Consider the following 57,671-nt stretch of genomic DNA (forward strand, 5'->3'; position numbering starts at 1 on the left):
CAATAAATGAACGGGAAGTAGCTCAGCTTGGTAGAGCACTTGGTTTGGGACCAAGGGGTCGCAGGTTCGAATCCTGTCTTCCCGACCATTTCCTAGTAACATGAATTTATGGGGCCTTAGCTCAGCTGGGAGAGCGCCTGCCTTGCACGCAGGAGGTCAGCGGTTCGATCCCGCTAGGCTCCACCATAATTTATAACCAGTATAAAGATCCTGGCGGTGTAGCTCAGCTGGCTAGAGCATTCGGTTCATACCCGAAAGGTCGTGGGTTCGACTCCCTCCGCCGCCATCTTAAAGGACCTTTAGCTCAGTTGGTTAGAGCAGACGGCTCATAACCGTCCGGTCGCAGGTTCGAGTCCTGCAAGGTCCACCATTTATATAATGTTACGGAGGTATACCCAAGTTCGGCTGAAGGGATCGGTCTTGAAAACCGACAGGCGGGTAACACCGCGCGGGGGTTCGAATCCCTCTACCTCCTCCAGTTTTTATTTTGTAAATGGTGTGCTAACAACTCGATATAAATGAATATTATTTTCGCGGGGTGGAGCAGTGGTAGCTCGTCGGGCTCATAACCCGAAGGTCGTTGGTTCAAATCCGGCCCCCGCAACCAAATGGTCCCGTGGTGTAGCGGTTAACATGCCTGCCTGTCACGCAGGAGATCGCCGGTTCGATCCCGGTCGGGACCGCCATTTTTAAATAAGTTGATAGCTTAGTAAGAAGTATATGGGTCAGTAGCTCAGTTGGTAGAGCATTAGATTGAAGCTCTAAGTGTCGGCGGTTCGATTCCGTCCTGACCCACCATATACGCGGGTGTAGTTTAATGGTAAAACCTCAGCCTTCCAAGCTGATGTCGTGAGTTCGATTCTCATCACCCGCTCCAAATGGGCCTATAGCTCAGCTGGTTAGAGCGCACGCCTGATAAGCGTGAGGTCGATGGTTCGAGTCCATTTAGGCCCACCATTATTCCGAAGTAGCTCAGTTGGTAGTAGCACCTGACTGTTAATCAGGTTGTCGCAGGTTCGAGTCCTGCCTTCGGAGCCATTTTTTATTTGTGGGGAAGTACTCAAGAGGCTGAAGAGGCGCCCCTGCTAAGGGTGTAGGTCGGGTAACCGGCGCGAGGGTTCAAATCCCTCCTTCTCCGCCATTGGCCCCTTGGTCAAGCGGTTAAGACACCGCCCTTTCACGGCGGTAACACGGGTTCGAATCCCGTAGGGGTCATACTAAAACGCAGTAAATGTGAACATCACATTTGCTGCGTTTTTTTTTTTGCTAGAGTGAAAGTTTGAGAGCTAAATATAAGTGAGATTTCAGTACTTACGATTTATACATGATATTATCTACTGTTGCGCATACTATTGTTCTTTTTAATTGAATTTTCAGGTAATATAGTAATGAACGATAAATAGAGGGGGATTAGGATGAGCCATAAATTGAGATGGGTGTACAATCGGCAATATCAGTTACAGGAAAACATAGAACGAGTAGCACCTGTACTACAAAATTTCACAGTGAGACAGGTTAATCGTGTGGAACAATTTCATCGTACATATGATGGTTTCGAAAAGACACCTTTACGTAGTTTAGATTTTTTAGCATCCCATATAGGGGTCAATAAAATATTTATGAAAGATGAGTCATTTCGATTTGGCTTAAATGCATTTAAAGTTTTAGGTGGTATTTATGCAATAGGACAGTATGTTGCTCAGTTACTTGGAAAAAATATTGATGAGCTGTCATTTGAACAACTCAAGTCGCCTGAAGTAAAAGAACAACTAGGCAATTTAACCTTTATTTCAACGACAGATGGCAACCATGGGCGAGGGGTTGCTTGGGCTGCAAGAGAACTAGGCTGCAAGGCGCGGATATATATGCCGGCTGGCAGCGCCGAAGAAAGATTGCAAAATATTAAGAATGAAGGGGCCTATGCGGAAATCACGACGATGAATTATGATGATACCGTACGCTATACGTCACAGCTGGCAGAGGAAAATGGCTGGGTAATCATACAGGATACGATGTGGGAAGGCTATGAAGAAATCCCTTTATGGATTATGCAAGGCTATACAACTTTAGCGAAGGAAGCCGTCGATCAATTAGAAGAAGCACCAACCCATGTATTTTTACAGGCAGGGGTTGGTTCCTTTGCGGGAGCAGTCGTTGCTTTTCTACAACATTTTTATGGTCAGCAAGTAACAGTTGTTTTAGTAGAGCCTGAAGCAGCAAATTGCTTCTACGAAAGTTTTAAACAGGGAACGGAGCATTTTGTTACTGTCGGTGGAGAAATGCAAACGATTATGGCTGGCTTAGCATGTGGGGAGCCAAATCCCATGGCTTGGGATATTTTAAAAGCGTATACGAAAGTTAGTATTTGCTGTGATGAAAATGTAGCGGCAACGGGCATGCGTGTGTTAGCAAATCCAATTGGTTCGGATCATCGCATAGTTGCTGGCGAATCAGGTGCAGCCCCGTTCGGATGTTTTTATGAATTAATGACAAATAAGGATTACAAAGATTTAAAGGCAGCTTTGCAGTTAAATAAACAATCAAACATACTATTTGTGAATACAGAGGGAGACACGGACGTAGAAAACTACCGAAATATTGTGTGGCATGGTAAGTATGCAAAATAGTAATGAGTGAACATCTCTAGGATATTTCTGTACCAAATAGTATAAGCGACTTTTAAGAGCTATGTCTGGTAGTAAAGTAGACACTGCTCTTTTTATTTTTCCTTTAGGAGAGAATAATGTAAATAGCCCTTGACCTTAACGCTGCGTAAAGGTTTACAGTATGAATATGGAGGTGAGAGCAATGGAATATACAATTCAACAACTTGCCAAATTGTCTGGGGTCAGTACGAGAACGTTACGCTACTATGATGAAATCGATTTGCTAAAACCAGCAAGAACAAACGAGGCGGGTTATCGCTTTTATGGTCAACATGAAGTCGATATACTTCAGCAAATTTTATTTTATAGAGCACTAGATATGAAACTAGTGACGATTCACAACATTATTCATGCACCTGATTTTCAACATACTGCTGCATTAAAAACACATCGTGATGCTTTACTACAACGAAAAAAACAGCTAGATCAATTATTAAAAACAGTGGAACAAACAATTCAATCGATTGAGGGGGAACGTCCAATGACGAACGAAGAGAAATTTGATGGCTTTAAAGAGCAGCTAATTGAGGAAAATGAAAAGCAATATGGTAAAGAAATTCGTGCAAACTATGGTCAAGAAACAGTTGATGCATCGAATGCAAAATTTAGAAATTTAACAGAGGAGCAGTATAAAGCAATGCAACAATTAGAACAGCAATTATTTGAACGATTAAAAGAGGCGATGGCAATAGGAGATGTGCAAAATGATGTTTCAATGGAAGTTGCAGAGCTTCATAAACGCTGGTTGAGCTTTTCGTGGCCGCAATATACAAAGGAAGCACATGCTGGTTTAGCACAAATGTATGTAGCAGATGACCGCTTTACAGCTTATTACGATAATCATGTATCTGTTGGTGCCACTCAATTTCTGCATGATGTAATTAGAGAATATACACAAAACTAAAGGAATCCTTCTCATACTGATGTTTTAGAAATAAGTATTTAGGAAAAAATGAATGTATGAGGAGGAGATTTCATGGAACAACAAATGATAGAAAAGTTTAAAAAACAATTAGAGCAGGAATTACAGGAAATAGAGCAGCAGCTAGAGGAATCAGAGCGACCACAGGCAACAGAGCTCTCCAATTATGATAATCATCCAGCTGATAATGCGAGTGATTTAACTGATCAGCTTACAGAAATGGCTATTGATGAGCATCGTAGTGACCATGCGGAGGAAATCAAAAACGCCCTGCAAGCTATTGAAGATGGAACGTACGGCAAGTGTGCAGAATGTGGTGAAGAAATTCCGCTAGGTCGCTTAGAAGCGATGCCACATGCATTGACATGTGTAGAACATGCGGAGCAACGAGAAGATCAAATACGACCAGTAGAAGAAGAGGTACTATCAGCATTACCAAAATCCGATGATTTCGAAGAGCTTGAGGAATTTGGCTCGTCAGATACGCCATCAGATAAAATGTAAAAAATACAAGGATTTCTTCCTAATTATTCCCTTGACCAGTATAATAACTGTATGGGGTGATATCATGGAAATAATTGATTTACATTGTGATGTATTATTAAAGTTAACGACGCTAGAAGCGCCAAAATTTGTGGATGATGTGCGATTACATGCAAGTAAAGAAAGATTACAATTAGGGCAAGTAAAGGCGCAGGTATTCGCTATTTTTATCGACCCTAAGACACCACAAAATATGCAATTTTTAGAGGTAATGCGTCAAATTGAAGCATTCCATACACAAGTGTTACAAACTGAAGGCATGGTGCATATTACGGAATGGTCACAACTAAATACTTTAGCGCCTCATGAAATTGGTGCTATTTTAAGTTTAGAAGGCTGTAGTGCAATTGGTGAGGATATTACAAAGCTGTCGGCAATTTTGGATGCTGGTGTAATGTTGGTAGGACTCACATGGAATGAAGAAAATGGTGTAGCCTATGGCGCTGAGCAGGATGCTAGTCTTGGGTTAAAACCTTTCGGCAGAGAGGTTATCAATATGCTAAATGAACGGGATATAATTATCGATGTATCCCATTTAAACGAGCAAGGATTCTGGGATTTGCTTCCATTGGCAAAGCATCTTGTTGCAAGCCATAGCAATGCACGTGCGATTTGCGACCACCCACGTAATTTAACAGATAAACAGGCAAAGGCACTTGTAGAGCATGGAGGTCATATTCATTTAGTCTACTTCCCGCATTTTATTGGGGACAATGCAACAATGGATGATTTAATTGCGCATGTGAAGCATCTGGCAAGTATCGTTGGGGTTGAGCATCTCGGAGTAGGTTCTGATTTTGACGGAATAGATGTTACTGTTAAAGGGCTCGCTCACGCAGGTGAAGCGCAAAATTTATTAGAGCGTTTACGAGAGCATTTTACAGATGAAGAAGTTCGTGGGATCGCGCACAATAACTTTAGACAATATATAAAAAAAGCAGCAACCAAATAAGGTTGTTGCTTTTCATTTTTTAAAAATATATCTAGATGACTACTGCCGTTGATTTCCGCTACGGGCGGACGCTTTCCGCGGGCACAACGTAAGTCACAACCGTCGCAGTCGCGCCGTTTGTTGCGTCTTACGTTTTGTGCTGTTCCCGCAGGAGTCGCCACCCTTCGCTCCAATCAACTAAAAATTGTGTGAGTGACTGGCACTAAGCATCTTATAAATAAGAAGTACTGCCACAGTTGATTTCCCCTATGAGAGACGCCTTCCCTGGGCCGCCACCCTCCGCTCCAATTAACTGAACAAGTGGGTAAAGATACGCTCTTTAATAACTATCAAAAGAATAAAAAATGACAACAGCCATTAAGATGAACATCTTAATGGCTGTTGTCTAATATTAATAAAAGAAATAATTCACTAACAATCCGATTCCTAATAGGAAACCGAAGAATGTATTTGTTTGCGCTGTATATTTCATCGCTGGCATTACTTCCTTGGCTTCTTTTTTATCGCGGAAAATTTGGATAGCACGTAACGGCTTCGGTATACTTAGGAAAATAATAAGCGCCCAAAAAGTAATACCATCAATTGCTACTAATGCAATGACCCATAGGTACGAAACGATGAAAAAGCCAGATAATACAGAAATAGCACGGTCACGGCCTACTAAGATGGCAAGCGTTTTACGTCCACCTTCTGTATCCCCAACGATATCACGAATATTATTAGATAGCATAATGCCACCAACTAAAATCATACTCGGAATAGAAAGTAAAACCGCATCTAATGTTACAGTAAGTGTTTGAATATAAAAGGCGATTAAGACAATACCCATACCCATGACTGCCCCTGAAACAAGCTCTCCAAATGGTGAATATGCGATAGGATATGGTCCTCCTGTATATAGAAAACCAATCAGCATACAAACTAGTCCAACTGCAACAAGCCACCAAGAAGTTGAGGCACAAATATAAATGCCAAGAAGCATGGCTAGTGCATAAAAGCTTAAAGCAATCATCATAATTGTTTTCGGCTGCACACCGTGACGGACAATCGTGCCGCCAATGCCGACAGAATGTTCATTATCTAATCCTAGCTTGTAATCATAATATTCGTTGAACATATTAGTTGCTGCTTGAATTAGCATACTAGCAATCAGCATAGCAAAAAATAGTCCAAAATTAATTGTTTCTTTTTCAATTGCAAGAGCAATCGCTGTTCCTAAAAATACTGGAACGAATGAAGCGGTTAAAGTATGTGGGCGCGTTAAATGCCACCAAACTTTAAAACCCCTATCAGCTTCAATGACTTTGGTCATAAGGTCTTTCTCTCCTTCAACTATTGTAGACTCTTCTTATTTTATACGAAGAAAGAGAAAATGGATAGGTTCACAGCTTATTACATACAGTTATGTTTAAAAAAATGATACAATAGTACATGCATTTGAGAGATGGGAATATAAATTAAGCTAATCGTAGCAGTAGAAAGACTAAAGCCGTCAAACAAATAGGACGGCTATTTTAGCGCAATAAGTAATGCTAAAGACGGATGTCACAGATGTTTTTGTGTGTGAAATCGAAGCGACAGACGTATGATGTTATATACGTGGGATTTATAGCAACACGTACTATGACGCGAAAACATAATTGATTATGTACATTGCAATAACGGAGGTAATTTTCATGCAACAGAAGTGGTACCAAGCCACAGAAGTAGAAGTGGACTCTTTGGGCCAAAACCTTCATTTTTATATGGAAACAATCGAAGTAAGTCGCTTATCGGCTCTTGCATTTTATGCAGCGGGCGAGGAGCGTTATAAAGGTGAACGATTTTATTGGCAAAATAGAGAAAAAACAATGACATTAGTTGGGCTAGGACATGCCCATACAATTCAAAATAACGCAAAAAGTGACCGCTTTGATGCTGTAGAGGCAGAATGGAAAAGCTTAACGAAAAATTGCGTAAAAGGTCAGGCTGAACTACAACCAATTTTGTTTGGTGGTTTTACATTTGATCCTCAAAATAGTGTGAATGGTGAGTGGACAGACTTTCCAGAGGCTTATTTTGCCTTGGCAACGTATCAGCTCGTATTACGTGATGACAAAGCCTATGTAAGCATAAACCTTATCGCAAAAGCGACGCAGGCAGATGGACAATTTGAAGCGTTGCGTAAAGAGCGAGATCATTTAATCCATGCTGCACAAGTAAAAGAAGTGAAAATGTATGCGAAGCCTGAAATAAATGATTATTTCGAGCCCTATAAGGAACCATATTTAGCGTCAATTGACCAGGTAACAGCACTGATTAAAGCAAAGCAAGCAGATAAAGTCGTAATAGCACGATCACTTGCACTGCAATTTAAGGAACAAGTAACTTCACCTCAAGTATTAGCTCAAATTATTCACGAACAGCCTGAAAGTTATTTGTTTGGGCTAGAGTGGAAAGATTTATTATTTTTTGGAGCATCTCCAGAGCGACTTGTAAAAGTGGAAAATGGTCTTGCCTACTCATCATGCGTTGCAGGGTCAATTCAACGAGGTAAAACAGCTGAGGAAGATAACGCATATGGACAAAGCTTATTAAATGATCCGAAAAATGGTGGCGAACATCAATATGTAGTCGATATGATTGCGGATACGTTCCGTAAAAACTGTGTTGCGATGAAAATACCAGATGGACCACGCTTATTAAAAATTAGAGATATTCAACATTTATATACACCAGTTGAAGGTCAGCTTAATAACGAGGCAACCATTTTACAGTTAACGAAGCATTTGCATCCAACGCCAGCTTTAGGCGGTGTGCCAAGAAAAGAGGCAATGACTGCTATACGTAAATACGAGCCGATGAATCGCGGGCTTTATGCTGCACCAATTGGTTGGTTAGATGCAGAGGGGAATGGGGAATTCGCTGTTGCGATTCGTTCAGCAGCTTTAATAAAAGATAAAGCTTATTTATATGCAGGTGGCGGTATTGTAGCTGATTCAGAGCCACAATCTGAATATGAGGAAACATTAGTGAAATTCCGTCCGATGCTTCGAGCGTTAGGAGGACAAGTACATGAGTGAACGGAAAATATTGACTGATTATGTTTATAAAATGGTTGCATCCCTAGTGCAGGCAGGTGTCCAACATGTTGTTGTAAGCCCAGGATCACGTTCGACACCATTAGCCTATGCTTTTGCCTCAACAAAGCAACTGACAATGTACCGACAAGTAGATGAACGAGCGGCTGCATTTTTTGCGCTAGGGATTGCTAAGTCTACTGCTAAGCCAGTCGTGTTGTTATGTACATCAGGCACTGCTGCTGCAAACTATTATCCTGCTATTGTAGAAGCAAGTTATGCGCGAGTACCTTTAATTGTCATAACAGCAGATCGACCACATGAATTACGTGAGGTAGGAGCACCACAGGCTATTAATCAGACAAATTTATATGGGGCACATGTAAAGTGGAGTGTTGATTTTCCGCTTGCGGATGGTGCTGCACCGACATTGCCGTTTATCGAGCGTCATATCGCACGTGCATTAGCTATTGCAACTAGTGCACCTTTTGGTCCAGTGCATATTAATGTACCGTTCCGTGAACCGTTGCTCATTGATTTTCGTGATGAACTTCCAGATGTTACGTTTAAGCAAAGTAATATTGGACAGTTAACACCATCAAAGGATACTCAGCTAGAACTTGCATCTATATTACGACAAACGAAAAAAGGATTTGTCATTGTTGGTGAGCTACCGCTAGGAACAGATTTAACTGTTATGTGGGAGTTTGTGCGCCAATTAAAATGGCCAATTATTGTTGAGAGTCTATCAAATATGCGTACTTCCGTACCAAATGATTGTCTACCATATGTGATTACTACATATGATGCAATTATGAAAAATGATGACTTTAAAGCGCTTGTCGAACCTGAAACAGTTCTTCGCCTAGGAGCTCAGCCTGTATCGAAGTTTATTATGCAATTTATTACAAAAACACAGCCACAAGCTTATATTGTTGTTGATGAAGACCCGATGTTCCGTGATTCTACAGGGGTATCAACACATTTCCTACATGCGAGCATTGGCGAATGGCTTGTCCAATTAGATCTTTCTGAAACAGCGCTAGAAGCGGCATATTTAGCGGAATGGCAAGATGCCAATGACATCGCACTTGAATATATTGAGCACTATGCAGAAGGAGCAATTGACGAGGGAGCAATGGTAAGTCGCTTACTTGAATTAATTCCAAATGGCAGTGATGTATTCGTCAGCAGTAGTATGCCAATTCGTGATATCGATACATTTTTAATGACAACATCAAAAGATATTCGTGTTTTTGCAAACCGTGGGGCTAATGGTATTGATGGTGTTGTATCAACTGCGATGGGTTTAAGTCAAGGAAATAACCGTGAAACGTATTTGCTGATTGGAGATTTAGCCTTTTTACATGATGTAAATGGTCTAATAGCTTCACGCTATCAAGCATGTAATATAACAATTATTGTGATGAATAACGATGGCGGTGGTATTTTCTCTTATTTACCACAATCCACTGTAGATGCTCATTATGAGAATTTATTTGGTACACCGACTGCGCTCGAATTTCAAGAAATTGCTCGCATGTATGATATGGACTACATCTGCATCGAGGATATTGCACAATTAGTACCTAAGTTTAATATGGTGAAAAAAGGTCCATTACGATTAATCGAAATTTTTACAGATCGTGAAGAAAACGTTTATGCACATCGCGCTCTTTGGAATCGTATTAATGCAGGGTTAAAAGCATGGCAAAGCTAATAATTCGTGGTCTTGAGACACATGTAGATATTTGGAATGAAGCAGCAGGGCAAACAATTGTTGCCCTGCATGGCTTTACTGGAAGTACCGCTACATGGCGAAATTTGGCGAAGGATCTTCCGCATATACGTATCGTAGCAATTGATTTAATCGGTCATGGTCAAACAGCTGTGCCGGAACAAGATAGCCGCTTTACAATGGATGAACAATTGCGTGATTTAGAGGAGATTTTTAGTCAATTACAATTAGAGAGATTTACATTGCTTGGCTATTCAATGGGTGGACGTATAGCATTATCCTATACGATAGCTTACCCGCATCGTGTTGAGAAGTTATTGTTAGAAAGTGCTTCTCCTGGTTTGCGAACATCAAAAGAGCGTATTGAGCGTTGTGAGCGTGATGATGCGTTAGCAACGAAAATTACGAATAATGGTTTACAGTCCTTCGTTCATGCGTGGGAAAATATACCGTTATTCGAGTCGCAAAAACGGTTATCTAATAATGCAAGACAAGTTGTACGATCAGAGCGATTGGCTCAAAGTGAAATGGGCTTGGCTGGCAGTTTACGGGGAATTGGAACTGGCATGCAGCCGTCAAATTGGGGAAATTTAACACAATTAGAATTACCTGTGTTATTAATTACAGGGTCGTTAGATGTTAAATTTTGTAATATCGCATTAGAAATGAAAGCGTTATTAAAAAATGGAAAGCATATGACAGTAAATGACGTTGGACATGCAATTCATGTGGAAAATCCAGCTGAATTTGCTACAATAGTAAATGAGTATTTAACGTAATGTTTTTTACGTTAGCGCCTCATCTTAGTTATGAGGCGAATTTTAATTAGGAGGTATTTCAATGACACGTCAATGGACTACATTACATACTTACGAAGATATTAAGTATGAGTTTTATAACGGTATCGCTAAAGTAACGATTAACCGTCCTGAAGTGCGCAATGCATTTAGACCAAAAACAGTCATGGAAATGATTGATGCATTTTCTCGTGCCCGCGATGACAAAAACGTAGGTGTTATCATTTTAACAGGTGAAGGCGAGCAAGCTTTCTGCTCAGGTGGTGACCAAAAGGTACGTGGCCATGGTGGCTATGTAGGAGATGATGAAATTCCACGCTTAAACGTACTTGATTTACAACGTTTAATCCGTGTTATTCCAAAACCAGTAGTAGCGATGGTTGCTGGTTATGCAATCGGTGGAGGACACGTATTACATGTTGTATGTGACCTTACAATCGCAGCAGACAATGCTCGTTTCGGACAAACTGGTCCAAAAGTTGGTTCATTTGATGCTGGTTACGGTTCAGGCTATCTTGCACGTATTATCGGTCATAAAAAGGCTCGTGAAATTTGGTACCTTTGCCGTCAATACGATGCACAACAAGCGCTTGATATGGGCTTAGTAAACACAGTTGTTCCTTATGCACAATTGGAAGACGAAACTGTGCAATGGTGTGAAGAAATGCTACAAATGTCTCCTACAGCTCTACGCTTCCTAAAAGCGGCTATGAATGCTGATACAGACGGCTTAGCTGGTCTTCAACAAATGGCAGGCGATGCTACACTTCTTTACTACACTACTGATGAAGCAAAAGAAGGTCGTGACGCATTTAAAGAAAAACGTCAACCAGACTTCGGTCAATTCCCAAGATTCCCTTGATTCGGAATGGTGGAAGGCTCGTATCTCTATGTAGATACGAGCTTTTTCTATTTTTATAAAGGGGAGACAGACGAATAGACCGATGATGGAAAAAGCGGTACCATTATCATTGTAAATGATCGGAGGAAGCAAATAATGTACCCAAACTGGATTTTGCAGCGTGCGTATGTAACGCCATTACGTAGCGCTCTCACATATGAAGGACAAACATGGACGTTTCAACAATTAAATGAGCTATCTTTAAAACGTGCTCGGCAATTATCAGCAATAAATATCAAGCAAGGGCAACGTATCGCTATTATGGGGCCGAGTACGCCTGCACTTGTAGTGATGATGTATGCTTGTATGCATTTGCAATGTGAAATGGTAATGCTTAATCGTAGGCTTTCTCAAGCCGAAATCGCTTATCAACTAGAAGATTCACAAGCAGAGGTAGTGCTAGTTGCAGATGAAGATGTAGCAAAATTACCGCCCCATACGTCTTATCATATATTTACTGCAATAGAAAATGGTGCAGAACAATCTGTTGATATTGCAAAAGAATGGTCACTCAATCAAACAACATCCATTATGTATACGTCTGGGACGACAGGCTTCCCAAAGGGGGTTCGTCAAACGGTTGGCAATCACCAGGCAAGTGCAACAGCTTCTGTTCTCAACATAGGCTTACAAGCCGATGATGTTTGGTTGTGTGCAGTACCATTATTCCATATAAGTGGATTTTCGATTTTAGTTCGTTCATTGTTATACGGCAATAAAGTACAGCTATACGAGCATTTTAATGTGGATGCTATTGCACAAAACATAATGGATGGCGATGTTACACATATGTCAGTGGTCGCTGTTACATTAGAACGCATACTAAATACACTTGAGCTAAACAATGCGGTAGCTTCACCGCGATTTAAATTGATGCTAGCAGGTGGTGGTCCTGTGCCAATAGATTATTTAAAACGGGCGAATGCACTACATTTAGCCGTAGCACAAACATATGGTATGACAGAAACTTCATCGCAAACAGCAACACTAGCAAGTGAAGATGCTATGAAAAAAATCGGTTCTGCAGGCAAGCCATTATTTTTTAATCAAATAAAAATTTCAGCACCAAATGGGCAAGGTGAGGGTGAAATTTGTATTAGAGGCCCACATGTAACGCCTGGATACATTGGGCGCTTTGCCGAAAGAAGTTCCACCGAGGAGGGCTGGCTTCATACTGGAGATATTGGCTACATGGATGAGGAAGGCTATTTGTTTGTTGTCGATCGTCGTGCAGATTTAATTATTTCTGGTGGTGAAAATATTTATCCAGCTGAGATAGAAAATGTTCTATTGGCGCATCCTGCAATTCAGGAAGCGGGGGTGTGCGGCATCGATGATGAGAAATGGGGACAGGTTCCAATAGCTTTTGTTGTTTTAAAGGAACAGATAGATATAGAAATTTTACAGCAATATTGTGAAAAGAAACTAGCTAAATATAAAGTCCCTAAACAATTCATTATTATCGATGAACTTCCACGTAATGGAGCAAATAAGCTGCTAAGAAGAAAATTATTAGAATTACTTTCAACTGAATAACTTTCATTAATTTAAAGTGCCAGTCACCCAAACAATTCTGGCAATTTCAAATTTAATTAACACCGTAAGAACAGAAAATCCACGGACTCCCATAGTGCCAGTCACTCACATAATTTCGAATCTTATAGCCTAGCTAGTGTCATATCCAAGTAAAAATCCACGAAGACTCCTGCGAGAACACACGCAATGTAAGACGCAACAGACGACGCGAAAGCGACGGTTGCGGCTTACACCGTGCCCCGCGGAAAGCGAAGTGGATTTTTCCGGTTTGAGAAACCTATGTTCTATTAGGTGTCTATACCATAGTGCCAGTCACTCAAACAATTTAGAATCTTATAGCATTGCAAGTGACATATCCAAGTAAAAATCCACGAAGACTCCTGCGGGAATACACGCAATGTAAGACGCAACAGATGACGCGAAAGCGACGGTTGCGGCTTACAACGTGCCCGCGGAAAGCGAAGTGGATTTTTACGTTTTGAGAAGCCTATGTTCTATTAGGTGTCTATGCTAAGTACCAGTCATTCAACAAACCGCCAGAAAGCGCAGTGGATTTTTTAAGACATAAAAATTCGGGTATTATGCTGATATAGAAGAAATTATGAAGAGTCCTGTAATTTCTATTACATTCACGCATTTTGCCGACATTGCTTTATTTTCCTCGTCACTGTACAACTACGTAGTTTTTCACCATACAATCCCATTAAATTTTTAAATCCTCATTTTTTTAGATTAAATTAATGATTCATTAACATAATAAGTAATGGGCGGCATAAACTATTTAGTAAAGGAGAATGACTCATATGAGAAAATATATATATAATGTTGTCATTATATTATTTGTTTTACAAATGAGTCATGTGCAAGTATTCGCAAATTATGAACAACAAAATATAGCAACGGCTAATTCAATAGAAACATTACAACAGCAAATTCAGAATGAAGTGATGCAATTGTCTACTGAATTTGATATTCGATACACTGGTAATATATCTGACTTAAAAGACCAACTAACAGAGCTTATAAAACATGCCATTACAGATCCATATATTTACGCCAATATTTCTAGTTTCAAATGGAAATATGATGGCTATGCAAATAATATTGTCATTCAATTTCAATTTACCTATCATATCTCACAGGAAGAGGAGGCATTTGTCGAGCAAAATTTGACAACTATTGTTGCATCTATGCATGGATTAAGCAAACTGGAGAAAATACAGGCTGCACATGATTATATCGTCTTAACTTCTGAGTATTCAAAGGATAGTGAAGGAAGTCAGTATTCCCCATACACGTTGCTAACTGAAAACAAGGGTGTATGTCAGGCCTATGCTTTAGTACTATATCGGATGTTAGAGATGCTAGACTTTGAAGTACAATATGTACCAGGTAAAGTGGGAGAACAATTGCATGCATGGGTATTAGTGAAGCTTGATAATGAGTGGTACCATATTGATGTTACATGGGATGATCCATTGCCCGATCATAAGGGCGAGGTACGCTATAATTATTTTCTCGTTTCTGATAAGCAACTAGCACAAGATCATACATGGGATTATGCAAGTTTTCCAGCGGCAACAAGTGAGAAATATGCTGATTGGCAGCAAATAACTAAAGTTGAAGTTCTTACGAAACCTTTAACTAATTATTTAAATTATAATAGAGGGCTCGCTATGCTAGAAGAAAATACACTTCATATAAAACAATTAGTAGAACCAACGCCTCTGTTATTCAATCAGGATCAAAATAACAGCAAGTCTGTTCAAATAGTTTTCGATGAACAAAATGAAAAATTCATTCTACAGAGAAGTTTTACGCTTCGTCCGATTTTTGTGAATGTAAAAACGAATGCTAAAGTTGGACAAAAGAGGCTCATTAGCGTTGACAGAACTGAAAAGAGAATGCCACAAGAAAAATACGTCATAATAAAGGAGGTGTCCCCTTTGCTTGGGGCACCTCCTTCTTCATATTAACAACTAAGTTTTTTTGTATTACTTATGCTCATTAAGTGCCTTCTCTAATGTTTGCATATTTTTCTTCATCAATGTAAAGTACGTTTCATTATTTTTTACATCATCGCTTGTTAACACACTTAAATTATGCAATACAAGTGATTGAGCACCAACTTCTTTTTGAATGACTTCTGCTAATTTAGAAGAAACATTTTGCTCGAATAAAATGTAATGAATATTTAAGTCATTCGCTTTATCGACAATTGCTGTTAGTTCTTTTTGAGAAGGTTCATTTTGTGAGTTTAAGCCTGCAATTGGGACTTGTGTTAAACCATATTGGCCAGCGATGTAGCCAAATGCTGCATGTGACACAAAAAATGTCTTGTCTTGAGTTGCATCAGCCATCGCTTTGTATTCACTGTCTAAATCTTGTAGCTCTTTTACTAGAGCTTCATAATTTGCTGTAAATGTCGCTTCTTGTGCTGGCATTTTTTCAACTAATGTATTTTTAATAGATAGTGCTAAATCTTGACTAATAATAGGCGAGAGCCATACGTGCGGATCGACACTACCATGATCATGAGCTTCATGCTCATCATGATGATCTTCCTCAGTTGCATCATGAGCTTCATGCTCATCATGGTGATCTTCTTCAGTTGCATCATGTTCATGGTCATGATCAGCTTCATCTTCTTCGTCATGCGAATGGCCAGTGCTAACCGCTAATTTTTCATCGGAAATTTGAGCTGCAGTCGCAACCATTGTAACGTCTTCCTTGGCTAAAGTTTTTTTAGCATTTTCAACAAAGCCCTCAAGCCCTAAGCCGATGTAAAAAAATATATTCGCATCTGCTAATTTCATCATATCTTTTTGTGTTGGCTCAAATGTATGCTCGTTTGTACCAGGAGGATAAATAGAAGACACTTCTACAAAATCGCCACCGATTCGCTCTGTAAAATAGCTCAATGGATAGACAGTTGTGTATACGGATAACTTGTCTTTATTGTCCGTCGTCTGTTTCGATGTAGATGATTTATCACCGCAGGCAGCTGTAAATAATGCAAGCACAGTAATTAAGAAAAATAGAAATACTTTTTTCATATGTTAGATACCTCTTTCAAATAGTAATCATTACGATTTATTTTTTTGACAGTTTCTATAATAACGCACATCGGAAAAAAGTACAAGAAAAAATGACCTTCGAAAATTAATTCTTTTTCGAAGGCCATTTTTCAGGCACAGGATCAAAGCCACCAGGATGAAGTGGCTGGCATTTTAAAATACGTATTACGGTTAATATTAGACCTTTAATAGCACCGTGCTTTTGAAAAGCTTCTAGTCCGTATGAGGAGCATGTTGGATAGAAGCGGCACGTTGGTGGCGTCATAGGTGAGATGAATTTTCTGTAAAACTGAATGAGCCATATAAAGGGAAATTTCATGCTTGACCATCCTTGTGATGTGAATTTGATTGCTCAGGCTTAGCATCAATTGTTTGTGTAAAAAAGTCGCCTTTTTTCTTGAGAATGACAATGACGGAGACTCCAAACATTAGCATCATCATGGCAATCATAATTATTATTGGTAATGGCACACCCATTGTTTTCACTCCAATTTCTATTCGTTATTGTAATTATAAAAGATGATCTTAAGAATGTGTTTATAATTTGCTTGGCTAGGTTCAAACGATAGCTGAAACAAATTAAGGCCCTGCGACTGTCAACAGATTTTTACAGAAGTTTTCTGATCGGGCTATATAAATCTGGTGCAATTACGTCGAGGCGTAATTGATTATTCATCGTGTTGATGAAAACTTTGATTAGGCTTTTCATCAACCGTATGCTTAAAGGCATAAGCACGATTGACACTTACAATGGTAGCAATTGTAACTAAAACAACGATTATGATTGCTACCGTTAAGAGCGAGACTAAACTCATTGCATTCACTCCGTTCTTGTTCATTATACCTATTATAAAATAGATGCTCTAGTTTAGTTGTGAAGGAAGTTTGACATTCCAGCGAATAAAACATTCTGTTTACCACCATACTATGGAAAAAGGGGTGTTATAAATGGATCGTCAGCGTGTATATTTTTCACTTGCTCAAAAAACATATTATACAAATCCATACGAGGGTCAATGGAATTTCGAGCTCAACGTAGATCGACAAGCATTGGATGTTTTCGAAAAAATATTTCAACAAATGCAACTATTAGAAATTGCGAATGGATGGCGTGCGCAATTACCTTATTTGCAATATCATTTGGACAGAGAAAATGACGAATTAGATTTACGGTTAAAGAAAATTTACGCACTCATTCATGAATATGGAGATGACGATACAAAGGAATTTGTAGAACAGCTTCCATATTTCAATAAACGTGTCTAGCTTTTTATGCTAGACATTTTTTTATCTTAAATATTTTATTTTAGAAATAGTAATTGGAAAATGATTTCTATAAAAATAATGGCAAGCGTACCAATACTAACTATAGCCATTTTTATTTGAATGTTGTTTTCAAGTGTAGTTATATTACAAACAGAACAGCTTAACGCGACTCTAGAAGGGTTTACCATTGTCATTAATGATGAACTAACATTTTGGATACAAGCGAGTAAAGTGGGAGAAGCTCCAATCTGTATCGCAGTTTCTGTTTGTAATCGAATAAACATCGTATTTGAAGCCGTATTACTACCAGTTAAAAAACCCCCCGTAGCGCCAATTAAAGGTGTAATGAATATAAAAAGTGAACCAAAAGAATGTGCAGCAGTTAAAGATAGTAGCTGAATCATCTTTGCCTCTGACATCATTTCTGAAACAACAATATATAAAAAAGTAGTAAGCAATACTGGGTAACATTTATTGATTGTTAATTTAATGCTATCGATTATTGATGCGCTATTTAAACGGAATAATATACATGTAAAAAGACAAACAATGAAGAGAAAAAATCCAGGCGAATATAAAAAAGATAACTGAAAATGATAAGACTTTATTGTTACGGTAAATAGGTGAGTTAAAAAATCTTTAATGGGCGGAATGGTTCTTGAAATGAACAATAAAACGATTAACAGCAAATATGGAGAAATATTTTTTAACAATGCATTAGAACGATGCTGATTGCTCCTATTGTGTAAAGTAATCATCATAAAAATTGTTATGATAACTGTTAATGAGCCAACTAAACCTGCAAGCTCCACACTGATAAAACGATTACAAATCCACACGCTTAAACCTAATAGCAATCCAATCCATAGTATTTGCAATTGTTTCTTTTTCATTGCTTTTTTTCCCACTCCAATATAAGTAACTAAAAAGGCGAAATAAATATAAATAGGGATACACAGAAGGGCACTACCAACACCTAAATCCTCTAAGGGAATGTTTCCTAATGATGCACCAATCATTGTGCCCATCGCTAACGTCCCCCAAGGAATTATACATAAACTAATTAATGCAATGAGGGAAGATTGGATCGCATTAAATTTTAAAGCTATTAAAATAGGTGCAATAACAATTACCGCTAAGCCAAAGCCACTAACAGATTCAATTAAAGGTGAGAGCCCTAAAGCTAATAACAACACTTGATACGTTTTGTCATCGGTAGAGGTGGCGATGGCAGTAGCTATTTTTTGTATCGCTCCTGATTTCTCCATTAAATGAAATAATAAAATGCCAAAAAATAAAATATAAATTACTGGCACTGTTGTAAGAAAACTTTTGATGAAAGGTTTAGGAAGCAACACGACGCTGGTGTGAAATACAGGAGAAATAGCGATAACGGTTGTAAGTATGCAAGCGACAGTGCCAGTAAAAATAGAAGATTTTTTTAAAATGAATATCATAAATAAAATACTAACTAAAGGTAATAGTGCTAAAACGACTTTTATCATTGAACAACACTCCTATGTACTATTTATTCGCTTTAGTATATTTTATTTTCACTAAAGTGTAAATATGTAATGTTGGTAATTTTTCTGTATTGAGGGGAACCATCTTATAAGTTGATTGTTGTAGATAATGTACAATATCATAGTAGAAGGGCAATCTCTGAAATAAAAATTTCACTAAAGTAAAAATAATAGTAGGACGAACAATAACGAAGTAGTGAGAGGAGCTTTTATAATGGGATTTGGAAAGCAAGTAAATGCTATTAGAAAAAAAAATAAGATGACATTACAGGAGCTTTCAGTCGTCAGTAACGTGAGTGCCTCGATGCTATCTCAAATTGAAAGAGAAGAAAAAAATCCAACGATTCAAATAGCTTGTCAAATTGCGGAGGCATTAAATACAACGCTTTCTGCTTTGTTAGATCAACAGGAAAAAAGGGATATTGTAGTTATAAGAAAAGATGAACGCCCAATATATGTCGACGAAAAGTCTGGGTTTCAACGTCATTTATTATCACCTTCCGTTCCTTCTAGAGGCATTGAGTTTGTTTTAAATATCATTCCAGCCAATAAAGAATCGGGTATATTTCCTGCACATAAATCAGGCGTAAAAGAGTATATTTTTGTTAAAAGCGGGAAGTTACGTGTTGAATTAGGACGCGGCACTTTTTATGAAGAATTAGAAGCAGGGGATTCCTTCTTTTTTGAAGCGGATACAGAGCATCGATTTATCAATATAACAAATGAAGAATGTCACTATTTCCTTGTAATTGATTCCTCACAGTATATGAAATAAAGTCAGCAGAACGTAATGAATACATTCGTTACAATATAATAATAGGAGTGGAATGGAATGTTTTCATTTACAGATTTAAATGGTTTTCAAGTCGATTTAAGTTTTACAAGAGGTGAGTTTGAAGTTGAGCCGAAGCATGTACTTATCTTTTTAAAGCATAAAAATAAATGGTTATGCACGATTCATAAGCGTCGTGGCGTAGAAGTTCCAGGTGGTAAGGTAGAACCTGGCGAAACATTAGAACAAGCTGCTGTTAGAGAAGTATTTGAAGAAACAGGTGTACATGTGAAAAATCTTCGTTGGTTCGCAGAATACGCTGTCCATGGTGAACTATTGTTTTGTAAAACAGTCTTTACTGCACAATTTGTAAGTCAGGAGAAGGTAGAGTTTGACTTGGAGACATCAGGAATGGTCTGGCTAACTGATGAAGAGTTCGTAAGTCACCAAAATTTAAGCTTTCATATGAAGGACGAAGGCATGCAAAAAATGCTAGAGGAGCTGAAGCGTTATGACGATCAATGGTGAAATAGTTGAAAAACGTCCATACCCTTCACCGAATCCAGCTATTCGTTTATCAGAAATTACTTATTTATCACTTGGATTACGGGTTAAAGGTTTGCTAGCAGAGCCTAAGGCAGAAGGTACATACGATGGGTTTTTATATTTACGTGGAGGAATGCAAAGCATCGGCATGGTGAGACCGGCTCGTGTTGCTCAGTTTGCCGCACAAGGTTTTATCGTTTTTGCCCCTTACTATCGAGGGAATAGAGGAGGAGAAGGTCGTGATGAGTTTGCTGGTCAGGATCGTTATGATGCAGTGCATGGAGTAGATGTGCTAAAGCAATTTTGCAATGATAATATTCATGTGTTTGGCTTTTCACGTGGAGGTATTATGGCGCTGTGGACGGCAATTTTACGTAAAGATATTACATCGGTTGTTACGTGGGCAGGTGTTTCAGATGCGACAGCTACTTATTGGGAGCGGACAGATATGCGTCGTATGATGAAACGCGTAATTGGAGGGACACCTAATCGTGTACCAGAGGCTTATGATGCACGTACACCTTTATTTGAAGTTGAACACATTACAGCACCGGTGCTTATTATTCACGGCTATCGTGATGAAAATGTAGATATTGAACATGCAAGGCAATTAGTATTTTTCTTAGAGGACGCCAATAAAAAGTTTGAAACGTGGTATGATTACCGTTTTGCACATCAATATCCACCTGCTCAAAATCGTGAAACTGTGCGCGCTTTGTGCGAATGGATGAAGAAACAATGATAATAGCAAAGGAACATTTTAAATTGTTTGAGTGACTGGCACTTATAAATCATAAAAATCCACTGCGCATTCCATGGGCACAAGGTAGGCCGCAACCGCGCTAACTGTGCCGTTTGTTGCGGCTTAGGCTACTTGTGTTGCCATAGGAATGTTCGTGGATTTTTATTATGTTAGTTATAAAAAATAGGACTAGAATAGTAAATTGTGTGAGTGACTGGCACCGATTATTTTGCGTAGGTGCTTAAAAAAGATTGGATTGCTTCCCAATATTTTGCTCCTGCTACATTTTCGGCTCTACCGTGGCCAGCACCTTCAACAAGTAGTTTTTCTTTAGGCACATTGGCTGCTTCATAGACTTCATTTAGCATTGAAGAAGGGACGAATGTGTCGTTACTACCGTGGATAAATAGCATCGGTGTTTGTGATTTTGCAACTTGTTTGACCGTATCAGCTTCACCAAGTGTATAGTCAGCCTTTAATTTCGTTACGGCTGAAGCAAAATACATGATAGGGAAGGCTGGTAAGTGGAAGATCGCTTTTAGCTGATAAGAAAATTCGCCCCAAACAGAAGAATAGCCACAATCCTCGATGATTGCCTTAACGTTTGTAGGTAATTCTTCGCCAGATGCCATCATTACTGTGGCGCCTCCCATCGAAACACCAAAAAGGACAATTTCTGCATCGTTATTTAATTGAACCGTATTGTCAATCCATGACACGACATCTAAGCGATCATGCCAGCCCATTCCGATATAGTCTCCTTCACTTTTACCATGACCTCTCGCATCAGGAATAAGTACATTATAGCCCATGTCATAGAAGTGTTTTGCATACTTGGTCATCTGTAATCCATCACTTGAATATCCATGAAAAATAATTGCCCATTTGTTTGAATCATTTTGATTTTTAATGGAATAAGCATGTAGTTTTAGTTGATCTACGGATTGAATCGTTGTTTCTTCGTAATGGCTGTTAAACCATGTTTCACGAGCCTCTTGCTCTTTCACTTCATTCGGATTAGATTCAATTAAATTATGTGGTGCATCAAGAACGGCTGATTTATCAGATTGTGGATTTAACGCCAAGTTGTAAAAGTAATTGCCCGCAATAAATCCTGCTCCAATAAACAATACAAATAATGAAACGATGATGCCAACTAGTATTTTGTATTTTTTTTTCATATGTATCCTCCAATACTATCCAAAACATAAAAATTTGAAGAGTATTTTTTATAAAAACGGGTAAAAAAAAGGGAACGAATAAATCGTTCCCTTAGCCGCATTATTATTTTAATGGACCACCAAGTTTAGTGATTGCTTCAGAAACATTTGAGAATTTCTTGAAGTTGTCATTGAATAGACCAGCAAGTTCAGCAGCTTTTACATCATAAGCAGCTTTGTCTGCCCATGCATCGCGTGGGTTAAGCACTTCTGAAGGTACGCCTTCAACTGCTGTAGGAATGTGTAAGCCAAATACAGCATCTTGAGTCGTTTCAACGTTGTTTAGTTTACCATCGATTGCAGCACGTACCATTGTACGAGTGTAAGAAAGCTTCATACGGCTACCTGTACCGTATTCGCCACCAGTCCAGCCAGTGTTTACTAAGAATACTTGTGCGCCATGCTCATCGATTTTTTGACCTAACATTTCAGCATAAACAGTTGCTGGAAGTGGAAGGAAAGGAGAACCGAAGCATGTAGAGAATACTGGTTCTGGCTCTGTTACACCACGTTCAGTACCTGCAAGTTTAGATGTGAAACCACTTAGGAAGTGATACATTGCTTGTTCTTTTGTTAATTTACTGATTGGAGGTAATACACCAAATGCATCAGCAGTTAAGAAAACGATTGTTTTTGGATGACCTGCAACAGATGGATCAACAATATTTTCAATATATTGGATAGGGTAAGCAACACGTGTATTTTCTGTTAATGAAACATCATCGTAATCACAAACACGAGTTTCAGGATCTACAGCTACGTTTTCTAGTACAGAACCGAAGCGGATTGCGTTATAGATTTCAGGTTCTTTTTCAGCAGAAAGGTTAATTGTTTTTGCATAGCAACCACCTTCAATGTTGAATACGCCGTTGTCAGACCAGCCGTGCTCATCGTCACCGATTAATTTGCGGTCAGGGTCAGCTGATAAAGTTGTTTTACCAGTACCAGATAAACCGAAGAATAATGCCACATCGCCAGCTTCACCTACGTTTGCTGAACAGTGCATTGATAGGATGCCTTGTTGTGGTAATAGGTAGTTCATAATACCGAAAATAGATTTTTTCATTTCACCAGCATATTCAGTACCACCGATTAGGATGATTTTCTTTTCAAGTGATACAATAATGAATGTTTCAGAAGATGTACCATCGATAGCTGGATCTGCTTTAAAGTTAGGAGCTGAGATAACTGTGAAGTCAGCAACATGAGAAGCTAATTCTTCTTGTGTTGGACGGATAAATAATTGATGGGCGAAAAGATTATGCCAAGCATATTCATTGATTACTTGGATGCTTAATTGTGAATCTTTGTCAGCACCAGCAAAACCGTTGAATACGAATAATTCGTCACGTTCTTTTAAGTATTTAACTACTTTTACATATAAGTTATCGAACACTTCCGAAGAAATTGGTTGGTTTACTTTACCCCAGTCAATTTTATCTTTTGTGCTTTCTTCTTCTACCGTATATTTATCTTTAGGTGAACGACCAGTGTATTTGCCAGTTTCTGCACGAACTGCGCCATCTACTGTTAACATAGCCTCACCACGAGATGTAGCTTTTTCCGCTAATTGTGGTACTGAAAGTTGAACGTTAATGTTCCCGCCGTTTAATAATTCCTTCAGTTCGTTTGCAATTTCTACTGAATTCATCGATTAAATACCATCCTTTTTTATAGTATTCCCTTGAGTTTGAGGGAGTTTTTCTTAATTTCAAAAATAGTATAACACAATTGCTTTAATAATCTATACTAATTCAAAAATTATTTTCGTGTTTTAAATAACTTTCAACAAAAAGTCATAAAATAATTGACAACGTTCGACCTTTTACGTAAGATGAGGAATTGAACGGATACTCTTATCCCGAGCTGGTGGAGGGTCAGGCCCTGTGAAACCCGGCAACCTGCATGAACTATTTCACGACATGCGCTGGTGCCAACCTGATGCAAGGGGAAAACCCTTGAACGATAAGAGTGAAAGGTTACGAAGTCATTATTCCTTTCCTCATGTAAAGTACGTGAGAAAAGGATTTTTTTTATTTTCATAATGAATGTAAAGGTAAGTATATACAATTCTTTCCTTATTATAATGACGGATCTTTCGAAATCCTCATGTTAAAAGCAACAACGGCTTGAAAGTTCTATCCTTCAGGAGCGAACTTGACATGGGTAATGAGTACCGTATTAATTTCGCAAATGCTATTTGTAAGAGTAATAGGAGGAAAATCAAATGACAAACCGTCGATTGTTTACATCAGAGAGTGTAACAGAAGGACATCCCGACAAAATTTGTGACCAAATTTCGGATGCCATTTTAGATGCCATTTTAAAAGAAGATCCAAATGCACGTGTAGCGTGTGAAACAACTGTAACAACAGGATTAGTATTAGTAGCAGGGGAAATCACTACTTCTACTTATGTAGATATTAAAGGTATCGTGCGTGATACAGTAGCAGAAATCGGCTATACACGTGGTAAATATGGCTTTGATGCTGAAAACTTAGCAGTACTAGTTGCAATTGGTGAACAATCACCAGATATTGCCCAAGGTGTAGACCAAGCATTAGAAGCGCGCGAAGGTTCTATGACTGATGCAGATATTGAAGCTATTGGCGCAGGTGACCAAGGTTTAATGTTCGGTTACGCTTGTAACGAAACACCTGAGTTAATGCCTTTACCTATTAGTTTAGCGCATAAATTAGCTCGTCGTTTAACAGAAGTACGTAAATCAGGTGAACTAGCATATTTACGTCCAGACGGTAAAACACAGGTGACAATTGAGTATGATGAACACAACATCCCAGTTCGTGTCGATACTATTGTTATTTCAACACAGCATGATGAAGAAGCATCACTTGAACAAATTCAATCAGACTTAAAAGAGTTAGTAATAGCACCAGTAGTACCTAGTGAGTTATTAGATGCTCAAACGAAATATTTCATCAACCCAACAGGTCGTTTTGTTATTGGTGGACCTAAAGGAGATGCTGGACTTACTGGGCGTAAAATCATCGTTGATACATACGGTGGCTATGCACGTCATGGTGGTGGTGCATTCTCTGGTAAGGACGCTACAAAAGTAGACCGTTCAGCTGCATATGCTGCTCGTTATGTGGCAAAAAATATTGTTGCTGCAGGTTTAGCAGAACGTGCTGAAGTCCAACTTGCTTATGCCATTGGTGTAGCACAACCAGTATCAATCGCAGTAGATACATTTGGTACAGGAAAAGTAAGCGAAAGCGAAATCGTACAATGGGTTCGCGAACTATTTGATTTACGTCCAGCAGGCATCATTAAAATGCTAGATCTACGTCGCCCAATTTACAAACAAACGGCTGCTTATGGTCACTTTGGCCGTACAGATTTAAATGTGCCTTGGGAAAATACGGACAAGGCAGATGCATTAAGAGAAAAAGCAAGTCTATAAGCTATTTTGTAAAGAGCATTCGAATATGTGGTAAACATATGCAAATGTTTTATTGAAGGGGCTACGTAATGGCCCCTTTCTAACTTGCTTCAGCATTCACACCCCACTTCTAAAGGTTGGATTTGAATGCTGAAGCAAGTTAAAGGCCCAGACGGATGTCATAGATTTTCTAAGGCGCTTTTAGAGCGTGCTGTAAAAATTTGGATGAAATGATGCCTAGGCGTAATTGATTGCAAAAAAATTCGCGTCTTTCCGTTTACCTTGGAAGGAAATCGCGAATTTATTTTTTATCCTATATAACTTTGTTTATTACTAGAGCACTTACACCTATATCGCAGCCCGCGTATTTTTAGGGCATCCATTATTTTTGAAGAGATTTGTAATATTGACCTTTTTCGGCGTATTCTCTAACGATACGTTCCATGTCTTCTTTATCTTCAGCATTTAATTCACGTACAACTTTTGCTGGACGACCTAATGCTAAGCAATTAGGAGGAATGACTTTACCTGGAGGTACAAGACTACCCGCACCAATAAATGCACCTTCTCCTATCTCTGCCCCATCCAACACGATTGATCCCATACCTATTAATGCATTTTTTCGAATTGTACAGCTATGTAAAGTTACTTGGTGTCCAACTGTTACTTCATCTTCGATTATTAATGGATATTTTGGACTTTGATGTAGACAGCAAAGATCTTGGATACTTACTCGTTTACCAATTATTGTTGGTGATACATCACCTCGAATAACTGTATTAAACCATATAGTTGTCTCGGCACCAATCGTTACGTCACCAGTAACGGTTGCATAGTCAGCTATAAAAACTGATGGATCAATAGTAGGTGTTTTGTCTTTAAACGGATAAATCATGCTAAACGCCTCTTTTCTTTCTTTGATGTAGTATTATCGTATCAAATGCGCAATTTTATGCAAATATAATTTTATAAAGACGAGAATATTTCGTTATAATCATTGTGTAACTATTTATTTAGGAGGACTATGTGAATGTGGAAATGGGAAGCTGATGGACAAGCGAAGGCTGTGATTGCTATTGTTCACGGTGCTTATGAAAATCACCGTTGGTACGCATGGCTTATTGAAAAACTCAGAATGGAAGGCTTCCACGTAGTCATGGGGGATTTACCGAATCATGGGGCAAATGCGAAACTCTCACGTGTCCATGATGAGGACTTTAAAGAGTACAACAAATATACAAGGCATTTAATTGAAAATGCTTTTTCATATGATTTGCCAGTGTTTTTAATGGGGCACGGACTAGGAGCAACGTTAATCCTTCATACAATGCATAAGAGAAAATATGAGTGTGCAGGAATTATTTTGACATCACCTTGGCTGCATTTGAAATTACAGCCTGGTAAGTTATCAAATGCATTAACGAGCTTAAGTGCTTTAACGGCAAGCGTTAAAATGACACACGATATCTCTTTTGACAAATTAACGCGTAGTGTCGAAGGTAGAGATGAAATGAAGGACGAGTTTCCTTTTAAGTCCGTTATCTCAGTAAAGTGGTATCGTGAATTACAGCAAATGATGCGCAATTTAGCGGTCATGCCAAAAGCAGAGTTTCCGAACACGCCTATGCTTATTATGACTGGGGAAAGAGATAGTATCACGGAAACTAGACAAACACGCAATTGGCTACATCAGCAGGAGTTTGCTGAATTCCAATTTAAAGAATGGGCAAAATGCTACCATAATTTATTCCATGAAATAGAGCGTGAAGAGATTTTTGTCTATATCCGAGATTTTGTTAATAATGCCTTGCGTCGAATTGGATATATAATTCGATAGAATGTTTCCCCTCCGAAAAATATTGTTGAATAAGATGTATAGTAACTTGAAAATAATGTTGTAATTTTCAGAAAAATGTAATACTATAATGTCTTAAAGTAAGAATATTCATATTTTGGGAGGGATAAAATGGAAGGTATTGTAAGTTTTCTGAACAGTATTTTATGGGGGCCGTGGTTTATTTATGGTATTTTATTGATTGGTTTATTCTTTTCAATCATTACACGGTTCCTTCAAGTAAGACTCATTAAGGATATGTTCGTCTTAATGTTTAAAGGAGAGAAATCGGAAAAAGGAATTTCTTCTTTCCAGGCAATGTCGATTGCATTATCAGGGCGTGTTGGTACAGGTAATATTGCTGGTACGGCAACTGCAATCGCAATGGGGGGTCCTGGTGCAATTTTTTGGATGTGGGCAATTGCCTTCATCGGTGCGGCGACGGCCTATGTTGAGTCGACATTAGCACAAATATATAAAGAAGAGAAAGATACAGAATACCGTGGTGGTCCGGCCTTTTACATTGAAAAAGGAATGGGGCAAAAATGGTTTGCAGTCATTTTTGCGATTGCGGCGTTAATCGCAATGTTAATATTAATGCCTGGCGTTCAATCGAATGCAATTTCGGTTGCTGTTGAAAACGCTTTCGGTATGGAATCTTGGATTACAGGAATAATAATTGTCGTATTATTAGGTGCAATTATTTTCGGTGGGGTTAAATCGATTGCAAATGTAGCACAGGTCGTTGTACCGTTCATGGCTTTAGCATATATTCTAATGGCAATTGTTATCATTTTTATGAATATTTCACAAGTACCTGCTGTATTTTCTTTAATTTTCTCAAGTGCTTTTGGTGCTCAAGAAGTATTTGGGGGTATTATTGGTTCAGCAATCGCTTGGGGTGTTAAGCGTGGTATTTATTCAAACGAAGCTGGTCAAGGAACTGGAGCACATCCAGCTGCAGCTGCAGAAGTTTCACATCCTGCGAAACAAGGTATTGTACAAGCAGCATCTGTGTACATTGATACATTATTAGTTTGTTCGGCTACTGCATTTATGATTTTATTTACAGGTATGTATAATGTTCAAAATGAAAAGGCTGTTGAAGGTGCAGATTCGTTTATTTACGTAGGAGAATTCAATCAAAACGGTCTTACAGGAGACGAACAAATCACGTTTGCGAAAAGTATTAAAGAAGGTGCTGCGTATACACAATATGCAGTGGAATCTTCATTGCCAGGCATTGGATCAGAGTTTGTAGCAATTGCTTTATTCTTCTTTGCATTTACGACAATCATGGCGTACTACTATATAGCTGAAACGAATGTAGCCTACTTATTCACTGGGCAAACCGAAAAGATTTTCATTTGGATAGCTAAGATTGCCTTTTTGATTGCCACATTTTACGGAACGATTCGTACATCTGACCTTGCGTGGGCAATGGGAGATGTTGGTTTAGGTTTAATGGTATGGATAAATGTAATTGCTATCTTAATTATTATGAAACCTGCGATTCTAGCATTAAAAGATTACGAGAAACAGAAAAAAGAGGGCAAAGACCCTGTTTTTGATCCTCGTAAACTAGGAATTAAAGGTGCAGATTTTTGGATTGAATACAATGATAAACGAAAAAATAAATAATGTGTAAAAAGGGTCCTCTCATTATGAGAGGGCTTTTTTATTTTTATTGCTGCAACGGGCGGACGCTTTCTTGTGGGCACAGTGTAAGCCATAACCCACTCTATCGCACGGTCTGTTGCTTCTTACGTTTTGTGCGTTATGAGCAGGCGTCGTCGCCCTCCACTCCAATCAACTCGTATAATTGTTTGAGTGCCTGGCACCAATTGTAAGTTAGTGGGGAATTTCATTTTTTTTGTAAAAATCAAAAAGATAAAAAAATGACAAAAGTATCAAGCGTTAACTGTTTCATGTCTTTTGTCTAAGATTTTGATGAATAATTAGAGTCCTATCATAGAAGACATCTAGCTAAAATTATATAGAAACAGTATTTTCTATATTAAAAAGTATTCCATCATAATTCTTTGTGCCTCTGAGAAAGGAAAAAGCCCGAAATTTCAAGTTCGGGCTTTTGTAAAAAGGGTTAATTGGTAGGTAAGTCTTTCATTTTTTCTAGGGCAATGACAAATGGTGGATCGTTTTGTTGGTTTAGAAATTCGTATTTTAACACATGTACATATTTTTGTGGTAAATGACTGACAAATTCAATAACAGCGTCACGTTCTTCCTTACCACCTGGATGGCCATGGTAGATGACAAGTACAATTAAGCCTCCAATTTTTAGGAGTTGTAGTAAATCTTTAATCGCTTGAATAGTTGTATTCGGTTTTGTCACGATATCATGGTCACTACCAGGTAAATAGCCAAGATTAAAAATTGCAGCAGTAACTGGCTTTTGCACATGTTGGTTTATATTTTCGTGCCCAGTATGTAACACTAGGGCACGGTGCTCTAACGCGTTGTCTAGCAGACGATGTAAAGTAGCGTCAACAGCGCTTTTTTGCACATCAAATGCATAAACTTGTCCGTTATCGCCAACAAGCTGTGCTAAAAATAATGTATCATGGCCGTTTCCAGCTGTGGCATCTACAACTGTATCGCCTTCTTGTATCGTGTCTACTAATAATTGCTGTGCATATTGTAAGACTCGTTGAAGCTTCATTTTGTGACCTCAGCATTATAAAACTTACCTTGCCAACTGCCACGGCGTTCTAACTCCGCATCAATCCCATTCAGTACTTCCCACTTATTGACACTCCACATCGGTCCAATCATTAAATCAATTGGCCCGTCACCTGTTATACGATGAATTACCATATGTGGTGGCAAAATTTCTAACTGATCGGCTACTAGTTTTGTGTAAACATCTTGGTCTAAAAATTCTAGCATGCCTTTTTCATATTGTTTTACCATTGGTGTCCCTTTTAATAGGTGAAGTAAATGGATTTTAATGCCTTGGACATCGAGCTTTGCAACTGCGCGTGCAGTTTCCATCATCATGTCATAGTCTTCTAGTGGAAGCCCATTTATAATATGTGAACATACGCGAATTCCGTGCTTACGAAGTTTTTCAACACCTTCTACATATGTTGCATAGTCATGTGCACGATTAATGAGGTTTGCTGTTTTTTCATGAACTGTTTGAAGTCCGAGTTCAATCCATAAATAAGTGCGTTCGTTTAGTTCTGCTAAATATTCTACAACATCATCTGGAAGGCAGTCTGGACGTGTCGCAATGGAAAGTCCTACTACGCCTTCTTGCGCTAATGCTGCCTCAAATTTCTCCTTTAAGACAGGAAGCGGTGCATGTGTATTTGTATACGCTTGGAAGTAAGCCATATACTTGCCATCTTTCCATTTTTGATGCATTTTGTCACGAATTTCTGCGAACTGCACATCAATTGGGTCTACTTTATTACCCGCAAAGTCTCCTGACCCCGCAGCACTGCAAAATGTACAACCCCCAAATGCAACAGTACCATCACGGTTCGGGCAATCAAAACCTGCATCGAGCGCTACTTTAAATACTTTGTGACCAAACTGATCACGTAAATATCGATTCCATGTATAGTATCTTTTCCCCTCTGTAGGAAAAGGAAAGTTTATTTCTGTCATGTATTTCACTCCTCTAACGTTATATTTTATCATGTGCGTAAGGTTCCGTCATGGATAAGAATTTTAATATGTAGGAATGGTTGAGATACAAGTTTATTCATTTAAATAAGAAATGTGATTTATTGTCCAGATGGAGGAATGCATGTCTGTTATAGCAAGAGCACAGTGAGGAAAAAAGTCTATTTAAAAAAGGAATATTTTATGAAGAAAAGGTAAATTTATTTTCCTTGTACTTTTTTATTTTTCAGCATAAACTAGCTATTTAGAGATACGAAATAACGGAGGTCAAGAATATGCCAAAAAGTGTTTGGTTTTTAATTATCGGTATGCTTGTGAACACGACGGGCAACTCTTTTTTATGGCCTTTAAATGCCATTTATATGCATGACTACCTAGGAAAGACACTTGCCATGGCTGGCTTTATTTTAATGTTGAATTCGGCTGCAGGTGTGTTAGGGAATCTTTTAGGTGGATTTTTATTTGATAGAATTGGTGGCTACAAGTCTATTATGCTAGGTATTCTTTTAACAGTTGCCTCGTTAGTCGGCTTAACGATTTGGCATGGTTGGCCTCATTATGTGTGGTTCTTAACTGTCCTTGGATTTAGTGGAGGCATTGTATTTCCAGGAATGTTTGCGCTAGCTGGAGCTGCTTGGCCTGAGGGCGGACGTAAAGCGTTTAATGCGATTTATTTAGCACAAAATGTTGGTGTTGCTGTTGGTCCTGCATTAGCTGGCATTGTTGCAGATTATCAATTTGATTATGTCTTTGTGGTCAATTTAGCAATGTATATTCTATTTTTCCTCATAGCATTGATTACATTTAAAGGAATAGATTCAGAAAGTATAGCGCTGAAAAATGTAGTAAGTGAGAGTAAACGCATTACAAATAAAGCACCATTTTATGCGCTATTAATTTTAAGCACGTCTTCAGTATTATGCTGGCTTGCTTATTCACAATGGAGTGCGACGATTTCTTCGTATACACAAGATTTAGGTTTAGGGTTAAAGCAATATAGTTTACTTTGGACTATTAATGGACTTCTCATAGTGATTGGGCAGCCGTTAATCGCTCCACTTGTGAGACGCTGGGAGCATCAAATAAAGCGACAATTAGTATTTGGTATTACGCTTATAGCAGCTTCATTTGGAATTATAGCATTTGCTGAAGATTTTAAAATGTTTGCAGCTGCAATGGTCGTACTAACATTTGGAGAAATGTTTTATACACCAGCATTACCTACAATCGCGAATCAGCTTGCACCAAAAGGCCGAGAGGGTTTCTACCAAGGGATTATCAATAGTGCGGCAACAGCAGGCCGTATGATAGGTCCATTGTTCGGCGGCATAATGGTAGATCAGTTTGGAATGATTGCACTCGTTTCTATTTTAGTAGTCGTTGTATTAATGGGTATTTTCCCATGCCTTATGTATGACCGACCGTTGCTGATGAGTGACAGGCACGGAAACAATTCTGAAAATTAAAGACGATTTATATTAAAGCGAATGCAAATCATTCGCTTTTTTTATTTTTTGGATTGAAATTGACCTCGCAAAACGATACAATCATACATATTCAAATATTTGAATATGTAGACATAATAATGGGGGGATTAACGTGGAAGAGGGCTTACAACAGTTTAAAGCCGATTTTTTTAAAGCTTTAGCACACCCGTTACGAATTAGAATTCTTGAATTATTGGTAGATGGTAAGAAAAGTGTTAATGAGATTCAAAGTTGCCTTGAAAAAGAGGGCTCAGCAGTTTCGCAGCAGCTAAGTGTATTACGGGCGAAAAATATTGTTTATGGCACGAAGGAAGGAAAAAAAGTTTACTATTCTTTGAGTGATCCGATGATTGTTGAGTTGCTGCGTGTTGCCAAAGACATTTTTAACAACCATTTAATTCATACAATTTCAAGATTAGAAGAAATGACCGTCAGTGAAAATGATGAAGAGATGATGTAAGGTCATATTTTCATTTCCCCCTTAGAAAACAGCCTAGTATTGAATAGAAGAACAGTCTGGATTCAAAGAATTTATTATTTCGAAGGGAAGATTACTATATGAAGTCACTGTTTACGGGGCGGTTTGAAGGTTATTCTGTAAATCTTTTCAAAAAGGATTTATTGTCTGGGATTATTGTTGGTATTGTTGCAATTCCTTTAGCGATGTCTTTTGCAATTGCATCAGGTGTAAAACCAGAATACGGCATTTATACAGCGTGTATTGCAGGCATACTAATTTCACTTTTTGGTGGTTCAAAATATCAAATTGGCGGTCCTACTGGTGCTTTTGTGCCCATTCTATTAGGAATTGTCTTATCATACGGCTATGAAAATCTATTGATTGCGGGGTTAATGGCGGGAGTCTTGCTATGCTTAATGGGCATTTTCAAGCTGGGCTCCCTAATAAAATTTATTCCGCGTCCTGTAACAATAGGGTTTACTGCGGGTATTGCGGTCATTATTTTTACGGGGCAAATAGCCAATTTTTTAGGTCTGACAAATATTACACGGCATGAATATTTTATCGCTAATATGAAAGAGCTCTTTGTGCATATTGGTACAACAAATTATTATAGTATTTTTATAGCAATCATTTGTCTTGTAATAATATTAGTGACACCTAAAGTTTTTCCAAAAGTACCTGGCGCATTGGTAGGTATTGTTGTTTCTACACTTGTTGCTAGCTTCTTTTTTTCAGGACAAGTTGCAACAATTGCTACAGCTTACGGCCAAATTCCAAATACTTTACCGGCGTTTTCAATACCTGAAATTACCTTTGAACGAATGCAATTATTAATTGGGCCTGCATTTGTCATTGCTATGTTGGGAGGAATTGAATCTCTTTTATCAGCGGTGGTTGCTGACGGAATGACAAATAGTAAGCATAATAGTAATCGTGAGCTTGTAGGGCAAGGCATAGCGAATATCGTAACACCTTTATTTGGAGGGATTCCTGCTACAGGGGCAATCGCGCGTACTGCAACAAATATAAAAACGGGTGCGGCATCCCCAATGTCAGGTATTATTCATGGTGTTTTTGTATTAGTCACGTTATTGTTGTTAGCGCCCTTTGCTTCTCATATTCCGTTAGCTAGTATGGCACCGGTGTTGATGGTCGTAGCGTGGAATATGAGTGAACGAAAGCATTTCGCCCATATTGTGAAAGCGAAATCAGGAGATTCACTTGTTTTAATGATTACGTTTTTACTTACGGTTTTCGCTAGCTTAACGATAGCTGTAGAAGTAGGGCTTGGTTTGGCAATTGTATTATTTGTTAAACGAATGAGTGAGAAGTTGGTTGTAGATAAGGTTTTACCAGACCATACAAAAAATAATGGCAAGGTACAGCCGCATGTTGTCAATCAAAAGCATGACTGCCCGCAAATTAGTATTTATTCAATTGAGGGGCCGCTATTTTTTGGTGCAGCACAAACCTTTGAGCAGACATTACAACGTTCAATGAACGACCATCCAAGAGTTTTAATTTTGCGTATGAGTAAAGTGCCTTTTATGGATTCTACGGGAGAGTCTTATTTTAGCAATATCGTGCAAAACTTCACAACACAAGGTGGCATTGTTTTAGTAACGGGTGTCTCTAAAGATTTAAAAGGGGCACTGCTTCGTAATGGTTTATACGATCAAATTGGAGAAGATAATTTCTATGAACATACAGGAGATGCTATTAACAGGGCATTAAAGGATTTAGATATGAACAAATGCATCGGCTGCAAACATTTTGCCTTCCACGAATGCGTGGACTTTTCCTCAGGTGACCCTCGAGTGACAGGCACAGAAAAGATTCTGACAATTGAAGCTGGGTTAAATAAAAGCTCCACATGATGAATTATCGTGTGGAGCCTTTTTCAGTTTGTACTGCATTAGCAATTACCCGCTTTGCGGTACTTCGCAATATTGACAATAGGATGGAGGATGAAACTGTGATGTTTGAAGTAAACAATTTTTGAGAATACTCGTATTAAGAAATGGGTAATCTGGTGATGTATTATGCTTATAAAGATGATAGGAGCTATATGGATAATCTTCCATGTTCGCAACAATAGGTGGAGCTGTTGATATAGGATTGCGATGGATATAGCGACTAACACTTAGCATATCTAGTTGTGAGGGGACAAGATCTGCAAAATAGCGACTCTCATACAGATGACCGCAATATTGATATTTCTTTTTAAAGTAATTACTGTAGCGCCAATTGATGACCGCCATCAATTTCCCTAGTGGAACTTCAGGTGACCGAATTAGAAGATGATAGTGGTTAGACATAATGCAATAAGCAACAATGCTAAAAGTGTATTTTTGATAAGCATATTGCAGTACACGAAAAAAAGCATCGTAATCAGCAACATTCAAAAAAATAGGTTGACGATTGTTGCCACGCATTACTACGTGATGATAATGATGTGGAGACCAAAGTCGTTTTTTTCTTGGCACACGATACTTCCTCCTTTTTCGTTTTCTATAGCATAAAAATGAATGAAAATAACGTCAAATATAGGAAAGTATCAGAAGCAACTAATAATTTTATTTTTATCAAGGAAAAAGGGTGAAATATCACGAATCTATCCAAAAATCATGGGAAATAATTTTTTTCGCTAATTGTGTGTGAATTGTGTGCGTGCCTGGCACCGATAAAAAGAGGCTTGTGCTTTTTAGGACTTTCCATTAGAATAAATGCAATACATGTAAAGACATTGATGAGGAATAGTAAATTTGTGGTTCTTTTTAGAGAGCTAGCGGTTGGTGGAAGCTAGTAGGGATGCAAATTGAACTCGCCTGCTGAGTCTGCGTACATAAGTGTTATGTGTGCCGTCATTTCCGCGTTAAGGAAGCTTGAGCCGAGTGTAATCACTAATTTGGGTGGTACCGCGGGAGATAAGAATGCTCTCGTCCCTTCTGACAAAGGAAGGGGCGAGTTTTTTTATTTTTTAAATATTTTGTCAATTCTTACGATAAGTGGTATTGAACATATATAAGGAGGAAATATTATGAGCTTTAATCATCAACAAGTTGAAAAAAAGTGGCAGCAATATTGGGATGTCAACAAAACATTCAAAACAGAAAATGAAACGGATAAACCGAAATTTTATGCACTTGATATGTTCCCATATCCATCAGGAGCGGGACTTCACGTAGGGCATCCTGAAGGGTATACAGCAACAGATATCCTTTCACGTTTCAAACGTATGCAGGGCTTTAATGTTTTACATCCAATGGGATGGGATGCATTCGGTTTACCTGCAGAGCAATATGCATTAGATACAGGGAATGACCCAGCAGAATTTACGGCAAAAAATATTGCAACATTTAAGCGTCAAATTCAAGAGCTAGGATTTAGCTATGATTGGGATCGTGAAATTAACACAACAGATCCTGAATACTACAAATGGACACAATGGATTTTCATTCAATTATATAAAAAAGGCTTAGCGTATGTAGATGAAGTGGCTGTAAACTGGTGCCCAGCATTAGGTACAGTGCTTGCCAATGAAGAAGTCATTGATGGAAAATCTGAGCGCGGAGGACATCCGGTAGAACGTCGCCCAATGAAACAATGGATGCTGAAAATTACTGCATATGCGGATCGTCTAATTGATGATTTAGAAGAAGTTGATTGGCCAGAATCGATTAAAGATATGCAACGTAACTGGATTGGACGCTCTGAAGGTGCTGAAGTAACATTTGGCATTGAAGGAACAGATAAAAACTTTACGGTATTTACTACACGCCCTGATACGTTATTCGGTGCTACTTATACAGTACTTGCACCTGAGCATAAACTAGTAGCTGAAATTACAACAGCTGAACAACAAGCTGCTGTAGAAGCGTATCTTGAAAAGGTAAAAATGAAATCGGATTTAGAGCGTACTGATTTAGCTAAAGAAAAAACAGGTGTATTTACTGGCGCTTATGCAGTGAATCCTATTAACGGTAAAAAAGTGCCGATTTGGATTGCTGATTATGTGTTAGCTACGTATGGCACTGGTGCTATTATGGCGGTTCCTGCTCACGACGAACGTGATTATGAATTTGCCAAAGAGTTCGGCTTAGACATCGTAGCTGTGCTTGAAGGTGGAGACATCGACAAAGAAGCATTTACAGGTGACGGTCAGCACATTAACTCTGACTTCCTTGACGGCTTAAATAAAGCAGATGGTATTGCTAAAGCGATTGAATGGTTAGAAGAAAAAGGTGTAGGTGAGAAAAAAGTATCTTATCGTCTTCGTGACTGGTTATTCTCTCGTCAACGTTATTGGGGAGAGCCAATTCCAATGATTCATTGGGAAGATGGCACAACGACTCCAGTTCCAGAAGCAGAATTACCTTTAATGCTTCCGAAAACAGATAATATTCGTCCATCAGGAACAGGAGAATCTCCATTAGCTAATATTACAGATTGGGTAAATGTTGTAGATCCTGAAACAGGTATGAAGGGTCGCCGTGAAACAAACACAATGCCTCAATGGGCAGGTTCAAGCTGGTACTTCTTACGTTATATTGATCCGAACAATACGGAAGCGATTGCTGATCCAGAGTTACTAAAACGTTGGTTACCAGTCGATATTTATATCGGAGGAGCAGAGCATGCAGTATTGCACTTACTATACGCACGCTTCTGGCACAAAGTATTATATGATCTAGGTGTTGTTCACACGAAAGAGCCATTCCAAAAATTATTTAACCAAGGCATGATTCTTGGTGAAGGTAATGAAAAAATGTCTAAATCAAAAGGCAATGTCGTAAACCCAGATGAGATTATTGAGTCTCACGGTGCAGATACACTACGCCTTTATGAAATGTTCATGGGTCCATTAGAAGCATCAGTTGCATGGTCTACTAATGGCTTAGATGGTGCTCGTCGTTTCCTAGACCGTATTTGGCGTTTATTCGTCAGTGAGGAAGATGGTACATTATCAGCGAAGGTTCAAACTTCAGACGATAAATTCCTAGAAAAGTCATATCACCAAACAGTGAAAAAAGTGACAGAAGACTACGAAGGTATTCGTTTCAATACAGCCATTTCACAAATGATGGTATTCATTAATGATTGCTACAAAGCAGAATTTATTCCAACGGCTTACGCTGAAGGGTTTGTGAAAATGCTAGCACCAATTGCACCACATGTCGCAGAGGAGCTATGGCAGCTGTTAGGTCATGAAGAAACATTGTCTTACGAGCAATGGCCAGCATACGATGCGTCTAAACTAGTAGACGATGAAGTAGAAGTTGCTGTTCAAGTGGCTGGTAAAGTACGTGCAAAAATCATCGTTGCAAAAGATGCTTCAAAAGAAGAAATCGAAAAAGTAGCATTAGCTGATGAAAAAGTACAAGAATATATGGCGGGTAAAGACTTGGTAAAAATTATTGTAATTCCAGGTAAACTTGTTAATATCGTTGTTAAATAAAAATAGGAAGAACCGTGAAATACGCTTTTCAATAGCGTACTTCACGGTTTTTTTTTCGCCAAAATGCCAATCGTAAATTAGAAAAGTAAGCGACATGATTTGACAAGACTTAGGTAAAAAAGATGTTATTTTAGATTTTTATAGCAAAATATGTATCTTTTGGCGTTAATAAAGGTTAAAATTCTCTATGTATATAGTAATGAAAACGATGCGAAAAGGAGAATATTTATGAAAAAGTCACAGAGATTGAGCGATAAGGTATTATTGTTCGCTAGTATTGTGGTAGTCCTAATTGTAGGACTAGTGATAGGTATTTTATATATGAATACGAATAATTCCGTGGAAGGAGCAATAGGTCGTGATGGCGTAACGAAAGCACAAACAATCGCCTCACTTGTAGATGTGGAGGCGTATAAAAAATTAATTGACTCAGATGATGCAAAGTCAACGTTATATAAAGATTTGCGGGAAGAGTTAAATACATTACGTATACATAATGGTCTTTTATATGCTTATGTTTTATATCCCCCAACAGAGGGAGAAAATTTGAAATTTTTAGTCGACGGTTTACCGTTAGATGAAGAAATGGCTGGTGCTATGGGGGATCCATCTGAGGTTCTTACATATAAAGATGGTCAAAAGGCTATTGATAAGAATGGCTATTATTCAGCAATACAAAAAAGTGAAACATACGGTTCTTTAATGTCAGCAATTACACCATTAAAAGATAGTTCAGGAAATACAGTTGCCTTTGTCGGTGTAGACATGATGGCAAATGATGTACAGGCTGTTCAAAGCGATGTGTTAAAACATACGATTCCTTATATTGTTATTATTTTATTAATTGGTGGAGTAATTTTAATTGGTATTATTCGCTTTTATACAAATCGCTTATTACAGCCTCTTGTTGTTTTAAAAGATGTAGCAGAGCAATTCGCTGATGGTGATATTCGCAGTGCTGAAAAAGGCTTAGATGAGATTAAAGTAGCAGGAAACAATGAAATTTCTGCTTTTGCTAACGCATTTACACAATCCATGTACAAATTAAAAGAAACATTCCATTTGATTCATGGGACAGCTGTTAATTTACAACAGGCGATTGATAATATTCATACTTCGACGGGCACGGTGAGTAGTTCAAACAGTGAAGTGGCGAGTAGTATTGTGACGATTGCAAGTGGTAGCGAACAGCAACGTGCTAACAATGAAGAAGTTGTTCGTGCGATGGAGGAAATGGTATCAGGAATTCAACGTATGGCAGACGCTACATCGAATGTGGCGGAGTCATCGAACGATATTACGGATCGTGTCCAAACAGGTGTAGCAGATTCTGAAAATGTTGTATTTAAAATTCATCAAGTTGAAAAATCGGTACTAGCTACATCTGATCATGTTACGGAAATGGGTAAACAATTCCGTTCTATTGAAGAAATGGTAGCTGTTATTACAAGTATCGCAGATCAAACCAATTTACTAGCATTAAATGCAGCGATTGAAGCAGCCCGTGCAGGCGAGGCAGGAAAAGGGTTTGCCGTAGTCGCTGACGAAGTAAGAAAATTAGCTGAAATGTCTCGTGTTTCGGCTGAAAATATTCAAAATCAATTGCAAAGTTTTAGTATTACAACAACTAAAGCATTGGAAGAGATGCAGACTAGTGCTACTAGTGTTAAAGATGGAAGCGAAGAAGTAGGTAAAATAGGCCAAGCATTAGTAATGATCTTACAAGGTGTGCAAAGTGTGAACCAAGAAATACAGGAAAACTCGGCTATTATCGAGCAAATGTCAGCAAGCTCAGAGGAAGTATTAGCATCTGCTGAGCAAATGAATAATGTAATAGTTATGAATGCCAATCGTGCGGAAAGTGTAGCACAAGCTTCAGACCAACAAATGGCAATTGTCCATGATTTAGAGTCTGTTGTTGAAGAATTAGAAAACAGCTCTAAAAAAATGTTTGATGCTATTAATCATTTTAAAATTTAAGGGACTTGTGTTGAGATTTCAACATTTGCCAAAGTATAGTTAAGAAAAAGTGTCCGAAATATGGGCACTTTTTTCGTTTTCGTGAAACTATCTTAAAAGATTTTACGACTATAGGATGAATGGAAAAGGGGGGGCTCTCGTGAGTGAGCATTTAACAGCCATTATGGAAGAGCACGGCGAATATTGCCTACGTGTAGCTTATTTATATGTGCGAGACTGGTCTATTGCTGAAGAAATTGTGCAAGATGTATTTCTCGCCTATTACTTGCAACAGGATCGCTTTGAACAAAGAGCTTCGCTTAAAACCTATTTAGTAAAAATTACAGTACATAAAAGTCATGATTATTTAAGAAGCTGGAAAAATAAACGCCATCAATTATTTGGCAAGCTTCATTTTGGTGTAAGTAAAAGGACTCCAGAAATAGATCTCATCAAAGCCGATGAACGAGTGACGTTGAAAGCAGCTTTATTTGAGTTAACCATTTCTTATAGGGAAGTGTTAATTCTTTATTATTATCAGGAATTAAAAGTACGTGAAATAGCAGATGTGCTTGGTTGTACTGAAAATACAGTGAAAACAAGGTTACGTAGAGCAAGGCAAATGCTACAAGACAAACTCGAACGAAGCGATTGGGAGGTGCTAGGAGATGACATCTTTTAAAAAGAAGCTGAATGAGGAAATAGGAGAAGCACCACGTTTTACGAAAGCATTACAGGAGCGTATTGTACATCGTGCGGAGCAACATTATCGGCACAAACAATATGGCGGTTGGCAGTACCCTACAATTATAGTAGGCGCAATAGTGACGTTGCTTTTTTTAATCGCTGTTGGACCGTGGCAACGAACAGAGTATGTTCAGCATGCTTCAATTGTTGAACTAGCGCAAAATGAAGAAATACAACGATTGTCCATTGTACAAAATTGGGATGAAGATTCATTTAATGCTGGCAGAATAGGTTGGATTATAGGGCAACAAGAGTACTTAAAAGGGGCTGACACGAAGCTTCTAGAAAGCATACTTCAGAAGGCAGTTGTAGCACAGAAATCGGATGATTATTATGTGGTTCGAGATTTTTGGATAGAATTTAGTAATGGGCAAGCTGTTAAGCTAAAAATGTTAAAAAATAATGAACAAATCGCCTTTCTCGATGTAAAGACCAATCAGTTTTATAAAGTCAATGATGAGGAGGCTACAGCATTTGCAGACTTTGATTTTCAGGATATTGACTTTAACTTTATAGCATTTCTTATATGGATCGGCGGTATTATACTAGTAGGTTGGGTAGCTGATAGGGCGGTTCGTTGGAAATTTAACATCCCAAAAGAGCCGAAGTATGTAAGTGACAACCATCGACGCACGGTTTTTATTTTTAAGTTCATAAACTTTATTGCGTTTGCTACATTTAATCTAAAAGGTTGGATTATATATATTGCTGCTGATTTTACGCTTATTTTTATATTATTGTTGATTAATACAGCAATCGAATATTATTTTGGGCGACATGAAAAAAGGCATTACTTGGCATTAACAACTACGATTTTTTCGTTTATTATATTTATCGCTTTTGTCATTTGGGTTTAAAAACAGAAAAAAAGATGTTTCGCTAGTTTGCGAAGCATCTTTTTTGTATTTGTATATGGAGACTAGTCGTCTGCTGATGGAAAACGTCTAGCCTGCTGAAGCATAAATTGATAAATGCAAGAGATGATAAAGCTTACAGCTAGACCGTATAGAGCACTAAAATAGAGGCCAACAATAATGCCAATCATAATAGAGAGCAATATCGCTAACCAACTATGTTTATGAATCGTTCGCTTCGTAAATAAAAGAATAATGATAAACGGCAACATTGTGATATGGATAAACGCAAAGCTATAAATGACGCCTAAAATAGTTATTTTGATTGATATAAATAGACTAAATAATAGCAGCATTAAGCCTATCAAATAGTAATAATAGGGTCTACGTGTAGTAAAGAAGCGTTTTGTTGCTCGCATTTCTACAAGTAGTGTTGTCACAATTGCTAAAAGCGTAATTACAAGGAAAGCAAATGTAAGCAAACCTGGCTGTACCTCATATAAAAATGTTAGCACTAAAATTTGAAATTGGCCGTATGAGCCACTATACAGTGCAATCATTAAGATTGCTGTAAAGGACAACGTTAATAACGCTAAAACGACACCTGAAGAAAATAGGCTACGGCGTACTTTTTTAGGTTTGATAAAGGCAATCAAATACCAAGTAGACTTATCAAATAACACTTGTCCTAAAATAGCTAATTGGATTACAACATAAAACAACAGAATTTCACTGTTTTTAAAGTAAAATAAATACGGATGGTATAAACGAATTCCTTCATAAACCGTACTGGCTCCATTTTGCACAAAATAAAAAATAGGGATAAATATGAGGAGAGAAAATAACATAATAATAAACAACGTATCTAGCCATAATATCCCCTTTAAAGACATTAATCGGTCCAATAATAGCATGCCAATTAGAAACATTGCTAAAGTAATCGGCACTGGTATATTGAACATAATGGTTGATAATACACTAATGCTAATGAATTGAATAAGCCATATTTCTATGCCTGTTAGTAAGTAAAACAGCCGTACAACTTTTAAGTTCATACCACTTAGTTTGTCCTGCATTTTCATCATTAAAAAACTTTGTTGGTGTTGGCTTTGTGAATAGCCACTTTTATTTAAAAAAGAACCTAGCACGATAAACGAAATGGCTGTTGCTAATGTATAACAAATGCCTGCCATAAAACCATAAGAAATAAGTGCGGATGGGGAAGATAATAAAAAATTACCACTAATCCATCTTGCTAATAATATGATGACGCCAGCTGTTGTACTTAAACTTGCAAGCGGTACAAGAAGTGAAAGTTTTTTAAAATACATATTTTTTACTGACCTTTATACTTTTGTGATACTTTGTATTGTCGTGGAGACTGATTATATTTTTTCTTAAAAGCTACACTGAAATAATGCTGACTATTAAAGCCACAGCTTTCTGCAATAGTAGACATACTAGCTTCCATGTTTTCATTCATCTTCTTAATAGCAATTTCTAAGCGATAATTATTAATATACTCGTTAATGCCGATTGATTGCTCCTCTAAAAATTTACGGCTTAAATAGCTTGGATTTAAATGTATTTTTTCAGCTATAATATTGAGCGTAAGTTTTTCGTGATAATTTTCATGAATATAAGAAAGTGCACTTTGAATTGCATCATGGTTGGAGCTCCAAGCCTTATATTTTTCGACAATATCGTTTAATTCACTAGCAATAACAGGCTTTGTTAAATAATCAGTCACTCCGATTCGTAAAGCTTTTTGTGCGTATTCAAAGGTCTGAAATGCAGTGACCATAATAATATCTAATTCATAAAGATTTTTTAATTCCTTGCTTAGTGTTATACCATCCTTTCCAGGCATTTGAATATCTAAAAAGGCGATGGTCATACGATGCTTTTTCGCTAATTGTAGTGCTTGAGAAGCATCTAGAGCAGTGTGGAATTTCCAATTTGGAAAATGTGGCTTTAATAAATAAATCATTTGTTCTAATTCTAATGGCTCGTCATCGGCGATTAGTATATTCATGTTGCTTCATCCTTTCCTTTAGGATCTACTTTTATTGCTTACGCAGGAACATGAATAGTAACGGTATAAAGTTGCTCCTCGCTAATGGTTGAAAATAAAATATTTTCAAGTCCATATATAAGTTGGAGACGTTTTTGAACATTTTCAAGTCCGTAGCCTTGCTGCAATTCATCTTCGGTATGATTAAGTGCCGTATCGATTGGCTGTGTATTTTTTATTTCAATCAATAAAATGTTGTCCAATTTTTTTATATAAATAGACAGCTCGGCAGGTCCTACATGCTTCTCAAATCCATGTTTAAAGGCATTTTCAATAATCGTTTGAAAAATAAACGGAGGTATTTTTACTGAAAGAGCATCATTATCGATAAATTTGTTTATCGTTAAACGATGCCCGAAGCGTAGCTGCTGAATATTTAAATAGCTTTCAACAAATTGGACCTCATTTTTTAAGGCAATTAAGACATCGTGATCATTATATTTAAATTTAAAAAACGTTGCTAAAGCTTCAATACCTGCAACTAAATCTTCTTTACGATTAATGCGGGCTAGACTTAACAAAGAATTTAAGGCATTAAAAAAGAAGTGTGGCTGTATTTGTTGGTTGAGTTGAAGGATATTCGCACGCTGTAAATCCTGCTCTAGCTCCAAATGTCTTTTTTCTTCTTCAAGACTATCAATTTGTTTTTCAAAAATAAATATAAATGTAAGCAGAAAAGCTCCAATGATTGGAGCAATTACACATAGGAGAATATATATGTTGAATGTTTCTAGTTGTAACATAATGAAAATGACCTCTCCAGTTTTATATAAGTGTAAGTTACATTAAACTAAATTTTCTGCAAAATGGCAAGCTACCTTATGTGTGGCATTTATTTCCCGCAACGCTGGAATTTCAACTTTACATCTGTCGGTTGCAAATGGACAGCGTGTGTGAAAGCTACAACCTGTAGGTGGATTAAGAGGGGATGGAATATCTCCCTTCAAAATAATGCGTTCCTTACGATGCTGCTTGTCGATAATTGGTATAGACGAAAATAGTGCTTTTGTATAAGGGTGAAGCGGCTGAGAGAAAAGAGAATGCTTGTCGGCTATTTCGACGACTTTTCCGAGATACATTACCATGACACGATCAGATATATGTCGAACGACACTTAAATCATGAGAGATAAATAAAAACGTTAAATCCAAATCGCGTTGTAGTTTTTTAAGTAAATTTAAAATTTGAGCTTGAATGGACACGTCTAAAGCTGAAACCGATTCATCACAAATAATAATTTTTGGATTGACTGCAAGTGCTCTTGCTATACCAATACGTTGTCGTTGCCCGCCAGAAAATTCATGTGGATAGCGCTCGAGATATTCTGGACGTAAACCAACGAGTGACATTAATTCTAGCATACGAGATTCCTGCTGCTCTGGCGGTACAATTTTTTGGATAGACATGGCCTCCGTCAGCATTTTACGAATCGTTCTTCGCGGATTGAGGGAAGCGTAAGGGTCCTGAAAAATAATTTGAATATCTTTTCTTGCCGCTCGCAGTTCTTTTTTGTTCATTTCTACTAAGTTTTTGCCGAACAATAATACTTCACCAGATGTCGGTTCATCCAATCGTAAAATAGCACGACCTGTTGTCGATTTCCCACAGCCCGATTCACCAACGATGCTTAGCGTTTCACCTGGCATAATATTGAAAGAAACACCATCTACAGCTTTTACAACTTGTTGTGAACCAAAAAGTCTTTCTTTTTTCAAGAAAAAATGCTGTTTTAACTCGTTTACTTGTAATAATGGTTGCATATTTTCATTCATTGTCATACCATCATCTCCTCCATCGCTGATTCTCCTTGCCATTGTTCGCTATACATCCAGCATCTTACCTTTTTATCTGATTCTATCGTAATGAGTTCTGGTTGCTGTGCATGACATAGCTCAGTTGCAAATGGACAGCGTTCAGCATAACGACAGCCGTTTGGATAGTGATATGGACTTGGTACAGTGCCGTGAATCGTCGATAGCTCTTCTTGATCTTCATAAAGCTTTGGTAGTGATTGAATTAAGCCATTTGTATAAGGATGAAGAGGCTTTGCAAAAAGGCTATCTGTAGAACCTTCTTCTACTACTTGACCCGCGTACATCACCGCAATTTTATCGCAAATTTCAGCCACTACACCGAGATCATGTGTAATAAAAATAATGCTCATCCCTAATTGCTGTTGCAAGTTTCTAATAATATCGATAATCTGTGCTTGAATCGTCACATCAAGCGCTGTTGTTGGCTCGTCAGCAATTAATACATCTGGTGTACAAGCTAAAGCCATCGCAATCATAATGCGCTGTCGCATCCCGCCACTTAGTTGATAAGGCTCCTGTTTAGCTCTTTTTTCTGGTGCAGGTATGCCGACAAGACGAATCATTTCAACTGCCTGTTGCCATGCTTCTTTGCGGGACAAACCTTGATGTAAGCGTATTGTCTCAGCAATTTGTTCACCAACTGTTAATACGGGGTTTAGGCTCGTCATAGGCTCCTGAAAAATCATCGATATTTTATTGCCTCTTATTTTCCGTAGCTCTTCTTCTGATAATTTCAGTAAATCTGTATTGTTTAGTAGTATTTCACCATTAATGATTTTACCTGGTGGTGAAGGTACTAATCTTAGGAGGGAGAGTGAGGTCATTGATTTTCCGCATCCCGATTCACCAACAATTCCTAACGTTTCTCCTTTATGAAGTGTAAATGACACACCATCTACAGCCTTTGCGACCCCTTCACTGGAATAAAAATATGTTTGTAAGTTTTTTACTTCCAATACCGTATCTCGTTTCATGTTCATGTCCCCCCTAATTTAAATCAATTCGTTTATTAAATATTCTGTATAAAATATCGACAAATAGATTGATAACAACAAATATTAATGAAGCTACTAGTACGCCACCTTGCACAATTGGTATATCTCGAGTACGAATAGCATCAACTATCATTCGGCCAAGGCCGTTCACAGCAAAAACAGATTCTACTAATACTGTTCCACCAAGTAAAGTACCAAACTGTAATCCTACTACTGTAATAACAGGTATTAATGCATTACGTAATGCGTGTTTTAGAATAATAACGTAGCCTTTTAAGCCTTTTGCTTTTGCTGTACGGATGTAATCTTGATTGACAACTTCAAGCATACTGGAGCGCGTCATACGGGCTACGATGGCAGCACCCCCAGCACCGAGTGTGATGGCTGGCAAAATGATATGTTTTGCACTTTCCCATCCCGCCACAGGCAGCCAATGTAGCTGTACTGAAAATACATACATTAATAAAATTCCAAGCCAAAAGCTTGGCAAAGAAATACCGAGTAGCGCAACAATCATTAATCCAACATCTAAAATAGAATAGGGACGTATTGCTGAAATAATGCCGGCAATAAGACCTAACACAATGGTGATTAAAATACTGTATATCGCAAGCTCAATTGTAATCGGTAAACGTGCCGTAATTTCCTCAAGAACGGGCTGCTTATTTTTTAAAGAATTCCCCATATCACCATGTAAAAGATTGTTTATATATTCACCGTATTGAACATATAAAGGCTTGTTCAACCCTAAATTCTCGCGTAACTCTTCAACCGTTTCATTGGAAGCACCTTCACCAGCTAATATTAATGCAGGATCACCTGGTATCATCTGCATAATTAAAAATACAACGAGGGTTACACCTAATGTCACAGGGACAATTTGCACAATTCGTTTTAAGATAAATAGTGTCATATCGCTACACTCCTTTAATTTTTCATTCTTGGATCAAGTGCATCGCGCAAACCATCTCCAAATAAGTTAAAGCCAAGTACAAGTATCGAAATCATCAGTCCAGGGAACATCGCCATATATGGAGCAGTAAAAATAAAGTCTCTACCGTTAGAGAGCATTGCTCCCCATTCTGGTGATGGAGGCTGAGCACCTAAACCTAAAAATGATAAGCCAGCTGCAGATAAAATGGCTGTAGCTAAGCGCATAGATGCTTGTACAATAATTGGTGATAAAATATTAGGGAAAACATGCTTCGCTAAAATCGTCACATCGTTCGCACCAAGTGTTCTAACAGCATCAATGTATTCCAATTTTTTAACTTCCATCGTAGAACCACGTACGATACGAGCGAACATAGGTATTGAGAAAAAGCCAACAGCAATTGTAACGTTAATTAGGCTTGGACCTAATGCACTGACAATCGCCAAAGCTAGTAAAATACCAGGGAAAGCTAGCATGATATCTAAAATACGACTAATAATGGAGTCAATCCATCTGCCGTAATAGCCAGCAACAAGCCCTAATAACGTGCCAATCGTTCCACCAAAAAGTACGGCTGAAAAACCAACACCAATTGATAGGCGTGAGCCATATAATATGCGACTAAAAATATCACGGCCTTTATCATCCGTACCCATGAGATGATCCAAACTAGGTGCTTGTAATTTCTGATCCAATTGCACATCGTATGGATCGTAAGGAGCAATGATAGGCCCGATAAGAAACATAATTAAATAAAGAACAATAATAATACCACCTGCAACAGCCGCTTTATTTTTTTTAATTTTGTTGAGAAAACTGATCATATTTTTTTTCCGAGATGCTTTGCGTGCATCCGATAAAATCGAATGATCTATCGTTGTAGTTACTTTCTCCATAATGATTTCTCCTTTTTTTTAGATGTGATATCAATTTATTGAAAAGAGCAAAGAAAGTAAATGTTTTAGAAGCTATTAGTCAGAAAATTTAAAAAACAAGTAAAGATTTTAAAAAACAAGTAAATTTTATTTCTTTATAATTCGAAATGTAAGCAACAATTTAACAAGGAGGAGTAATTTATGAAGAGAATGAAAGTGTTTTTATTTTTAGCGCTTATGACTGTCGTTATTTTGCAAGCTTGTTCGACTGCAAGTAATAATAGTACGGAGGGCTCCAAGGAAGGATCTAAAAGTGTTGGAGGGGAACTTATCGTATTAAGAGCTTCAGATGCTACTAGTCTTGACCCGCACTTTATAACAGATATTCCTTCAGCAAATATTATTCATGGTAAAGTCTATGAAACATTAGTAGCTTTTGATAGAGATCGAAAAATTGTTCCGTTACTAGCAAAATCATGGGAGCAAAAGGACGAGTTAACGTGGACATTTACTTTAAATGAAGGCATTAAGTTTCATGATGGTGAAGAGTTTAATGCAGAGGCTGTAAAAGCGACATTCAATCGAATTTTAGATCCAGCGACAGGTTCACCACAACGCGATAAGCTATCTATGATTAGCGAAGTTGTTGTTGATGATACGTATGTTGTGACATTAAAATTAAAAAATCCTTATGCACCGCTTCTTTCTATTTTAGCGAGCCAAGAAGGTAGCATTATTAGTCCGAAAGCAATTAGTGAATCAGCAGATCAGCTTGCGACAAATCCAGTGGGTACGGGTCCATTTATTTTTGAGTCGTGGAAATCTGGTCAAGCAATTACATTAAATACAAATAAGGATTATTGGGGTACTGTACCGAAGATTGATAAAGTGACATTTAAAATTGTACCTGAAGATTCAACACGTTTAGCTATGATTGAAAGCGGTGAAGCGCATATTGCCGACCAAGTACCTGTGACGGATATTGCCAGAATTGAAAATTCTTCAACGATGAATTTATTCCGCACAGAAGGACTTGCCGTTGAGTTTATCGGCTTTAATGTGAAAGATTCATTATTATCAAATGTCAAAGTACGTCAGGCTATTAGCTATGCAGTTGACCGCGAGGCAATTATTAGTGGAATTTATAATAATGTAGGTACACTTGCAAATTCAGCAATGAGTCCGAAGGTTATTGGTTATTCAAGTGAAACGAAGGCATATGATTATGATGTTGTAAAGGCGAAGCAACTGTTAAAAGAGGCAGGAATTAAAGAAGGCACTAAAATCAAATTACTGACAAGTGATCGCAAAGAACGCATTAATATGGCTGAGGTTGTGCAATCTCAATTAAAAGGGATTGGCTTAGATGTTGAAATTCAAGTAATGGAATACGGTGCATTTATTTCAGAAATTACGAAAGAACAGCATCAAATATTTATTAGTGGCTGGGGTAATGCTACCGGTGACGCTGATTATAACCAATACAATCTGTTCCATACAGCTTCAATGGGCGCACCAGGAAATCACTTCTATTATAGTAATCCAGAAATTGATAAGTTAATAGAAGAAGGACGTACTGAATCAGACCAAGCTACTCGTAATGAAATCTACAAAAAAGCGATGCAATTAGAGCTAGATGAAGCGGTATATATTCCTGTTCGAAATTACGAGCATTTAGCAGTTTATAGTAATGGAGTAAAGGGCTTTTGGTTAGATGCATCAAATTACACAATGGTTAGCGGAGTAGAAATTGTCCAGTAAGTACATTCGTTGTACCTGTTTAGTGAAACAAACATCAAAATACTAATTAGGAGAGTAAACTATGAGCACACTATTGCTAAAAAATGTGAGACTGGAAGAAGCTTTTGAACATGAAAAAGAGCACATTGTTGCAACTCGTACTGCAATTTATGATGTCCTAATTGAAGATGGACATGTAAAAAAGGTAGATAAAAATATAGTTGTGACCGAAGATATTGAGGTGTTGGATGCACAACATCAATTATTAGTACCTTCCTTCCGCGAAATGCATATTCATATCGATAAAACGTATTTTGGTGGTGAATGGCAAGCGCCTAGACCAATAACAAAAGGAATATTAACACGTATTGAGGAAGAGCAGACACTTTTACCGAAGCAATTGCCGACCGCAGCTTATCGTGCCGAGGAGATGGTGAAATGGCTTATTGCACAGGGACATACACATATTCGTTCCCATTGTAATGTTGATCCACAAATTGGCACAAAGCATATCGAAATTACAAAGCAAGTGTTAGAAAAATATAAGGAACAAATTACGTATGATATTGTTGCTTTTCCACAGCATGGTCTTCTTCGTTCAAATGTAGAAGGGTTAATCCGAGAGGCAATGACAATGGGGGCAACGTTAGTTGGAGGTGTTGATCCATCGATTGTTGATCGCAATATTGAAAAATCACTTCAAACAACAATGCAAATTGCACAAGATTATAACACTGGCATCGATATTCATATTCATACAGCCAATACATTGGGAGAATTTGAGTTTTATAAACTGATTGATTTGACAAAGCAGGCCAAAAAAGAGGGACAAGTGACAATTAGTCATGCGATGGCACTGGCTGATTTAGCGCAGCCACAACTAGAAAATCTTGTACAAGCAATGGCTTCTGTCCAAATGGATGTGACAACAACGGTACCAATTGCTATTAATCGTTCAACAATTCCGATTCCATATTTATATGAAAAAGGGGTTAAGGTTTCAGTAGGGCATGATAGTTTAACAGATCATTGGTCCCCATATGGCACAGGCAACACAATTACAAAATTAAATGTTATGGCTGAAAGATTCCGTTTCATGGATGAATATTCTTTAAGTCGTGCATGGAAATATGCTTCTGGCGGTATAACACCTTTGAACGATGAGGGTGAGCGTGTATGGCCAAAGGCTGGTGATGTTGCTAATATGCTGCTAGTAGATGGCGTTAGTACGGCACATGTTGTAGCTAGAAGATGTCCAATCTCTACAGTCATTTCACAAGGCAAAATTATTCACCAGCAGGAAGTAGGAGAGTTGAAAGGAGAATTCAGATGAAGCAGTGGCTTACAAACGTTCTACTTGAAACAGGCGAGTATATAAAAGATAATGATACAGTTGGTACAAAGGTTGAGCTTTTCAACATTGAAATTACGGAAGGTTTAATTTCACAAATTATTCCAGCAACACAAGCAATCGATGCGTCGCAAAACGTTACAGATATGAAGGGCAAGCTCCTTTTACCTGCTTTTAAGGAAATGCATAATCATTTAGATAAAACCTATTTATCATTACCTTGGAAGGCAGTAATACCATCAAAAAATTTAAAAGATCGATTGGAGCAAGAAGCAAGGGAGCTACCTATTTTAGCGCATACAGGAAAGCAGCGTGCTGTTGCAATGATTGAAAAAATTATTAACAACGGAACGAATCATATACGTACCCATGTAAATATTGATCCGTATATAGGGTTAAAAAATTTAGAGGGTGTATTAGCAGCGTTAGATGATTATAAAGATATTGTGACAGCCGAGGTAATCGCTTTTCCGCAGCATGGCTTACTAAGAGATAATGTGCCACAGTTACTACGTGAAGCATTACGCAACGGTGCTACAATGATTGGTGGACTTGATCCGGCTGGAATCGATAATACTATTGAGCGTTCTCTATACGAAACAATGGATATTGCCCATGAATTTAATGTCGATGTTGATATTCATTTACATGATGGCGGTCACGTTGGCTACTATACAATAGATAAGTGGCTTGATATAGTCGAAGAGACAAATTACCAAGGCAGAACAGCTATAAGTCATGCCTTTGCATTAGGTGATGTTTCTATAATGGAGCAACATAATATTGCAAATCGTCTTGCACAGCAACAGGTGAAAATCATGTCTACAGTGCCATATAATATCAACCGTGTGATGCCACCAATCGATTTACTGTCAGAGCATGGAGTCGATGTGCATTTTGGTTGTGATGGATTTTTTGATTCATGGAGCCCATATGGTTCTGGAGATATTTTAGAAAAAGTAACTACTTTTGCAGACATTTCTAGAAAACTAGATGAACGTTCCATACGTCAAACATTGAAATACATTACAAATGGTATTACGCCATTAGATACAAATGGCCAGAAAGTTTGGCCAAATATTAACGATGAAGCAAGTTTCGTATTTTTTGACGCAGTATCAAGCGCCGAAGTCATTGCAAGAAGACCTTTAGATCGTACTGTCATGTCTAAAGGAAAATTTATTCGTTAAACATAATTGGAGAGGCATACTGAAATTGTGCCGTGCTAATAATAAAATTATCCCCCTTAAATAATTTTATATAGACGAAAATCCACTTACATTCCTATGCTGAAGTATCGCTTTCATGGTGAAAGCGATACTGGCAAAGGAAGGCGAAGCGGTTTTTTTAATTTGTAGCAAATGTTTTATCAGTGGGGTTCAAACTCCGGCTGAATCAAGAAAAAAATCTCGCCGTAATTGCGCAGAGATGTAAATGATTATTTTTCATGTGAGAAGGAGCAATAAATGAAACAACTAACAACATACATGATTTTATTTAGCTGTGTATTTTTTTGGGCTAGTAACTTTATTATTGGCGCTATTTTAATTCATCATTGGGATCCTATAGTGATTTCCATTTACAGACTGATTGTAATTGTTCTATTTTTAGGGTGTATAAGTTGGCGATTTATCATCCATTTATCCGTTACGCGCCGCGATATTTTATTATTAATTGTAGCTGGCATTTTAGGTGTTGCGATTAATCACTATAGTTTTTATGCAAGTCTTCAGCATACTACTCCAATAACAGCAGCTCTCATTTTAGCTTGTGCACCGATTGTGACGTCGTTACTTAATAAAATAATCTATAAAGAATATCGAAATAGTATTTTTTGGATTGGTGCTATTATTTCAATAGTTGGCGTTTCAATGATTATTACAAAAGGAGCATTTATCGGCATTTCAATCGGTAAAGGTGAAATTTTAAGCTTGATTACGATGTTAAGTTTTGCACTGTTCCTAATTATTGTAAATGACCTTAGTGCCAGAATTTCAGCGGCGGCTATTACTTTTTATACAAACTTGATTGGTCTAATTGTTCTCATGCCATTCGGAGCATCTATAGTAGCCCAAAAGAATATGCAAGTTGCATTTCCATATTGGTTACTGCTAATTATTTCAGCTATCGTTATTCATGGAATTAGTAATTTAATGTGGAATAGAAAAATGAAAGAAATAGGGTCGACAAATGCATCGCTTTTGTTAAATTTTGAACCAGCTATCGCGATGATTCTAAGTGCTATTATTTTAAATCAGCTGCCAACTAGCATCCAAATTTACGGTTCTTTGTTGATTCTATTAGGAATAATCCTTTGTATTTACTATAAAGAAATAAAGGGGTTAGTTTATAAATAAGAGGGCTATTGCTATCGTTGATTTCCGCTACGGGCGGGCGCTTTCCGCGGGCACAACGTAAGCCACAACCGTCGCTGTCGCGCCGTCTGTTGTGTCTTGCGTTTGTGCTGTTCCCGCAGGAGTCGCCCGTCCTTCGCTCCAATCAACAGAAAATTGTTTGAGTGCCTGGCACCTCTCTTAGATTCCTAGCATAATACCGGCTCCTAAAGCGTAAAAATTCACTGCGCTTTCCGCGGGCACACACGTAAGCCGCAACCCTCGCTAACGCGCGGTTTGTTGCGTCTTACGTTCTGTGCGTTCCCGCAGGAGTCTACGTGGATTTTTACTCGGAAATTAATAAAATACCCTACTAGCAGTGCTAGAGTTAAAAATTGTTTGAGTGCCTGGCACTAAGCGTATTCTAAATAAGAACTATTGCCACCGTTGATTTCCGCTACGGGCGAGCGCTTTCCGCGGGCACAACGTAAGCCACAACCGTCGCTGTCGCGCCGTCTGTTGTGTCTTGCGTTTGTGCTGTTCCCGCAGGAGTCGCCCGTCCTTCACTCCAATCAACAGAAAATTGTTTGAGTGCCTGGCACCTCTCTTAGATTCCTAGCATAATACCGGCTCCTAAAGCGTAAAAATTCACTGCGCTTTCCGCGGGCACACACGTAAGCCGCAACCCTCGCTAACGCGTGGTTTGTTGCGTCTTACGTTCTGTGCGTTCCTGCAGGTGTCTACGTGGATTTTTTCTTGGAATTTGAGTGTCTGCACTTTTGTAGGTACATGGCACTGAAATTACTGTGTATCTTTTTTATGCAATGTGTAATTTAGAAACAGTATATATATTATAGGAAGGAAAACGGTTGTGATGGCGATACCCAACCAATTAAAATGTAGCCATATCGGACTGAGTAACGTACTTCCACAAGCAACACCAATATAATAAGAAACGAGATACAGGCTTGCCGCACTGCCTTTTTGGTGGATAGCTGTACGACTAACGGTTGCTGATGTTAAGGCATGGGCGGTGAAAAAGCCTAAACATGCAATGCAAAGTCCCACAATTACGATAATGAGTGAATCGTTTAATGTTAGGATTATTCCACTAACTAATAAAAACACCCCATATGTTCGAACGCGATTAATGCCTTTTTTTTCTGCAAGTGAGCTGGCAATAGGTGATCCGACGATACCTAAGCTATACGCTAAAAAAATAAATGAAATCATTTTTAATGAAAGCGAAAAGGGCGGCTCTATTAAGTAATACGGAATGAAGGACCACATACCACTAAATGATGTTTGGAGTACAATGCCTAGTCCGAACAAGATAAGCAGTTTTGGATTTTTTAGATGGAGCCAAAAGCCTTGTAAATCTTTTGAAATCGTACGATTGTTGACAGTAAAATTTCTTGATTTCGGAAGTGTAAGCAACACCATTATAAAAATTGCTATACCTAACAAAGCTAGTGAACTAAACGCTGTCTCCCAAGAATAGTGTTCAGTTACATAGCCCATTAACAAACGGCCAATCGTTCCTCCTAGCGCATTACATGAAATATAGAGAGAGGTAGCAAATCCCATTGACTGGCTATCAATCTCTTCGCTAATATAGGCGAGTGCCGCAGCAGGAACACCAGCAATAGCAAAGCCTTGAATAAAGCGTAATAGTATAATGGTTACAAAAGAATCAGTTAATGGCATAAATAGAAAAGGAATGACAGTCAGAATGATTGATAGTCTTATAAAAAGAATTCTTCCATGTCGATCCGATAAAAACCCTAAAACAATTAATCCGATAATAACCGATATCGTCGTAATCGAAACTGCAAGGCTAGCAAATGAAACTGAGACATGAAACTGTTCTGTAAAAAAGGGGAGCAATGGTTGAACTGAATACATCGCGGCAAAAACAAAAACCGATGCTCCTCCTAAACTAATAATAATCTGCCAAAATTGACGATCTTGAATGGAATACCCCTTTGTGCCACTGTCCATAAGGAAGCCCTTACTTCATTTGCTCTGGTAACCAAAGCGACAATTGTGGAAGTACAACTACGATAGCTAAGAACACAATCATTAAAATAATAAATGGAATAACCCCTTTGACAACTTCTCCGAGTTTTTCCTTCGCAATACCACTTACCACGAAAAGATTCAGACCTACTGGAGGTGTAATCATACCTAGTTCCATATTGATTGTCATAATAATTGCAAAGTGAATAAGGTTGATATCGAAGTGGACAAGAATTGGTAGCAATATTGGTAATGTAATTAAAATAATTGAAACGGCTTCTAAGAACATACCCATAATAAAGAATAAAACATTCACGACAATCATGAAAATCCATTTATTTAAATCACTCTCTGCAATCCAAGCACCAACTTGCTGAGGAACTTGTGCGTTCGTTAAATATAAACCGAATAGTGAAGCTGCACCGATAATTAAGAAAATCATCGCTGTAATATTAATGGACTCTACTAATACTTCACGAAAGTCTTTTAACTTCATTTCACGATAAATGAATAGTGATACTAATAAACCATAAAATACGGCAATAACTGCTGACTCAGTAGGTGTTACAACACCAGAATAGATAGTTCCTAAAATTAAGAACGGTAAGAAACCACCCCAAATGGCTTTTAATGATTTACGGCCACGTTCTTCCCAAGAGGCAGGCTCATCTCCTTTGAAACCATTGCGCTTTGCATAGAAGATAGCAGCAACAATCAAAATGCCTGTTAACGCAAGACCAGGAATAACACCAGCCATGAACAATTCACCAATGGATTGTTCGGATGTAATACCATAAATGATTAACGGAACACTTGGAGGTATTAAAATTCCTAGCGTACCACCAGCTGCAACAAGCCCCATTGAGTATCGCTTTTTATAGCCTGCAGAAATCATCGCAGGAACCATAATTGAACCGATTGCAGCGGCTGTTGCAGGTGAAGAACCTGAAATCGCTGCGAAAATAGCACAGGCAACGATTGTTACGACTGCAAGTCCTCCAGGCAGGTGACCAATCCAAGCACGTAATGCCTCTATTAAATATTTAGAAATTCCACCACGTGCCATGAGCACACCAGCAAGAACGAATCCTGGAATGGCCATCATCGGGAATGAATCTAGCGCTGTAAAAATTCGCTGTGGAATCATATTCATATTAAAGTCGATTTGGAAGAATACTAAAATCGTTGAAAGTGCTAAGCTAACTGCGACAGGTACACGTAAAAATAATAAAACAAAGAAACTAAGTAAGAGGATTAGCATATTCTTCGTCCTTTCCTCGTATAATATTGACTAATCTTTCTCCGAATCTTAGTAAAAATAAAACGCCTGAAATCGGTAGTACTAAGTAGACAACCCACATTGGAATGCCGATATCAAGTGATACCATACCTGATGTATAGCGATTCTCAACTAATACAA

The 57,671-nt window shown here is 38.1% G+C and carries 50 protein-coding genes, 13 tRNA genes, 1 riboswitch and 1 other annotated feature (1 of these 65 running past the window's edge); of the genes, 41 read left to right on the top strand and 22 right to left on the bottom strand.

Going from position 1 to position 57,671, the window contains the following annotated elements:
* Positions 1–11 precede the first annotated feature (11 nt).
* The 17 genes from ACIQXW_RS14545 to ACIQXW_RS14625 all read left to right on the top strand — a co-directional run bounded on the left by ACIQXW_RS14545 (position 12) and on the right by ACIQXW_RS14625 (position 5,083).
* Positions 12–88: transfer RNA gene (locus ACIQXW_RS14545), tRNA-Pro, on the top strand.
* 22 nt (positions 89–110) lie between these two features.
* A tRNA-Ala gene (locus ACIQXW_RS14550) sits at positions 111–186 on the top strand.
* Between the two features lie 26 nt (positions 187–212).
* A tRNA-Met gene (locus ACIQXW_RS14555) sits at positions 213–286 on the top strand.
* 7 nt (positions 287–293) lie between these two features.
* Positions 294–370 (top strand) — tRNA-Ile (locus ACIQXW_RS14560).
* Between the two features lie 15 nt (positions 371–385).
* Positions 386–478: transfer RNA gene (locus ACIQXW_RS14565), tRNA-Ser, on the top strand.
* A 54-nt stretch (positions 479–532) separates the two neighbouring features.
* A tRNA-Met gene (locus ACIQXW_RS14570) sits at positions 533–607 on the top strand.
* A 3-nt stretch (positions 608–610) separates the two neighbouring features.
* Positions 611–686, top strand: a tRNA-Asp gene (locus tag ACIQXW_RS14575).
* 36 nt (positions 687–722) lie between these two features.
* Positions 723–798 (top strand) — tRNA-Phe (locus tag ACIQXW_RS14580).
* A 5-nt stretch (positions 799–803) separates the two neighbouring features.
* Positions 804–877, top strand: a tRNA-Gly gene (locus ACIQXW_RS14585).
* 3 nt (positions 878–880) lie between these two features.
* Positions 881–957 (top strand) — tRNA-Ile (locus ACIQXW_RS14590).
* A gap of 4 nt (positions 958–961) precedes the next feature.
* Positions 962–1,038 (top strand) — tRNA-Asn (locus ACIQXW_RS14595).
* Positions 1,039–1,050: 12 nt separating this feature from the next.
* Positions 1,051–1,141: transfer RNA gene (locus ACIQXW_RS14600), tRNA-Ser, on the top strand.
* Between the two features lie 2 nt (positions 1,142–1,143).
* Positions 1,144–1,215, top strand: a tRNA-Glu gene (locus ACIQXW_RS14605).
* 200 nt (positions 1,216–1,415) lie between these two features.
* Positions 1,416–2,627: a diaminopropionate ammonia-lyase gene (gene dpaL, locus ACIQXW_RS14610; protein WP_402763229.1), complete on the top strand. Its 1,212-nt coding sequence runs from the start codon at positions 1,416–1,418 to the stop codon at positions 2,625–2,627.
* 181 nt (positions 2,628–2,808) lie between these two features.
* Positions 2,809–3,570 (top strand): MerR family transcriptional regulator, encoded by a 762-nt coding sequence (locus ACIQXW_RS14615; RefSeq protein ID WP_402763232.1) that lies wholly within the window; start codon positions 2,809–2,811, stop codon positions 3,568–3,570.
* Between the two features lie 72 nt (positions 3,571–3,642).
* Entirely contained in the window at positions 3,643–4,092 is a 450-nt protein-coding gene (locus ACIQXW_RS14620; protein ID WP_340822891.1) for a TraR/DksA C4-type zinc finger protein, read from the top strand.
* Positions 4,093–4,156: 64 nt separating this feature from the next.
* Positions 4,157–5,083, top strand: a complete 927-nt coding sequence (locus ACIQXW_RS14625; RefSeq protein WP_402763236.1) for a dipeptidase — start codon at positions 4,157–4,159, stop codon at positions 5,081–5,083.
* Between the two features lie 391 nt (positions 5,084–5,474).
* Here the strand turns inward: ACIQXW_RS14625 and ACIQXW_RS14630 are convergent, their stop codons facing one another.
* Positions 5,475–6,395: a 1,4-dihydroxy-2-naphthoate polyprenyltransferase gene (locus ACIQXW_RS14630; RefSeq protein ID WP_340822895.1), complete on the bottom strand. Its 921-nt coding sequence runs from the start codon at positions 6,393–6,395 to the stop codon at positions 5,475–5,477.
* Positions 6,396–6,759: 364 nt separating this feature from the next.
* Here ACIQXW_RS14630 and ACIQXW_RS14635 point away from each other — a divergent pair, with 364 nt between their 5' ends.
* From ACIQXW_RS14635 to ACIQXW_RS14660, 6 genes are all read left to right on the top strand, one after another.
* Positions 6,760–8,145 carry an isochorismate synthase gene (locus ACIQXW_RS14635; RefSeq protein ID WP_402763239.1) on the top strand — a complete coding sequence of 462 codons (1,386 nt, stop codon included), beginning with the start codon at positions 6,760–6,762 and terminating at the stop codon, positions 8,143–8,145.
* Entirely contained in the window at positions 8,138–9,862 is a 1,725-nt protein-coding gene (gene menD, locus ACIQXW_RS14640; RefSeq protein WP_402763242.1) for a 2-succinyl-5-enolpyruvyl-6-hydroxy-3-cyclohexene-1-carboxylic-acid synthase, read from the top strand. The genes ACIQXW_RS14635 and menD overlap by 8 nt, the downstream gene beginning before the upstream one ends.
* Entirely contained in the window at positions 9,850–10,659 is an 810-nt protein-coding gene (gene menH / locus ACIQXW_RS14645; protein ID WP_402763245.1) for a 2-succinyl-6-hydroxy-2,4-cyclohexadiene-1-carboxylate synthase, read from the top strand. The genes menD and menH overlap by 13 nt, the downstream gene beginning before the upstream one ends.
* A 61-nt stretch (positions 10,660–10,720) precedes the next feature.
* Entirely contained in the window at positions 10,721–11,539 is an 819-nt protein-coding gene (menB, locus tag ACIQXW_RS14650) for a 1,4-dihydroxy-2-naphthoyl-CoA synthase (RefSeq protein ID WP_340822899.1), read from the top strand.
* Positions 11,540–11,674: 135 nt separating this feature from the next.
* Positions 11,675–13,114 carry an o-succinylbenzoate--CoA ligase gene (locus tag ACIQXW_RS14655; protein ID WP_402763248.1) on the top strand — a complete coding sequence of 480 codons (1,440 nt, stop codon included), beginning with the start codon at positions 11,675–11,677 and terminating at the stop codon, positions 13,112–13,114.
* An 803-nt stretch (positions 13,115–13,917) separates the two neighbouring features.
* Positions 13,918–15,090, top strand: a complete 1,173-nt coding sequence (locus ACIQXW_RS14660) for a transglutaminase domain-containing protein (protein WP_401020840.1) — start codon at positions 13,918–13,920, stop codon at positions 15,088–15,090.
* Between the two features lie 18 nt (positions 15,091–15,108).
* Here the strand turns inward: ACIQXW_RS14660 and ACIQXW_RS14665 are convergent, their stop codons facing one another.
* The 4 genes from ACIQXW_RS14665 to ytzI all read right to left on the bottom strand — a co-directional run bounded on the left by ACIQXW_RS14665 (position 15,109) and on the right by ytzI (position 17,006).
* Positions 15,109–16,170 carry a metal ABC transporter solute-binding protein, Zn/Mn family gene (locus tag ACIQXW_RS14665; RefSeq protein ID WP_402763251.1) on the bottom strand — a complete coding sequence of 354 codons (1,062 nt, stop codon included), beginning with the start codon at positions 16,168–16,170 and terminating at the stop codon, positions 15,109–15,111.
* A 106-nt stretch (positions 16,171–16,276) separates the two neighbouring features.
* Positions 16,277–16,510, bottom strand: coding sequence for a membrane protein insertion efficiency factor YidD (gene yidD / locus ACIQXW_RS14670; protein WP_402763254.1), 234 nt, complete (start codon positions 16,508–16,510; stop codon positions 16,277–16,279).
* Entirely contained in the window at positions 16,507–16,668 is a 162-nt protein-coding gene (locus tag ACIQXW_RS14675; protein ID WP_340822905.1) for a hypothetical protein, read from the bottom strand. The genes yidD and ACIQXW_RS14675 overlap by 4 nt, the downstream gene beginning before the upstream one ends.
* Positions 16,669–16,859: 191 nt before the next feature.
* A complete protein-coding gene (gene ytzI, locus ACIQXW_RS14680; RefSeq protein WP_340822907.1) occupies positions 16,860–17,006 on the bottom strand; it encodes a YtzI protein in 147 nt (48 codons plus the stop codon).
* 133 nt (positions 17,007–17,139) lie between these two features.
* Between ytzI and ACIQXW_RS14685 the strand changes: the two genes are divergently transcribed.
* Positions 17,140–17,457, top strand: a complete 318-nt coding sequence (locus tag ACIQXW_RS14685) for a transposase (protein ID WP_340822908.1) — start codon at positions 17,140–17,142, stop codon at positions 17,455–17,457.
* Between the two features lie 35 nt (positions 17,458–17,492).
* Here the strand turns inward: ACIQXW_RS14685 and ACIQXW_RS14690 are convergent, their stop codons facing one another.
* Positions 17,493–18,962 (bottom strand): L-lactate permease, encoded by a 1,470-nt coding sequence (locus ACIQXW_RS14690; protein WP_402763258.1) that lies wholly within the window; start codon positions 18,960–18,962, stop codon positions 17,493–17,495.
* Positions 18,963–19,194: 232 nt separating this feature from the next.
* Between ACIQXW_RS14690 and ACIQXW_RS14695 the strand changes: the two genes are divergently transcribed.
* The 3 genes from ACIQXW_RS14695 to ACIQXW_RS14705 are packed head-to-tail and all read left to right on the top strand — an operon-like array spanning position 19,195 to position 21,040.
* Entirely contained in the window at positions 19,195–19,755 is a 561-nt protein-coding gene (locus ACIQXW_RS14695) for a helix-turn-helix domain-containing protein (protein WP_402763261.1), read from the top strand.
* Between the two features lie 57 nt (positions 19,756–19,812).
* Positions 19,813–20,280, top strand: coding sequence for an NUDIX domain-containing protein (locus tag ACIQXW_RS14700; protein WP_340822913.1), 468 nt, complete (start codon positions 19,813–19,815; stop codon positions 20,278–20,280).
* The gene (locus tag ACIQXW_RS14705) at positions 20,264–21,040 is read left to right on the top strand and encodes an alpha/beta hydrolase family protein (protein ID WP_340822914.1); all 777 of its coding nucleotides are present in this window, start codon (positions 20,264–20,266) and stop codon (positions 21,038–21,040) included. Before ACIQXW_RS14700 ends, ACIQXW_RS14705 begins: the two co-directional genes overlap by 17 nt.
* A gap of 224 nt (positions 21,041–21,264) precedes the next feature.
* Here the strand turns inward: ACIQXW_RS14705 and ACIQXW_RS14710 are convergent, their stop codons facing one another.
* Together ACIQXW_RS14710 and pckA are read right to left on the bottom strand one after the other, a co-directional pair.
* Positions 21,265–22,221 (bottom strand): alpha/beta fold hydrolase, encoded by a 957-nt coding sequence (locus ACIQXW_RS14710; RefSeq protein WP_402763265.1) that lies wholly within the window; start codon positions 22,219–22,221, stop codon positions 21,265–21,267.
* Positions 22,222–22,324: 103 nt separating this feature from the next.
* Positions 22,325–23,911 (bottom strand): phosphoenolpyruvate carboxykinase (ATP), encoded by a 1,587-nt coding sequence (gene pckA, locus ACIQXW_RS14715; RefSeq protein WP_401009134.1) that lies wholly within the window; start codon positions 23,909–23,911, stop codon positions 22,325–22,327.
* A 202-nt stretch (positions 23,912–24,113) separates the two neighbouring features.
* Positions 24,114–24,232, top strand: a riboswitch (SAM riboswitch).
* Between the two features lie 255 nt (positions 24,233–24,487).
* On the opposite strand from pckA, the gene metK reads away from it, so the two are divergent.
* Complete coding sequence (metK, locus tag ACIQXW_RS14720; protein ID WP_340822917.1) at positions 24,488–25,684, top strand: methionine adenosyltransferase; 1,197 nt, start codon at positions 24,488–24,490, stop codon at positions 25,682–25,684.
* 361 nt (positions 25,685–26,045) lie between these two features.
* Here metK and ACIQXW_RS14725 read toward each other — a convergent pair whose 3' ends face one another.
* Positions 26,046–26,558, bottom strand: coding sequence for a gamma carbonic anhydrase (locus tag ACIQXW_RS14725; RefSeq protein ID WP_024363704.1), 513 nt, complete (start codon positions 26,556–26,558; stop codon positions 26,046–26,048).
* A gap of 135 nt (positions 26,559–26,693) precedes the next feature.
* Between ACIQXW_RS14725 and ACIQXW_RS14730 the strand changes: the two genes are divergently transcribed.
* Together ACIQXW_RS14730 and ACIQXW_RS14735 are read left to right on the top strand one after the other, a co-directional pair.
* Positions 26,694–27,500, top strand: coding sequence for an alpha/beta hydrolase (locus tag ACIQXW_RS14730; RefSeq protein ID WP_340822920.1), 807 nt, complete (start codon positions 26,694–26,696; stop codon positions 27,498–27,500).
* Positions 27,501–27,629: 129 nt separating this feature from the next.
* Positions 27,630–29,138: an alanine/glycine:cation symporter family protein gene (locus ACIQXW_RS14735; RefSeq protein WP_401020826.1), complete on the top strand. Its 1,509-nt coding sequence runs from the start codon at positions 27,630–27,632 to the stop codon at positions 29,136–29,138.
* Positions 29,139–29,598: 460 nt separating this feature from the next.
* Here the strand turns inward: ACIQXW_RS14735 and mnmM are convergent, their stop codons facing one another.
* Together mnmM and mnmL are read right to left on the bottom strand one after the other, a co-directional pair.
* A complete protein-coding gene (gene mnmM, locus ACIQXW_RS14740; RefSeq protein ID WP_402763271.1) occupies positions 29,599–30,177 on the bottom strand; it encodes a tRNA 5-(aminomethyl)-2-thiouridylate-methyltransferase MnmM in 579 nt (192 codons plus the stop codon).
* Complete coding sequence (mnmL, locus tag ACIQXW_RS14745) at positions 30,174–31,130, bottom strand: tRNA modification radical SAM protein MnmL/YtqA (RefSeq protein WP_340822924.1); 957 nt, start codon at positions 31,128–31,130, stop codon at positions 30,174–30,176. Before mnmL ends, mnmM begins: the two co-directional genes overlap by 4 nt.
* A gap of 293 nt (positions 31,131–31,423) precedes the next feature.
* On the opposite strand from mnmL, the gene ACIQXW_RS14750 reads away from it, so the two are divergent.
* From ACIQXW_RS14750 to ACIQXW_RS14760, 3 genes are all read left to right on the top strand, one after another.
* Positions 31,424–32,614, top strand: a complete 1,191-nt coding sequence (locus tag ACIQXW_RS14750) for an MDR family MFS transporter (RefSeq protein ID WP_340822925.1) — start codon at positions 31,424–31,426, stop codon at positions 32,612–32,614.
* 133 nt (positions 32,615–32,747) lie between these two features.
* Positions 32,748–33,095, top strand: a complete 348-nt coding sequence (locus tag ACIQXW_RS14755) for an ArsR/SmtB family transcription factor (protein WP_340822926.1) — start codon at positions 32,748–32,750, stop codon at positions 33,093–33,095.
* 98 nt (positions 33,096–33,193) lie between these two features.
* Positions 33,194–34,975 carry a SulP family inorganic anion transporter gene (locus ACIQXW_RS14760; RefSeq protein ID WP_402763276.1) on the top strand — a complete coding sequence of 594 codons (1,782 nt, stop codon included), beginning with the start codon at positions 33,194–33,196 and terminating at the stop codon, positions 34,973–34,975.
* Positions 34,976–35,020: 45 nt separating this feature from the next.
* On the opposite strand, the gene ACIQXW_RS14765 is transcribed toward ACIQXW_RS14760, so the two are convergent.
* A complete protein-coding gene (locus ACIQXW_RS14765) occupies positions 35,021–35,584 on the bottom strand; it encodes a transposase (protein WP_402763279.1) in 564 nt (187 codons plus the stop codon).
* A 251-nt stretch (positions 35,585–35,835) separates the two neighbouring features.
* Positions 35,836–36,048: a binding site (T-box leader), on the top strand.
* 90 nt (positions 36,049–36,138) lie between these two features.
* Between ACIQXW_RS14765 and leuS the strand changes: the two genes are divergently transcribed.
* From leuS to ACIQXW_RS14790, 4 genes are all read left to right on the top strand, one after another.
* A complete protein-coding gene (leuS, locus tag ACIQXW_RS14770) occupies positions 36,139–38,556 on the top strand; it encodes a leucine--tRNA ligase (protein WP_402763282.1) in 2,418 nt (805 codons plus the stop codon).
* A gap of 228 nt (positions 38,557–38,784) precedes the next feature.
* Positions 38,785–40,536 carry a methyl-accepting chemotaxis protein gene (locus ACIQXW_RS24215; RefSeq protein ID WP_483869807.1) on the top strand — a complete coding sequence of 584 codons (1,752 nt, stop codon included), beginning with the start codon at positions 38,785–38,787 and terminating at the stop codon, positions 40,534–40,536.
* A gap of 139 nt (positions 40,537–40,675) precedes the next feature.
* Positions 40,676–41,197: a sigma-70 family RNA polymerase sigma factor gene (locus ACIQXW_RS14785; RefSeq protein ID WP_402763285.1), complete on the top strand. Its 522-nt coding sequence runs from the start codon at positions 40,676–40,678 to the stop codon at positions 41,195–41,197.
* Positions 41,184–42,119, top strand: a complete 936-nt coding sequence (locus ACIQXW_RS14790; RefSeq protein WP_402763288.1) for a hypothetical protein — start codon at positions 41,184–41,186, stop codon at positions 42,117–42,119. The genes ACIQXW_RS14785 and ACIQXW_RS14790 overlap by 14 nt, the downstream gene beginning before the upstream one ends.
* Positions 42,120–42,181: 62 nt before the next feature.
* Here ACIQXW_RS14790 and ACIQXW_RS14795 read toward each other — a convergent pair whose 3' ends face one another.
* Genes ACIQXW_RS14795 through nikC form a run of 7 tightly spaced genes read right to left on the bottom strand, consistent with a single transcriptional unit; the run spans position 42,182 to position 48,829 of the window.
* Positions 42,182–43,447, bottom strand: coding sequence for a permease (locus ACIQXW_RS14795; RefSeq protein WP_402763291.1), 1,266 nt, complete (start codon positions 43,445–43,447; stop codon positions 42,182–42,184).
* A gap of 5 nt (positions 43,448–43,452) precedes the next feature.
* A complete protein-coding gene (locus ACIQXW_RS14800) occupies positions 43,453–44,151 on the bottom strand; it encodes a response regulator transcription factor (RefSeq protein WP_340822937.1) in 699 nt (232 codons plus the stop codon).
* A gap of 38 nt (positions 44,152–44,189) precedes the next feature.
* Positions 44,190–44,933, bottom strand: a complete 744-nt coding sequence (locus tag ACIQXW_RS14805; protein ID WP_340822939.1) for a sensor histidine kinase — start codon at positions 44,931–44,933, stop codon at positions 44,190–44,192.
* A 42-nt stretch (positions 44,934–44,975) separates the two neighbouring features.
* The gene (locus ACIQXW_RS14810; protein ID WP_340822941.1) at positions 44,976–45,968 is read right to left on the bottom strand and encodes an ABC transporter ATP-binding protein; all 993 of its coding nucleotides are present in this window, start codon (positions 45,966–45,968) and stop codon (positions 44,976–44,978) included.
* Entirely contained in the window at positions 45,965–46,978 is a 1,014-nt protein-coding gene (locus tag ACIQXW_RS14815; RefSeq protein ID WP_340822943.1) for an ABC transporter ATP-binding protein, read from the bottom strand. The genes ACIQXW_RS14810 and ACIQXW_RS14815 overlap by 4 nt, the downstream gene beginning before the upstream one ends.
* A 13-nt stretch (positions 46,979–46,991) precedes the next feature.
* Complete coding sequence (gene nikB, locus ACIQXW_RS14820) at positions 46,992–47,912, bottom strand: nickel ABC transporter permease (RefSeq protein WP_340822945.1); 921 nt, start codon at positions 47,910–47,912, stop codon at positions 46,992–46,994.
* A 14-nt stretch (positions 47,913–47,926) separates the two neighbouring features.
* Positions 47,927–48,829 (bottom strand): nickel transporter permease, encoded by a 903-nt coding sequence (nikC, locus tag ACIQXW_RS14825; RefSeq protein WP_340822946.1) that lies wholly within the window; start codon positions 48,827–48,829, stop codon positions 47,927–47,929.
* A gap of 180 nt (positions 48,830–49,009) precedes the next feature.
* Between nikC and ACIQXW_RS14830 the strand changes: the two genes are divergently transcribed.
* From ACIQXW_RS14830 to ACIQXW_RS14845, 4 genes are all read left to right on the top strand, one after another.
* Positions 49,010–50,569 (top strand): glutathione ABC transporter substrate-binding protein, encoded by a 1,560-nt coding sequence (locus ACIQXW_RS14830; protein WP_402763297.1) that lies wholly within the window; start codon positions 49,010–49,012, stop codon positions 50,567–50,569.
* A 61-nt stretch (positions 50,570–50,630) separates the two neighbouring features.
* Complete coding sequence (locus tag ACIQXW_RS14835) at positions 50,631–51,881, top strand: amidohydrolase family protein (RefSeq protein WP_340822950.1); 1,251 nt, start codon at positions 50,631–50,633, stop codon at positions 51,879–51,881.
* The gene (locus ACIQXW_RS14840; RefSeq protein WP_402763300.1) at positions 51,878–53,089 is read left to right on the top strand and encodes an amidohydrolase; all 1,212 of its coding nucleotides are present in this window, start codon (positions 51,878–51,880) and stop codon (positions 53,087–53,089) included. Before ACIQXW_RS14835 ends, ACIQXW_RS14840 begins: the two co-directional genes overlap by 4 nt.
* 276 nt (positions 53,090–53,365) lie before the next feature.
* Positions 53,366–54,256 carry a DMT family transporter gene (locus ACIQXW_RS14845; protein WP_340822954.1) on the top strand — a complete coding sequence of 297 codons (891 nt, stop codon included), beginning with the start codon at positions 53,366–53,368 and terminating at the stop codon, positions 54,254–54,256.
* Positions 54,257–55,033: 777 nt separating this feature from the next.
* Here ACIQXW_RS14845 and ACIQXW_RS14850 read toward each other — a convergent pair.
* The 3 genes in view from ACIQXW_RS14850 to ACIQXW_RS14860 are tightly spaced (at most 10 nt apart) and all read right to left on the bottom strand, a layout consistent with a single transcriptional unit that may run on beyond the window.
* Complete coding sequence (locus tag ACIQXW_RS14850) at positions 55,034–56,233, bottom strand: MFS transporter (protein ID WP_340822955.1); 1,200 nt, start codon at positions 56,231–56,233, stop codon at positions 55,034–55,036.
* Between the two features lie 10 nt (positions 56,234–56,243).
* Positions 56,244–57,512: a TRAP transporter large permease gene (locus ACIQXW_RS14855; protein WP_340822957.1), complete on the bottom strand. Its 1,269-nt coding sequence runs from the start codon at positions 57,510–57,512 to the stop codon at positions 56,244–56,246.
* Positions 57,493–57,671 carry the final stretch of a TRAP transporter small permease gene (locus ACIQXW_RS14860; protein WP_402763305.1) on the bottom strand. Its footprint extends 319 nt past the window's final position, so 179 of the gene's 498 nt are visible here — the last part of the coding sequence; its start codon lies off the right edge, out of view; its stop codon occupies positions 57,493–57,495. Before ACIQXW_RS14860 ends, ACIQXW_RS14855 begins: the two co-directional genes overlap by 20 nt.

The sequence above is a fragment of the Lysinibacillus sp. NPDC097162 genome, from assembly GCF_044762185.1.
Classification (GTDB): Bacteria; Bacillota; Bacilli; order Bacillales_A; family Planococcaceae; genus Lysinibacillus.

Excerpts from the sequence above, each read along its gene's own strand:
- dpaL (WP_402763229.1), top strand. The coding sequence starts at position 1,416 with ATGAGCCATAAATTGAGATGGGTGTACAATCGGCAATATCAGTTACAG.
- ACIQXW_RS14615 (WP_402763232.1), top strand. The coding sequence starts at position 2,809 with ATGGAATATACAATTCAACAACTTGCCAAATTGTCTGGGGTCAGTACG.
- ACIQXW_RS14620 (WP_340822891.1), top strand. The coding sequence starts at position 3,643 with ATGGAACAACAAATGATAGAAAAGTTTAAAAAACAATTAGAGCAGGAA.
- ACIQXW_RS14625 (WP_402763236.1), top strand. The coding sequence starts at position 4,157 with ATGGAAATAATTGATTTACATTGTGATGTATTATTAAAGTTAACGACG.
- ACIQXW_RS14630 (WP_340822895.1), bottom strand. The coding sequence starts at position 6,395 with ATGACCAAAGTCATTGAAGCTGATAGGGGTTTTAAAGTTTGGTGGCAT.
- ACIQXW_RS14635 (WP_402763239.1), top strand. The coding sequence starts at position 6,760 with ATGCAACAGAAGTGGTACCAAGCCACAGAAGTAGAAGTGGACTCTTTG.
- menD (WP_402763242.1), top strand. The coding sequence starts at position 8,138 with ATGAGTGAACGGAAAATATTGACTGATTATGTTTATAAAATGGTTGCA.
- menH (WP_402763245.1), top strand. The coding sequence starts at position 9,850 with ATGGCAAAGCTAATAATTCGTGGTCTTGAGACACATGTAGATATTTGG.
- menB (WP_340822899.1), top strand. The coding sequence starts at position 10,721 with ATGACACGTCAATGGACTACATTACATACTTACGAAGATATTAAGTAT.
- ACIQXW_RS14655 (WP_402763248.1), top strand. The coding sequence starts at position 11,675 with ATGTACCCAAACTGGATTTTGCAGCGTGCGTATGTAACGCCATTACGT.
- ACIQXW_RS14660 (WP_401020840.1), top strand. The coding sequence starts at position 13,918 with ATGAGAAAATATATATATAATGTTGTCATTATATTATTTGTTTTACAA.
- ACIQXW_RS14665 (WP_402763251.1), bottom strand. The coding sequence starts at position 16,170 with ATGAAAAAAGTATTTCTATTTTTCTTAATTACTGTGCTTGCATTATTT.
- yidD (WP_402763254.1), bottom strand. The coding sequence starts at position 16,510 with ATGAAATTTCCCTTTATATGGCTCATTCAGTTTTACAGAAAATTCATC.
- ACIQXW_RS14675 (WP_340822905.1), bottom strand. The coding sequence starts at position 16,668 with ATGGGTGTGCCATTACCAATAATAATTATGATTGCCATGATGATGCTA.
- ytzI (WP_340822907.1), bottom strand. The coding sequence starts at position 17,006 with ATGAGTTTAGTCTCGCTCTTAACGGTAGCAATCATAATCGTTGTTTTA.
- ACIQXW_RS14685 (WP_340822908.1), top strand. The coding sequence starts at position 17,140 with ATGGATCGTCAGCGTGTATATTTTTCACTTGCTCAAAAAACATATTAT.
- ACIQXW_RS14690 (WP_402763258.1), bottom strand. The coding sequence starts at position 18,962 with ATGATAAAAGTCGTTTTAGCACTATTACCTTTAGTTAGTATTTTATTT.
- ACIQXW_RS14695 (WP_402763261.1), top strand. The coding sequence starts at position 19,195 with ATGGGATTTGGAAAGCAAGTAAATGCTATTAGAAAAAAAAATAAGATG.
- ACIQXW_RS14700 (WP_340822913.1), top strand. The coding sequence starts at position 19,813 with ATGTTTTCATTTACAGATTTAAATGGTTTTCAAGTCGATTTAAGTTTT.
- ACIQXW_RS14705 (WP_340822914.1), top strand. The coding sequence starts at position 20,264 with ATGACGATCAATGGTGAAATAGTTGAAAAACGTCCATACCCTTCACCG.
- ACIQXW_RS14710 (WP_402763265.1), bottom strand. The coding sequence starts at position 22,221 with ATGAAAAAAAAATACAAAATACTAGTTGGCATCATCGTTTCATTATTT.
- pckA (WP_401009134.1), bottom strand. The coding sequence starts at position 23,911 with ATGAATTCAGTAGAAATTGCAAACGAACTGAAGGAATTATTAAACGGC.
- metK (WP_340822917.1), top strand. The coding sequence starts at position 24,488 with ATGACAAACCGTCGATTGTTTACATCAGAGAGTGTAACAGAAGGACAT.
- ACIQXW_RS14725 (WP_024363704.1), bottom strand. The coding sequence starts at position 26,558 with ATGATTTATCCGTTTAAAGACAAAACACCTACTATTGATCCATCAGTT.
- ACIQXW_RS14730 (WP_340822920.1), top strand. The coding sequence starts at position 26,694 with ATGTGGAAATGGGAAGCTGATGGACAAGCGAAGGCTGTGATTGCTATT.
- ACIQXW_RS14735 (WP_401020826.1), top strand. The coding sequence starts at position 27,630 with ATGGAAGGTATTGTAAGTTTTCTGAACAGTATTTTATGGGGGCCGTGG.
- mnmM (WP_402763271.1), bottom strand. The coding sequence starts at position 30,177 with ATGAAGCTTCAACGAGTCTTACAATATGCACAGCAATTATTAGTAGAC.
- mnmL (WP_340822924.1), bottom strand. The coding sequence starts at position 31,130 with ATGACAGAAATAAACTTTCCTTTTCCTACAGAGGGGAAAAGATACTAT.
- ACIQXW_RS14750 (WP_340822925.1), top strand. The coding sequence starts at position 31,424 with ATGCCAAAAAGTGTTTGGTTTTTAATTATCGGTATGCTTGTGAACACG.
- ACIQXW_RS14760 (WP_402763276.1), top strand. The coding sequence starts at position 33,194 with ATGAAGTCACTGTTTACGGGGCGGTTTGAAGGTTATTCTGTAAATCTT.
- leuS (WP_402763282.1), top strand. The coding sequence starts at position 36,139 with ATGAGCTTTAATCATCAACAAGTTGAAAAAAAGTGGCAGCAATATTGG.
- ACIQXW_RS24215 (WP_483869807.1), top strand. The coding sequence starts at position 38,785 with ATGAAAAAGTCACAGAGATTGAGCGATAAGGTATTATTGTTCGCTAGT.
- ACIQXW_RS14790 (WP_402763288.1), top strand. The coding sequence starts at position 41,184 with ATGACATCTTTTAAAAAGAAGCTGAATGAGGAAATAGGAGAAGCACCA.
- ACIQXW_RS14795 (WP_402763291.1), bottom strand. The coding sequence starts at position 43,447 with ATGTATTTTAAAAAACTTTCACTTCTTGTACCGCTTGCAAGTTTAAGT.
- ACIQXW_RS14800 (WP_340822937.1), bottom strand. The coding sequence starts at position 44,151 with ATGAATATACTAATCGCCGATGACGAGCCATTAGAATTAGAACAAATG.
- ACIQXW_RS14805 (WP_340822939.1), bottom strand. The coding sequence starts at position 44,933 with ATGTTACAACTAGAAACATTCAACATATATATTCTCCTATGTGTAATT.
- ACIQXW_RS14810 (WP_340822941.1), bottom strand. The coding sequence starts at position 45,968 with ATGACAATGAATGAAAATATGCAACCATTATTACAAGTAAACGAGTTA.
- ACIQXW_RS14815 (WP_340822943.1), bottom strand. The coding sequence starts at position 46,978 with ATGAAACGAGATACGGTATTGGAAGTAAAAAACTTACAAACATATTTT.
- nikB (WP_340822945.1), bottom strand. The coding sequence starts at position 47,912 with ATGACACTATTTATCTTAAAACGAATTGTGCAAATTGTCCCTGTGACA.
- nikC (WP_340822946.1), bottom strand. The coding sequence starts at position 48,829 with ATGGAGAAAGTAACTACAACGATAGATCATTCGATTTTATCGGATGCA.
- ACIQXW_RS14830 (WP_402763297.1), top strand. The coding sequence starts at position 49,010 with ATGAAGAGAATGAAAGTGTTTTTATTTTTAGCGCTTATGACTGTCGTT.
- ACIQXW_RS14835 (WP_340822950.1), top strand. The coding sequence starts at position 50,631 with ATGAGCACACTATTGCTAAAAAATGTGAGACTGGAAGAAGCTTTTGAA.
- ACIQXW_RS14840 (WP_402763300.1), top strand. The coding sequence starts at position 51,878 with ATGAAGCAGTGGCTTACAAACGTTCTACTTGAAACAGGCGAGTATATA.
- ACIQXW_RS14845 (WP_340822954.1), top strand. The coding sequence starts at position 53,366 with ATGAAACAACTAACAACATACATGATTTTATTTAGCTGTGTATTTTTT.
- ACIQXW_RS14850 (WP_340822955.1), bottom strand. The coding sequence starts at position 56,233 with ATGGACAGTGGCACAAAGGGGTATTCCATTCAAGATCGTCAATTTTGG.
- ACIQXW_RS14855 (WP_340822957.1), bottom strand. The coding sequence starts at position 57,512 with ATGCTAATCCTCTTACTTAGTTTCTTTGTTTTATTATTTTTACGTGTA.